This window comes from Peribacillus glennii, assembly GCF_003429105.1.
In the GTDB taxonomy this organism is placed as follows: Bacteria; Bacillota; Bacilli; order Bacillales; family DSM-1321; genus Peribacillus; species Peribacillus glennii.
In genome coordinates, this window is record NZ_QVTD01000003.1 from 115,344 (window position 1) to 173,014 (window position 57,671).

A 57,671-nucleotide genomic window follows, 5' to 3' on the forward strand; every position below is an offset into this window, starting at 1 on the left:
GCGTTGTTGGCTTTCAAGTGCGAAGGCATCCTGGTCTTCACGGGAAATATCATATTTTTCGGCAACATTTTCAGCCGTTATTCCCATTCCTAAATTATCGCCATATATTTCTTTTGGCTGCTGCCCAGCCTCCGTATTAGAATCAACGAGGTGGGCGCGGTCTCCCCCGAAACGAGATTCCCTTAAATAAATCGGAGAGCAGCTCATACTTTCCGTTCCCCCTGCAACGACGATATCTGCCTGACGCGACTGAATTTGCTGTACAGCTGATGCAATGGCCTGCATTCCTGACGCACAAAGTCTGTTCACGGTATAGGCGGGCGTTGTATCCGGGATTCCTGACCGAAGAGCGGCCACCCTTGCCACGTTGGATGATTCAGTGCTTTGCCTTACTTCACCCATAATCACTTCATCTACCTGTTCTGCCTCGATATTCGCCCGTTTAATCGCTTCTTTTATTACATGGCTTGCTAAATGGCCGGAGTTAAGGTTTTTTAATGAACCTCCATACCGGCCTATAGGTGTCCGCACTGCGCTTACAATAACAATTTCATCATTTTTCATGGAATTTGATCCTTTCTGCCTCAGCTGTAATCTTTTTTCAATTGGCCCGCAATGATATTTTTTTGGATCTCCGATGTTCCTTCATAAATTCTCGTAATTCGCGCATCCCTGAAGAATCTTTCAATCGGGTAGTCAGAAATGTAACCGATTCCGCCATGTACCTGCACCGCCTTATCAGCAACACGGTTATAAACTTCCGATCCAAATAGCTTCAACATCGCGGCTTCCTTGATGACCTTCATGTCTTCATCGACCATCCAGGCGACTCTGTACGTAAACGAACGCAAGGCCTCGATATCCATGGCCATTTCCGAAATCATGTGAGCCACTGCCTGATGCTCAATGATCGGTACGTAAAATTGGACCCGTTCCTTCGCATAAGCCATTGATAAATCGAGCAGTTTCTGGCACGAGCCCAAATTGCGGGCGGCCAGCCCGGCCCGGCCGTTCGCCAAAATTTTCAATGCGTTCACATAACCCTGTCCCTCTGTTCCCAGGACATTTTCAGACGGGACTTCACAGTCTTCCATAATCACTTCAGCAGAATGGGAGCCTCTTAACCCCATCTTTTTCTCCACTGCTCCTACCTTGAATCCGGGAAAATCTTTTTCTACAATAAATGATGTGATCCCTTTGGCGCCTTTTGAAGCATCCGTCACGGCCATAACGGTAAAGATGTCTGCTTCCGTGGCATTGGTAATATAGTGCTTGGTTCCATTAAGAATATATTTATCGCCTTTTTTTACGGCTGTCGTCTTTAAATTGGTTGCATTTGAACCTGCACTTGGCTCTGTCAGGGCAAAAGCGCCAATTTTTTCCCCACTAGCCATACTTGGCAGATATTTTTGCTTTTGCCCTTCATTGCCCATCTCGACAATGCCGACGGTGCCTATGCCGGTATGCGCGCCAATTAAGGTGGTGTAGCCGTTATGCGTCGCCCCTATTTCTTCATAAAGAGCGCATTTCCCAACCATCCCAATCCCAAGCCCGCCATATTCTTCCGGTATGCTCAAACCGAAAAGGCCAAGCTCTTTGGACATTTCGATGATTTTCGAAGGTATTGTATTTTCCTCCTCGATTTGCATCGCTACCGCTTCCACTTCTGTTTGTACAAAGTCCCGCACATTTCTTTTTAAAAATTCGATATCTTCGTCAAGACGAAAATTCATTCCGATCCCTCCGGTGTCTATATGCCATAAAAAATAATTGCTTATTGCTTCTTGCTGTCTTGCTACCTTTTTTCGAGTTCTTCTTTTATTAACAACCGTTTCAACAATTTCCCTACTGTATTTCTTGGCAGTGTCTCTTTGACTTCGAAACTTTTTGGTACTTTATATGGAGTTAATTTCGTATAACAATAGCCTCTCAGTTCCTCTAAATCTATCTGTCTTCCATCCTTCGGAACAACATATGCTTTTACTATTTCGCCTTCTTCTTCATGAGGGATGCCTACAACTGCCGCTTCTTTAATATCAGGATGCGAGTATAATACACCCTCCACTTCCTGAGGATAAATATTGAAGCCTCCTACAATAATCATTTCTTTTTTGCGGCCGACGATGTAGAAATATCCTTCATCATCCATCGTGGCAAGGTCGCCTGTATACAGCCAGCCATTTTGCAGGGCCTTCGCGGTTTCGGCTTCGTTGTTCCAATATCCTTTCATGATTTGTGGACCTTTGATCAGTAATTCCCCGACGCTATTTGGTCCAAGCTCATTGTCGTTTTCATCTATGATGATACAATCCGTCTGGGGGACAGGGATCCCGATGCTTCCTATCTTCTTTTTCCCGTAAGCTGGATTGCGGTGGGTCGAGGGTGATGATTCCGAGAGCCCGAAACCCTCAGCTATCCGTGTTCCTGTCAATTCTTCAAATCGCTTAATAATTTCTACCGGCAGTGGGGCAGAGCCGCATGAACACATCTTCAGGCAATCCAGTCCATACTGATCTGCTTTGGGATGATTCACGAAAGCGTTATACATTTTCGGTACACCAGGAAAGAATGTGGGCTTATATGTTTTAATATTTTCCAATACATTTTCAATCTCGAATTTCCTGAACAACAAGAGGTCGGCGCCAATATAAATTCCCAGGTTCATCGCGCTCGTCATTGCATAAACATGATACAAAGGAGTGGCGACTAAAACGGTTTCTTTTCCGGGAACCATCGCCGAACCATACATTTGAAAACTCTGGATCACATTAGAGGTTAAATTAAAGTGAGTCAACATTGCCCCTTTCATTTTTCCAGTCGTTCCGCCGGTATATTGGATGACTGCAACATCTTCACGCGCATTTACCTCTTCAGGATCATCCAGGCGGATTCCTTCTCCAATCAATGTTTCGAGATCAATGAATCCTTTCCCTTCTTCTTCACTCAAATGGGAACCGAGTAAATAGGTAAATGAATGTATGTTTTCCACCTGTTTAATTGCCTGGTATGCAATGGAGTCTCCCACGATGGAACTGATTTGTGAGTCGTTTACAATTTGTAGCAATTCCCTTGTTGTATACATTGGATTTACTTGAACAACGACTAAACCAAGCGCCTGTGCAGCATAATAGGCAACAATGTAGTGGGGATGGTTGGCAAGCATAAGACCGATACGATCGCCTTTTTCAAAACCCATTTCTTTCCATTTTCCTGCCAGGCAGTCCACTTGGTACTTGAGGTCTCTGTATGTGGTCCTTTTGTCTTCAAAAATAATCGCTGTTTTGTCGCCGTATTTTTTGACTGATTGATCCAATAAGGAATAAATTGAGATTTCAGGCAGTTCGAAGAAATCATTTGTTTGATAAAATGTAAACCAAGGACGGTTTGTCAATTGCTGCAAGGTAATCCCTCCTCCTCTATTTGTTCAAAACTATACATCCATAATCTTCCCTGAAGGACTTATTGCAGCAGTATTGGTTCGATCCGGTTTTACATAAATGGAAAAGAGAATTGAAAATAACATGATCATCACACCCATGAATAAGATGGACTGGTTAAATCCAAGTGCAGTATTATCTCCGGCAAGGTCGATCACGAATCCGGTTAGCATTGGCCCGACAATTCCGGCGATATTCCCTGAGGATGTTAATATGCTTGTCATTAAGCTGCCCCGTTCCGGCATTAAATGAATGACGATGGTTGGCCCTATTGGTAAAATGGCGTAAGTCAATCCTTTCGCCAGGCACATGGCCGCAACAACCCAGACTGGATTTTGAAAAACGATGACTGAAGCCATTAATAAAGCTCCCGCTATCATAGACCCGCCTACTACATAGACCCTTGATATTCTCCAGCTCTGATTTCGCTTAAATAAAGAGTCCGAAATCATGGAGATAGCAACGTACACCACTACCGATACAATTCCTATCCCGGCAACGGCATATCCCATCTCTACCGAAGACATCTTAATTACTTTTACTAAATAAACTGGCATCCAAACGGAAATCCACACTACAAAAATGTAAGTGGAAAAATAGGCCAGCGTCGTAAAAAGAGCAGATGGAGAAGAAAGCAGAATGAGAAAAGACTTTAGATTAAGCTTTTCCAGCTTTTTCTTGGCCACCGATTGCTTTTCTTCCAAGTCCCGGGGTCTTTCCGATGTAATTTGGATCAACGTGAACCAAATGAGGCTTGCAATCCCCAGGAAGGCAAAAGCCCAGCGCCACCCAAAGATACTTATAGCTGCCACAAGCAGTGGTGCGACAACCATTGCTCCCACTGTCGCACCTGAAACAACAACCGAATTCGCAAAGGCGCGCTGTTTGGGCGGGAACCAGTTGTTTGCATGGCTGTAGGCAATCGGGCTGAATGGCCCTTCAAATGCGCCGAGCATGACGCGGTATGCAACCAACAAGGCCAGTCCAGTGATGCCCAACACGCCAAACTGCAATACTGCCCAAGTCAGCATTAGGATGCCCAGCATTTTTTTGGCGCCAATCCGGTCAGCCCAAGCGGCACCGACAATTCCGGTCACTGGATAAAGCCAGTAGTAACTGCTGCCAACCAGCCCCCATTGGACATTAGAAAGGTCAAATTCCTTCATGATGGGTACTGCTGCAAGCCCGACAATTGATTTATCCGCAAAGTTTATGATTTGTCCTAAAAATAACAGTAATAGAACAACCCAACGCATGATGTAATTCCTCCTATTTCAGTAGAAGTCCCAAATCTAGTTTAAAAGGGGGTTAATTTACCTCAAGGACATTACGGGCAATTATCAGACGCTGGATCTCGTTTGTGCCTTCATATATCTTGGTGATCCTGGCATCCCGGTAAAACCGTTCAACCGGGTATTCAGCCATATACCCCATGCCGCCATGAATCTGCACAGCCTTATCTGCGACCCTGTTAAATACATCCGAAGCAAACAGTTTTGCCATCGATGCTTCTTTTATTACTTTTTTTCCTTCATCGATCATTTTGGCAGCTTCCATTGTAAGAGCCCTGGCAGCGGCTGTTTCCGTAGCCATATCCGCCAGCATCCACTGAATCGCTTGGTTTGAAGCGATTGGTTTGCCAAATTGTATTCTTTCTTTTGCATACGCGGCTGACAGCTCAATTAACTTCTCGCTGGAACCCACAGAACGTGCGGCCAGGCCAACGCGTCCTTCAGCTAATATTTTCAAGGCTGACATATAGCCCATTCCTACCTCCCCGATGACGTTAGAGTCGGGAACAACACAATCTTCAAAGATTATCTGGCTTGTGTAGGAGCCGCGAAGCCCCATTTTTTTATCTTTTTTGCCGACAATTAATCCGGGAAAATCCTTCTCAATCAAAAAAGCTGTGATTCCGCCTTTGGCGCCCTTTTCTTTATCCGTCCCGGCAAAAACGGTAAATACATCGGCAACCGGCCCATTGGTGATAAAATGTTTGGTACCGTTTACAATCCACTGGTCTCCTTTTTTCTCGGCTACAGTTGATAGATTGGTAGCATCCGATCCCGCGCCCGGCTCAGATAAGGCAAAAGCCGCGATTTTATTCCCTGCCGCCATGTCAGGCAAATATTTTCTTTTCAAGGATTCTGAAGCAAGCTTCACTAATCCTGTACTCCCAATACCGGTATGGGCGCTTATCAAGGAAACATATCCGTTATGTGTCCGGCCTAATTGTTCCAGCACAATCGCTTTTCCGACTGCTCCGAGACCTATTCCGCCGTATTCCTCGGGAATGCTCATTCCAAAAAGACCCAGTTTCTTTGCTTTCTCTACTAGATGCTGCGGAATGGCATCTTCTTCTTCAATCTGGGATGCATATGGCTCAACCTCGTTTTCTACGAAATTGCGGATCATCATTTTCATTTGGTCCATTTCATTTGATGGTTCAACTGTCATTTTTTAGTCACCTTCTCTTTTTTTTATGTATTTATTTAAAATGCAAGTTTCATGCCAAATCTGATGCTCACAATTTAACGGACCGTTGAACCTATTAATAATTCAATAATGAATTAAATTTGTCGAAAATCGTATAATAGCCTGATTCATTTTTGAATTAGTTGATTTATTTTTATGCAGATAAAATATCAATCTTTCTTATCTGTTAAAGCAGAAAACAGGCTAAGTAACCATGTCGATTTGTGATCGCCTGTGTGACCCGCATCCTCTGGCAGACTACACCTGGTCATTGCTTTACCAAGGTTCGCCAATTGTCGGGTTTTTCCCGTTTTAGTTACATCAGATTTTAGTAACATCGGAAAACTTTAAAAGATGATAGATTGTTTGCAATATCGGTGTGGGTACATTTAATTCCCGCCCTTTTTTAACGATATAACCGCAGATTGATTCATACTCCATCTGTTTTCCATTCAGTTTATCCTGTAGCATAGAGGTTTTGTGTTTTCTTGCTATGCTTCCTTGTTCCATAATCGTTTCGTAAAAATTGGCGTCGATCCCTTTTCCCATCCCATTAGCAACTGATATAGCTTCTTTACAAATACTTTCTGCGGTCAGCCGCAAGCCCTCATTCTCCAAAATTTGTCCCACTTCGGCTTCAGCAACAGCAGACAATGGATTGAACGTGACATTCCAAAGCAGTTTCTTCCACTTTTGATTCAGGATGTTGCTTGATGGATATGTTTCAATGCCCGCATTTTGAAAAAGGGAGGTAACTTTTCCTAAACCGGCTTGACCCTTGCTGTCCAGCGAACCGATCATTAGGCGGGGCACCATTCCAATATGCTCGACGATTCCCGGCTCCTTTACAAAAGCCTGAATATAAGTAGCAGCCGACATTACCCTTTCCGTGCCAAAAATGTCACTTAACTTTTCTTCGTTGTCCACACCGTTTTGGAGGGTTAAAATGACTGTGTCTTTCTTCAGATATGGAAGCAGTTTCCTGGCTGTTTTTATTGTATCCGTTGATTTGACGCAAAATAAAACCAGTTCAGCCCCTTCCATTTCTTCATACCGATCCGTAAAAGTCCCATCCACGCGGAAATTTTCTGTTTCACTTATAATCAAAAGCCCCTTGTCCTGCATTTGTTCGTAATGCCTTCCTCTGGCCAAAAAAACAACATCATGTCCTGCAACCGCCAATTTGGCGCCAAAATAACCTCCGACGGCCCCTGCACCTGCAATTCCAATTTTCAAAATATCTCCCTCCCTGATCAATATCGTTTATTATTTTTAGATGCAATTTTTATGCCAGATCTTAAGAAAGTTAGAATGTTTAAAATAAAAGCAAATAGTAAGAGGATTTTTCTTATTTGTGGAAAATAAATAATATTGATAAAGATTCTGATTATATTTGTTTATCGCATGATTGGTAAGCATGAAAGAAAGGAATGAGGGAATGGCATCAAATTTGGTTTTGAACATGAAACCTCCTGTGTTTTCTTCCATCGAAGAGGAAAGACAGCATTTAAAACAAAAATTAGCCGGGGCATTTCGTTTATTCTCTAAATTTGGTTTTGATGAGGGGGTAGCCGGGCATATCACGGCAAGGGATCCCGAGAAAAAGGATCATTTCTGGGTGAATCCTTTTGGAATGCACTTTAGCCTGATCAAGGCCTCGGATTTAATCCTTTGCAATCATGAAGGAGAGGTAGTGGAAGGAAATCTTCCTGTTAATCGCGCTGCATTTGCAATCCATTCTCAGGTGCATGCCGCACGGCCGGATGTAATAGCTGCCGCCCACGCCCATTCTGTTTATGGGAAGTCCTGGTCTTCTCTGGGCCGCTTGCTTGATCCAATAACACAGGATGCCTGTGCGTTTTACAATGACCATTCATTATTTGATGATTATACTGGTGTTGTTCTGGATGTTGAAGAAGGCCAGCGAATTGGGAAAGCGCTCGCAAACAATAAAGCGTGCATCCTAAGGAATCATGGCTTGCTGACAGTCGGGCAAACGGTCGATGAGGCTGCCTGGTGGTTCATTACGATGGAACGTTCATGCCAGGCCCAGTTGCTTGCCGAATCAGCGGGCAAGCCTGTGTTAATTGATGCGGAGAATGCGGAGGTTACGAGAGGGCAAGTCGGGAATACACAGGCCGGGTGGTTTCAATTCCAGCCGTTATGGAACCGCATTGTGAAGGAACAGCCTGATTTCCTGGATTAGCGGTGTATAAGATCTATAGAAAAAGACGAAGTCTTATCAAAGCTTCGTCTTTTCCTTTACATCGATATTATATTTCTTCAGCTTCCTGACAATTGTAGCCTGGCTTGATTCCAAAGCTTCGGCGAGCTCGTAGGTAGTGTTGCATGTTTGTACTGCAGAAGCCAATATTTTTCTTTCAGCTTGTTCGACAGCCTCTTTTAATGACATCTCGTTCGATTTGCCAAGTTCTTTTTGGTTCGCCCCTTTATAATCGTCTGGCAGGCTATCAACCGTAATCATGCTGTCCGGCGTCGTTAAAACAAGCCTCTCAATTAAGTTCTGAAGCTCCCTTACATTCCCCGGCCAATCAAAATGGAAAAAGAAATCACGCAAGTGGGGATCGAATTTTTTTTGAAAATGATAGCGCTGATTCATCGTTTGCAAAAATAAATCTGCAAGCGGCAAAATATCATCCCTTCTTTCACGCAAAGGAGGAATTGTAATAGGTATTACATGGAGACGATAATATAAATCCTCGCGGAATTCCCCATTGTGTACCATTTCTTTTAAATTCCTGTTTGTGGCTGAAATGATACGGACATCAACCTTTTTTGGTTTTGTTCCACCGATCCGTTGGATTTCTCTCTCTTGTATAACGCGTAGCAGCTTTACTTGCAATGATAAAGGAAGCTCCCCTATTTCATCCAAAAATAGGATCCCGCCCTCCGCCATTTCAAACATTCCTGGTTTACCTTTACGGTTTGCCCCAGTAAACGCACCCATTTCATAACCAAACAATTCCGATTCTAAAAGTTCAGGTGGGATCGCCCCGCAATTAATCTTAATAAATTCCCCTTTTGAAGAGCGATTGCTCCTGGTGAAAAGGTTGCGTGCAATTACCTCTTTTCCAACACCTGTTTCTCCCAGCAGCAACACAGTTGCATCAACATCTGAAATCCTTCCAATGACTTCGTGGATTTCCCTCATTTTATCACTTACAAAGATAATCCCGTCCATGGGGGCCATTGTTTTAAGCTTTTCGATCTCTTTTTTATATTTATTGTTTAGTTCATTGGCCTTTTTTAATTCCTGCATCAGGTCATTGAGGTCAGATAAATCACGGATATTGGTGACAACTCTTTCGATTTCACCTTCCTCATTGAATACCGGGCTGCCGGTAATGAGCGTTTCTTTGCCTGCATAATTCGGCTGAACAAGAGAAACGGTCCTCCTTTGTTTGACTACCTTATGTGTTACGCTGGAAGTCAAAATCCCCCTTTTTATCAATTGGTCAACTGATTTCCCGACATAATATTCTTTCGGTATGCCGGTGATTCTCTCAATCGCTGAATTTGTACGGATTGTAATTCCGTCGCGATCGGTAATATAGATCCCGTCATACGAATTTTCAATGATCGCATCATATGCACGCTTTTGCTTTTCCAATGTTCTTACACGCCTGAACATTTCATCTAAAAGCGCCGTTTCATGTCCAATATATACTTGAGATTGCTTGTCCGCTATTTTTCGTTCGCTCTTAAAAAATGCTAATTTTCTAGTTCCGATACGAGCTACAGCTGCTTTTCGTTTATCCAGGTACTCCCATTCTGTTAATACATCATGTATGTTGCTCAGGCGGCCGGGACTAACATCCAAGAGCTCCCTAAAACATTTATTGTAATCAATAAGGCAGTCGTCATGACTTAAGAGAATTGCAGGAAGCGATATTTCTCCTATTATTGAAGAAACCATTAAAAACACCACGTTTCATGCATTAATGTAAACAAATAAAACCCAGCGACAAAGGAGTTCCTTTATGTCATTGGGTTTTATTAGGGAGAAAGGAAAACATGAAACTTTACTTTCTCATAAAAATCAACACAGGATAAGTACACCACTTCCTGTGGCAACGTCTGTGTGATCCAACATCGGGTGGTCCTCAACTACGCCTCTTTTCACATATACAGAGGCTTGCCAATCGGAAAGTTTTCTTCAGCTTTGCAATGGATTTATTATAATCACGGTTAGAAAACGCTTGCATTTATTGGCGCCTATTGATACTGATGGTACACTACTTTTCCTTTTATTACTTCATTGCCTGCCTGATTTACGGCCGCAACGTCGAAATTCAGTTGGTGTTCTGTTTTCTCGGTTAGTGAGGCCCTCAGGGTGATTACATCGTTCAGAAAAACCATGCCTTTAAATCGGATGGAATAATCCTGGATGAAGCCTTCTTCGAAATGGGGAGTAAACAGCTTAGCCAAATTCCCCATCGTCCACATTCCATGTGCAATGATTCCAGGCAATCCAGCTTTTTTGGCTTCGTCATCGATGGTATGGATAGGATTATAATCCCCGGAAGCACCTGCATACTTGATCAAGTCAAGTCTGGAAACGGGTTCAAGCTGAACTTCCTTGATCGATTCGCCTACTTGCATTTCAGCTAGTTTTTTCATACCTTCAGTCCCTTTCTTACAGCTTCAGTTATGATTACGGCAGAGCTGGATGTAAAAATGATATTGCCAGCCAAATCTTCTCCGCCGTTTTCTAATACGAGAAAGCCCATGCTGCCGTTCTTTCCTTGTTTTTCATAATAATCCTTTACGACTGTGTAACAATAGATTTCTTCACCGACCAATAAAGGCCTTTCATAATGATAGTTCTGTTCACCGTGTATCAGGCCCTTGTTTGGCAATTTCAGGTCTTCAATGACTCCGTAATCAAACACCCGCGGAAAAGTTGGAGGTGCGATATTGCGTTTGTATCTTGACTTTTCGCCTGTTTCCTCATCCAAATAGATGGGATGCATATCGCCGATCGATTCCGCAAATTTTCGGACGGCACCTCTTTCGACGATGTTTTTGACTTTATTTGACTTCTTTCCGATTGCTTCAGTAAACATGATTTTCCACCTCTCTTTATCTATTAAGCTTTTGGTCCGCCAGCTACATAGATGACCTGTCCGTTAACGAAGGAGGATTTTTCATCAGCAAAAAAGGCTACTGCATTGGCAATATCGGCAGGCTTTCCGCTGCGGCCGACTGGTATATTGCTTACGCTGGCGTTAATTAAATCTTCAAAGGAAATCCCTATCCTCGCAGCTGTTTCTTTCGTCATTTCTGTTTCAATGAAGCCTGGTGCAACCGCGTTTGCAGTGATTCCATACCTTCCAAGCTCGATTGCAAGAGTCTTTGTAAACCCTTGCAGGCCGGCTTTAGCGGTGGCGTAGTTTGCCTGGCCTCTGTTTCCAAGGGCTGATGTGGAGGAAATGTTGATGATCCGTCCATACTTCTTTTCTACCATATATTTTTGGGCGGCGCGTGCGGAATTGAATGAGCCTTTTAAATGAACATCCATAACCGTCTGCCAGTCTGTATCCGTCATTTTGAATAATAGATTGTCGCGGATTACACCGGCATTGTTTACAAGGATATCAATTGAACCAAATGTTTCAAAGGCTTCTTTGATTGCCGCTTCAACCTGGTCGGCTTCCGTAACATTGGCCACCTTTGAGAATACTTCATATCCTTTTTCTTTTAGCTCGCTTGTGGTTTGGGCTAACGCCTCTTCATTTAGATCGATGAATGCAACCTTTGCCCCTTCCTGCGCGAAGAGTTCCACTATCCCTTTGCCGATTCCCCGGCTTCCGCCTGTCACAAATGCGACCCTGCCATCAAAACGTCCTGCCATTATGATTCCTCCTAACAATTTATTGTATAGTTTACTAGACTTGATCCTTTAAAATGCCAAAAAGTCAATTAACCGAACTGTCCTACTTTAACATGTCCTTTAATCAGGTTTCGGGCGATGATCATGCGCTGGATTTCATCGGTGCCGTCATAAATTCTCCAAAGCCTAGCTTCGCGGTACCAGCGTTCGATCGGAAGTTCTCTTGTATAACCCATTCCGCCATGGATTTGCATGACCCTGTCCACAACATTATTGCCCATGTTAGCTCCATAAAGCTTTGCAATCGATGCCAAATGGCGGTTATCTTCACCATTGTCGAGGGCAAAAGCTGCATTGAGCACCAGCCAGCGGGCCGCTTCGATTTCCACTGCTGAGTCAGCAATCTGCCACTGGATGGCTTGTCTTTCTGCTATTGGCTTGCCAAATGTCACGCGTTCTTGCGCATAATCAATGGCCATCTGCAGCAGGCGCTCTGCCGAACCGACCGCACGCGCTCCTACAATCCATCTTGCAAAGCCTATCCATTCCAGTCCTAGCTGGTAGCCGCCATGCACTTCGCCCAGTATATTTTCCTCTGGTACACGGACGTTTTCGAATACAAGCCCAGCAGGTCCCCATTCTCCCATCGTGTCAATATATTCTGATCTCCAGCCCATATCCCTGTCGACAATAAAGCAAGTAACGCCTTCACGTCCTGTTGCCTGATGCTTCTCTTTATCAGTAATGGCGATTACCATTACGAAATCAGCTTCATTACCGCCGGTAATAAATGTTTTTTCTCCGTTCAATACCCATTCATTTCCTTCTTTTACTGCAGTCATTTTGATATTCCTGGTATCGGAGCCTGCACCCGGTTCTGTCATGGCAAAGCAGGATTTCTTTTCCCCGTTGATGGTAGGGATCAGGTATTTCTTCTTTTGTTCTTCGTTTGCATAATATAGTATGTTATCTGCCGATCCCCCGAATTGGAAAGGAACGAAGGTTTTGGAAACCTCCATGTAAACAAGCGCTAGCATCATTTGCCCGAGGTTTGCACCACCGTATTCCTCAGGCGTATTGATGCCCCAGAAGCCTGCTTCCTTGGCTTTTAATTGTAGTTCCTTTAGTTTGCCGGGCGGAAGGCTTGGCTTGCCTTCCCTCTCATTTCTCAAAACATCGTTTTCAAGAGGCATTAACTCTTTTTCTACGAATCTTCTAATCGTTTTTTGGACCATTTTCTGTTCGTCTGTAAGGCGCAAATACATAGACTCAACTCCATCCCTTAATTGCTAGTATATTTACTAATAAATATAAGTATGCCTTGTTATTATGTTTCATACCAACCAGTTAGTATGTATAATACTAGTTTATTTAGAAATTTCGCAAAAAACAAGTTTTTTTTGCTACTTTTATGTTTGGTTACCAATCCAGCGGTTTACATTAGGTTTATTTCCAAAGTGTATAACCGCTGAATCGGCTATTTAACCAATCCCTTTGTTTGTTCGAATTGGGTATACAAATCTTTAAGCGCTGCGATTAACGCATTTGTTGCCTTGCCGCGATAATGTGTTTGAATCAGCTGCAGTGGAAAATCAATTCCCTCCCGCAAACTGTGTCCCCGAAGAAGACTGCTGACATAATTTCGGCCATGCTCGGTTGCCAGAGTGCATGAAGCTTCCAGTATTACCCCATATTTGCAGTCTATTTCGACGGTGATCGTTAAAGATTCAAAGACACTTTTAGCTGCCATTCCCTGTGGAAGCCTGGCGTGTCCCGCGATGAATAAAGTGTTATTTGGCACAGAAAATCCCCCAATATACTAGATATCTATCTTTAATAGTATATGGAGTTTTCTAAATAATCAATTATCTGTTGGCGGCAGATACCTTTTCATTCTCATTCCAGGCAGGAAGACTTTTATTCAATGGCTTATCTTCCCGGTAGCCAAGAACATATTCAGCTTGCATGACAGTGTGGATTTCCCTTGTACCCTCATAAATAACCGGCGCTTTTGAATTTCGAAGGTATCTTTCTACCGGATATTCATCCGAATAGCCGTATGCGCCATGTATTTGGACAGCGTCGTTTGCCGCTTCATTGGCGTAATCACAAGCCTGCCATTTAGCCAATGATGTTTCTCTCGTGTTTCGCTTGCCTTCATTTTTGAGGCAGCCGGCTTTAAAAACAAGCAGCCTTGAAATCTGAAGTCCGGCCTCCATTTTGGCGATCATTTGCTGGACCAGTTGGTGTTTGCCGATTTCTTTGCCGAACGTGCTGCGCTCATGGCAATACTTTACGCTTGCCTCCAAACAAGCCATTATCTGTCCGCAAGCACCCGCCGCTACCGTAAACCGGCCATTATCAAGTGCGGACATCGCAATTTTAAAACCTTCTCCCTCTTCTCCCAATAGATTCTCTTTTGGGACTCTTACATTGTCAAAGAATAATTCACCGGTATTGCCGGCACGGATACCAAGCTTTCCTTTAATTGCTTTAGAGGAGAAACCAGGCATGCTGCGTTCCACGATAAACGCTGAAATGCCTTTATGCTTTAGGTTTTTATCAGTGTAGGCGAATACAATGAAATGGTCGGCAGCATCGCAAAGGGAAATCCATGTTTTTTGACCATTCAGGATGTAATGGTCCCCATCCCGCACCGCATTGGTTTTTAAGGCAGCCACATCGGAACCCGCATTAGGCTCGGTCAGCCCGAATGCACCGATTTTTTCTCCTTTTGCCTGTGGGATCAAATACTTTTGCTTCTGTTCTTCGTTGCCCCATTGCAGAAGCGTCATGCTATTCAATCCCGTGTGGACGGAAACCGCTGTCCTGAATGCTGTGTCGCCCCGCTCCAGCTCTTCACATACAATGGCCAGGGTATTATAATCCATCCCGCTGCCGCCGTATTGTTCCGGAATGCACACACCCATTAAATCCAATTCAGCCAGCCGTTTCATGATGTTGGATTCGAAGTGCCCCTTTCTGTCCCACTCTCCAATATAAGGCATGATTTCCTTATCGACAAAGTTCCTGACAACCTTACGCACCATCTCTTGTTCTTCCGATAAATGAAAATCCATCATTATATCCTCCTTAGATTATTTTCCCATTTTTAAATTGGCTGATTTGTTTTTCGTTGTATTTTAAATCCCTTAAAATATCTTCCGTATGTTCACCGGCAGCGGGCGGATGCTTTCTGAGCGCTGCAGGTGTCCTTGAAAACTTTAAAGGGCTTCCGACCAGCCGCACATTTCCCGCAGTTGGATGATTGCAGTTCCAATCCATATTTCTTTCCTTAACAAGGGGATCCTGAAAGACTTGTTCTAGATTGTTGATCGGGCCGCATGGAATTCCGTGGTTATTCAAAAGGGAGACCCATTCGGCTGCCGGTTTTTGTCTTAACGCCTCTGACAGAATTTCGATTAAAAGACCCTTATTTTTAACCCTTGCTGAATTGGTGGCAAACCTTTCGTCACTTGCTGCCTGTTTAAGGCCAAGCACTAGGCAAAGATTTTTGAATTGGCGGTCATTGCCGACAGCGATTGCCAACTGCATGTCACTGGCTTGAAATGTTTGATAGGGAACAATATTCGGATGCTCATTTCCCAATGGTTCCGGAATGGTTTCGGACACCAGAAAGTTGCTGGCTACATTAACCAAAGCACTTAACTGGGAATCGAAGAGAGAAATATCAATGCTTTGGCCCTCACCCGATCTTTCCCTTTCATTCAAGGCAGCCAATATGCCAACCGCTGCATATAAACCGGTAATCACATCTGATATGGCGACGCCAACCTTCATCGGTCCGGTTCGTTTATCGCCGGTTATGCTCATTAAGCCTGACATTGCCTGGATAATGAAATCGTATCCTGGAATGTCTTTGTATGGTCCTGTTTGACCGAAACCGGTTATGGAACAATAGATAAGGCCTGGATTTATTTCCTTTAGGTTCTCATATCCCAAGCCTAACCGTTCCATTGTACCTGTCTTAAAGTTTTCGATCACCACGTCTGAACCCGCTATTAGCTTTTTGATAATTTCCTTGCCGTCCTCCGATTTTAAATCCAGAGTAAGGGCCCTTTTGTTGCGGTTCGCACAAAGATAGTAGGCACTTTCCTCCCCAGCATAAGGAGGGCCCCATTCCCGGGTATCATCGCTTCCTCCGGGAGCCTCCACTTTCAAAACATCTGCTCCCATGTCTCCTAAAATCATTGTGCAGTATGGCCCCGCCAACACTCTAGTCAGGTCCAATATACGCAATCCTTCTAATGCACCAATGGTGAACACCTCCCTTAGTGGAAAAATAAAAAAGCCAGCCATATCAAAAAAATTGATACAACTGGCTTTAATCTATTACGCTGCTTCGGGCTGACGAAGTCAAATAGATTTCTCAGTTACGTTTATATGGAAATTTCGAAAAATTCACTGGTCATGAAAGCGGTTTACTTTCTAGGAGTGAATTAATGTCAGAATACTAAAGATTCATTCATTTGTCAATAATATTCCCAATATTCTAACAGGTTTTTGTTCATTCATTTCCTCGTTGAAGGAATTTATTTTTGGCTGATTCCTAGGTGTTATCTCATAACTCAAAGGTGGACATTTCCATTGCTTTAATCCCGAAGTGTCCAAATCAAATAGAGATATTCATCAAGTTTCTAAACTGTTTACTCATCAAGGGTTTAGATCTGCTCCATTTTCGACTATATGAAATAACAAATGCGCGAGGTGATGCACCGGCCCGTATTGTTCCTCTTCTTCACCACCTTCACTTTCCTCATAGAAATAGGCATCCTGCAGGAAAAGCGCCATGAATTCATAAAAGTCCTTCAGTTCAAATGAATAGCATCCGCTTGGTTCCTCGTTTTCCCCTTCATATTGGAGCACGAGATAAGAAAGGTCCCCATCCTCATCTTCTGCATCTAAAAAAACGAAAAACCCAATATTTGTGTCCAGTTCGAATAAACGGCGTGAACCGCCGCTTGTTGCCTTTTCAAATTCTTCGCGGTTTAGCTTTTGAAGCTGCATTGTGTCCACATTATCTTCCTGATGAAAGCTTACAATGAAAGATTTCATGATACCCTCCTTGATAAGTAAAGAATATTCTTCCTGCGCATACAATAGCATTATTCCCTTTAATGCCCGTAAATATTGGTTACATATTCTTTATATCCTTTTTTTTCTTAGTTAATCCATCTCAAGCTCAAGGATTACAGGGCAATGATCGCTTCCTAAAACATGCGAATGGATTTGAGCGTCCTTTATAAATTCAGCCAATCTTTCCGATGCAATAAAGTAATCGATCCGCCAGCCGATATTCCTCTCCCTGACCTTGTTCATGTAAGACCACCAGGTATAAGCCCCTTCTTTATCAGGATAAAGGTGCCTGAAGGTATCAATAAAACCCGAATCAAGCAATTCGGTCATTTTTCCTCGTTCTTCCATTGTAAAGCCAGAATTCTTGCGGTTCGATTTTGGATTCTTCAAGTCTATCTCATTGTGCGCCACATTTAAATCCCCGCAAAGGATTACCGGCTTATGGGCATCCAATTCCTTTAGGTAATCCCTGATCTGGTCCTCCCATTCAAGCCTGTACGGCATTCTTGCAAGATCCCTTTGTGAATTTGGCGTATATACAGTGACCATGTAAAATTTATCATATTCCAGGGTGATGATCCGGCCTTCTTCTTCCTCTTCCGCCGCACCAACACCATATCTTACAGACAACGGCTTCTCTTTCGTAAAAATCGCTGTCCCTGAATAGCCTTTACGCTGCGCATAATTCCAATATTGATGGTAGCCGGCAAGTTCTAAGTTGATTTGCCCTTCTTGCAATTTAGATTCCTGGATGCAGAATATGTCTGCGTCCATTTCGTTAAAGTATTCTATAAAACCCTTGCCTGTGCAGGCACGTATTCCATTGACATTCCAAGATACCAGTTTCATAAAAATCCAATCTGCTCCTTGCTGTAAGTCTATTAAACTATGTTAATACTATACACTTATCAAACATATGATTAAAGCAATGAAACTTAGATTGTAGACAAGGGTTAGCTATTTTTCGTTGAGGGACCTAAGCAGTACAGGCAGTTTGCTATAAATTTCAATGACATCTTCTATCTTCATCCTCACCAGCCCGCTGGATGATGGTGCTACAAAATCAATAGTGCCCGGAATGACGGGTTCCTCCTGAGGCCCCCAGGGAGCGACTTTGATGCCGCTATAATGTTGATATACACCTTTTCCAACGAAACAGACGATTTTGGGTTTGTATGTATCAATTTTCTTTTTTAGATTCTCCCTGCCTTGCCTGTATTCTTCCTTCGTGATCTCATCCGCGGCTTTTGTTGGCCTCGATACAATATTTGTGAAGCCATACCCTAACTCCAATAATGAAAAGTCCTCTTCCGGCCGGTATTTTCTAGGCGTTATCCCTCCTTCATGCAGAATCCTCCAGAATCTATTGTTGGGATTTGCATAATGATGTCCTGTTTCTCCAGAACGGATGCTGGGATTGAATCCGCAAAACAATATATCCAAATTATCTCTTAAATGGTCTTTAATTGGTTCCATTCGCCTGAATCCCTCCTTTGATTTTATCGATTTTGTAAACTAACCTAAAGAATAATGATAAAAGACCTGAAAAGGTTATGCACCTTTGTCAGGCCTCTTTTATGGCAGATAAGATATTTTAATCTTCCCTATCTGCATTAAGCAGAATACAGGCTATCAGTGCACGTTGTATGTCTCCCACTCTGTACCCCACATCATGCGGGCCTCAGCTAGGCCCTGTTTTCGCTTTTCAAAAGACCCGGCATTCGGCGGGATTTGTAAAAGATCATTGATCTTACCGTTTTCTATTATCTTTTTCCATGTACTCACGGATCTTTCTATCTTCCCAATCCTTTGAAAAAAGGCCTCCAGAGAAAAACACGGTTAAGCCGTGTGCTGCCAGGCCTATCCCCCAGCCAAGTAGCGGCCAGAAGAACCAAAAGTTAGAGGAGTCATCCAACATATCAACAATAAATAAGAATATATTCACCATAAAATACACGAATGCGTGTATATAAAAAGATTTCAGAAGCATGACTCTCTTTTTGGCCGTGTGATATTCTTCTTGTTCGTTTGGAGATAAATCCATAATCCCACATCCCTTTTTTTCTAATTATAATGGCATAAGGAATATTATGGAATATAAAGGCGGACTTATTTTTAAATAATCTTAATTTTACTTTGTGTCCAACATTTATCCCCTATGTCAAGAAAAATCGCTGTGGTTGCTCCATTGGGCTGAATTACGGGGCCATATAAAGTGATGGCGCCTGCTTAATCCATCACCAGCGCAAATTCATCCACTAACCCTCCGAAGATGGCAAGTGCGCCCTGTATGGGTTCCGGTGTCGTCAAATCAACCCCGGTCTTCCTTAACAATTCAAGCGGATAATCCGAGCTCCCGCTTTTCAGGAACTCCAAATAGCTGTTTAAGGTTCCCTGATCACCCGAAAGGATCCTGTCAGCAATATGAAGTGCAGACGCATAGCCTGTAGCGTATTTATAAACATAAAAAGGACGGTAAAAGTGCGGGATCCGTGACCATCCGTATTTTACTTCTTCATCCAACACAAGAAGGCCGGAGCCATTGTATTCCTTAAACAGGTTTTCATAGATCGAATTGAATGCCTCGGCATGGAGCGGTTCACCTTCTGCGGCTTTTTCATGGACGGTTTTCTCGAATTCCGCAAACATCACCTGGGTAAAAAATGTCCCTTTGAAGCCGTCAATAAAATGGTTCAGCAAGTGTTTTTTCATCAGCTTATTATCCGTTGTGTTTAACAGATAATGGATAAGCAGTATTTCATTTACCGTTGATGCCACTTCAGCCACAAATATTGAATAGCCAGCTGTAATTTGGGGCTGGTGTTTTGAACTATAGTAAGAGTGCATCGCATGCCCGCATTCATGGGCAAGGGTAAACAGGCTGTCCAGATCATCCTGATGGTTCAGGAGTATATACGGATGAACTCCGTAAATCCCCAAATTGTAGGCCCCGGTACGCTTTCCAGGGGTCTCCCGCACATCTATGTATCGTTTTTCTTTAAAGCCGGATAATGTGTCTGTATAATCTTTACCGAGCGGTTTCAGGGCATTTATCATCGTTTCATATGCTTCATCGTATGCTATTTCCTGTTTGATGCCTTTTACAAGCGGGACGCTCAGGTCATATTGGCGGAGTTCTTCCAAACCCAGCGTTTTCTTGCGAACATCCAGGTATTTATGCATCGGATCGACATTTTCCTTTGTCGCTTTTATCAGGTTTTCGTAAACCTGTAACGGCACCTTGTCAGAAAAAAGGGATTTTTCAATTGCGGATGGATAATTCCTCATTTTAGAAAGAAGGACATTATTCTTCACCGCAGCGGATAATGTGGAAGCAATTGTGTTTTTCATCTGAATATAAGGCTTGTAATAAGCTTTATATGCCTCTTTTCTTTTTCCGCGATCCTCGTGTTCTATCAATTTCGAATACAACCCGCGGGTCAGCTCAATCTTCTTGCCATATTCATCTGTAACGTCCCCGAACTTTATGTCTGCGTTGTTCAGCATGCCAAATGTTTTTTGTGGAGCAGACAGTGCCTCGCCAATCTGCGATAGTATTTCTTCCTGATCCTTTCTTAAAACGTGCTCTTTGTACCGGTAAGAATCAAGCAGCTCCTCTTCAAAATATTTTAAACCTTCCACTTCTGCTATGTAACTTTTCAGGGTTTCTTCTTCAAGGCTTAGCAAATATGGCATGAAAAATGAATTGGCTGCGGTTATTTTTTGCCCGAGCTGGCTTGCCCTGTCAAGCAAAGCCTGAGTTGCTGCCTCCCTTGTGTCACAGTCGACCTGCAGCATCGCGTACGCATATACTTTACGGTACAATAAAGATAATTCTTCACTTTTACACAAGTATGAATACAACCCAAAAGCCTCGCTCAGGCGGCCATCAAAACTGTTCAACTCTTCAGCCATTTTCCCTATACGGCTGTAATCCTGTTCCCAGTCGCTTTTGCTTTCATATATATCTGTTAAGTCCCATCGCTCTTTTTCGGGCACTTCCTGCCTGGATTGGTATGTTTTCACGTATATACGCTCCTCTTACTAAGAATTGCATTTCCTAAATAGTATTAATATTTATATTATCCTATTCCGTTTTTAAAGAAAATGAAGGTGCTTATTAAAAAGAACCAATTTTTCCAGGCTGTAAGACCACCTAAATAAAAAACGGTTTTAGTAGTTTGTATTCTAGTAAGAAAGGGTAAAACTATATTGCATGACATTCTCGGGAAACCAAAGGAGATGATTCTACGATGTGGATGAACTGCTGCCATTGGAATAAAGGGAATGATGAAACTGTTAATAGTCCAGGGGATAATAGATAGCCACGGGAAAAAGATAAATGAAATGTATTTGATTCGGGTAGTTGCCGGAAACTATTTTAAAAACTAAAGGAGTTGATTGTGAATGTCCAAAATCCTCAACCTCTGGAATATTGAGAATGATGATGCGGTTAGAGGTCCAGGTGATCAAGACCATAACGCCATCTCCAAAAACTTATTAGGTGCCAATACATTTGAATTGGCCCAACTAAGGGAAGATACACCGGAATTCGATTTAAATGGAACTGCATTAAATAGCATGTAAAAGAAAAACCCCCTTTGCCAATGGAGTAACAGCTCCTAAGCAAGGGGCTTTTTGTTATTTAGCAATGAACCGGTCTGAATAAGGTTATATTTGGGGGAAATGATAGTACAAACCGATCTAAGAAAGGATGTCTGGAAACTATGGAACAGATCAATTGCGATTTTTCACCGCTCAAATTCCAATTGAAAGAGACAATGCTTTCTATAAGGGATGAACTGACCAAAAGCATTGAAGCAGTTAATGATGAAGAAAACTGCCTATTATGTAAGCTTGAAGAAATCAAAAAAGAATGCTTGAAAATGGAAGCTATTGCTTCGTCCTTTTATTTGACCTGCTACCTATCGGCATATACAGCTAAGCATGAGGAAATAGCAAAAAGCACCCAACATCTAAGCAAGAAAAAACACGGAGCCATTATAGTCATTGAACGCACAGTGCCAGTTGATGACTACATCCAAAAAGGGGTCCCAATAGGTGCATTATTAACTCCTTCATTGATTGAGTCGATATTTTATCCGGGAAATCCGCTCCATGATGGAGCAGTATTGGTGCGGGAAAATACGATTGTCTCAGCAGCCAATGTACTGCCTCTCACTTCACAAGTTTTAACCGGAAAAAAAATTGGCACAAGACATCGGGCTTCACTTGGATTATCAGATCAGACTGATGCCCTCGTTTTAGTTGTCTCAGAAGAAACAGGGAAGATTTCGTTTGCCTTAAATGGGACTCTCTACCCAATCAGTAATAATCATGAAATTCCCTAGATTTTCATATCGAATTTATCAAATATAGAAAAACAGCCCCGTTATAGGCGGAGCCGTTCAAGTCTATTTTACAGGAACAGGAACTACCCTTTGGCCAATTGCTTCAATCAATTGAGCAGGCATCGGAAAACTCACAGCAGCCGGATCTGACGCAACAGCACCTGTTGCCTTTTGCAGATCTTCCTCAGAAATATTATATTGAGAAAAGTCAGCCGGGAGCCCGGTTTTTACCTGCAGCGCCCGGATCTTGTCAACTGCCTTGGCAAGCAGCGCCCTCTGGTCATCTATGTCCACTTTAATATCCAATGCGTCAGCAAGTTGCTTTGCCTTAGGAAGGTACAGGTCAGGAATATATTCCATTACGACAGGCAAGAAAACAGCGTTCGCAAGGCCATGCGGAATTCGGAACATCGCACCGTATGCATGTGCCAAGTTATGCACAGGAATGGCATTCAAAGCGAAACTGAATGCGGTTATTCCCATTAGGCTCGCATGTAGCATTTCCATTCGGGCCTCCACATTCGCACCGTCACTGACAGCGAGCGGAAGATTTTTTTCGATGAGACGAATGGCGTGCAATGCATAGGAATCTGTCAAGGAAGTTGCGTTAGGCGAAGCTAGTGCCTCGATCGCATGAGTCAATGCGTCCATCCCGGTAAAGGCTGTAATAAGCGGCGGCAGCCCTGTTGTCAGGTCAGGGTCTAAAATCGCCATATCCGCACTGATGAATGGATTAATGATATTTGTTTTCATCTTTATTTCTTCATTGTAAATGACCGCTATCGGGGAAACCTCGGATCCCGTTCCCGCTGTTGTAGGAATCGAGATATGAGGAATCGGGATATACTGGGCTTGCGGGAATGATTCCATTACAAAACCACCCGGTATTGCTTCCTTTATGTCAGTCAACCCCTTGAATAAGGAGTATTTCACTCCTTTAACGGTATCGAGCACGCTGCCTCCCCCGACGGCAAGCAATGCATCGGCACCTACTTCCCTTGCATACCGCGCAGCCGCATTCACACAGCTACTTTCCGCATCCTGTGTGATATCCAGAAAAATGCCCGCTAGCTCTGGCCCAGTCCCATGCGGAGTCAGGCTGAATATTTGTGCTACCTTTTCCACGATACCTGCCTTTTCCAATCCTCTGTCACTAAAAAGAACAACTCTTTTGGCACCCAATCCCCTGAATAAATCCGGTACGAGCGCCCTTGTATTTGAACCGCTTTGTATGGCTGTGCGCAGCCAGTAACTGGACATTGTCGTTGTAAGCATAGTCATCACCCCTGCTTTTTTTTAAGATTTATCGGAATTTGAAAATAAAATTTGGTACCAGCTCCTTTTATGAAGCTCGGGAACCATTGAAGTATGAACGTGTTTCAGCTGTGTATAGGCATCAAGCGAATGTTTACCCATTTCACGCCCGATTCCGCTCTGTTTGTAGCCCCCGAAAGGAGCATCATTGCGGAGCATATGCCAGTCATTGATCCAAATAACTCCCGCCTGCAGCTTTCTCGCAACATCGTAAGCTTTATTGACATCACGTGTCCAAACACCCGCAGCAAGTCCGTATATTGAGTCATTTGCCATTGCAATGGCTTCTTCCACATCGGAATAACGGATTACTGAGAGTACTGGACCGAAGATCTCCTCCTGCGCAATCTTCATATCATTTGTGACATCCGTAAAGATTGTCGGTTCAATGAAGTGTCCCCCCTCGCATCCTGGTACAGCCACTTCATTCCCACCGCAAACCAATGTCGCTCCTTCTTGCTTGCCTGATTCAATGTAAGAGAGAATGGTTTCTTTTTGCCGCTTAGAAATGACAGGGCCGATCGTGGTATCCGGATCAAGAGGATTGCCCGGTTTCAATGTCTTCGCAAGCGCTACAAGCCGTTCGACTATTTCGTCATGCAGCTTGTCCGGTACAAATAACCGGGTACCGGATTCACAAAGCTGGCCTGAGTGCAAGAACACGCCGAACAAGCTGCCAGGAATAACAATATCCAGATCTGCATCCTCGAGAATAATGTTCGGGGATTTCCCGCCAAGTTCCAGGGTTGTGTTTTTAATCGTGCCGGATGCAAGGGCCATGATGCTCCGTCCGACTTCAGTCGATCCGGTAAAGGCAACTTTATCGACCTTTGGATGTCGAACCAACGCTTCTCCAACCTCGGCACCAGGCCCGGTGATCACATTGATGACCCCGGGAGGGACAAATTGTGAAATGATTTCTGCCAATTTGAGTGTGGAGAGTGGGGTATAGCTTGCCGGTTTAATGACGATGGTGTTCCCCATAGCCAGTGCCGGGGCTATTTTCCAGGTCGCAATCAACATGGGCATATTCCATGGTGTGATAGCCGCGCATACGCCGATCGGTTCCCTCCAGATAAAATTGTGCGCAGGCCCCGGAAATGGCGGAGATGGAAGTGTCTCCGAAAATGGGTAGGTTTGAACAAATTTAGCCATTGTATTAAATAAATCGACCATCTGCAAAATATCGCTGGAGGCAACCCTGCGGATCGTACCCCCGCTGGAAATGGTTTCTAGAAAGGCAAGCTCCTGGGCATTGGTTGCAATGCCATGAGCGATCGCGTTCAATACTTTCGCCCGGTCTTTTGGCGGCATTTCCTTCCAGTCCGTTTTGTCAAAAGCATCCCTTGCAGCCTGTACGGCTTTATCGACGTCTTGTGCGGTCGCTTTCGCTGCCCGCGCAGCCAAATCGCCATTTGCCGGATTGAAGACATCGAAAGTTTGCCCTCCTGCTGCCGGTTCCCATTTCCCATTGATAAATAACGGGAAAGTTTGAATATCAACTTGAACTGTCATTTTTCATCCTCCTTTTAGCGTGGCAAATAGGAAAAACTAACTTTCCTATTTGCATAAATGCATAGCTTATAAATCGGTTACTTACACAACCCCGAATTCACTTTCCTGTTGTTTGTAGATGTCATCCAATTTCTTGCCTTTTGATTTGGCCAGGATCTCCATGCGTACAGATAGCTGCTTCATCGTAAAATTCATTGTGTCATCAAAGTTATTTCCAAAGGGAGAATCTTCAACCATTCCCTGCTGGTTCAGTTCAATGGCAAGCGGAGTCAGTTCTTCCATCTTGTTTGCCACAATGTCAAAAAGATGCGGGTGTTCGCTGATCAGGCGCTGCAATAAAAATGTACCGTATGCAATGTGGCGCCCTTCGTCCTTTTTCAGATAGCCGATGCCTTTCAATAAAGCTGGCATGGCGCCAATCGACTCCAATGATTGATAGAATGAATAATAACCAGTTTCTGCAAGTACTCCCTCTACGAACATGTTATATACGGTCGAGGCTTCAGCCAGCGCCTCAGGGGAATGATCATGCTCTAGACGCTCTAATGCATTAGGCAGGACTTCATTAAAAATAGTGTTATAGACATCAGAATGATAGATGGAGAGATCCCCAGTTTCCCCGAGCGCATTCAACAGGAGCCTGAAAAATTCTGTATGCTTTGCTTCTTCGAATAAAAAGGTTGTCAAAAACATTTCCTCTTCCAGTCGCCCTTCTTTTGCAATGACCATCATCAACGGCAGCAAATCCCTTGTCACGGCTTCCTCCCCGGCCTGGAATAGTGAAATCAGCCGCAAGATCGCTTCTCTTTGTTCGGCCGAAAAGTTGTTCCAGTCCTTAACATCCTGGGTGAAGTCGAAATCAACAGGATTCCAAACGCCGAATTTCTTTGCCTTTTGATACAGGCGGAACGGGAGCGAATCTACCAAGAGCCCTCTTTTACTCGTCGTCAAAAACGTTCTCTTCTCCATATATAACCCTCCTAAGAACTTATAAAGCCCTAAAAAACTATACCACCAAGCAAAAATCAAACAGAATGCCAATAATATTTGTAAGGGCTTTCACTTTATAGTACGATGGATTCAGCAGAAAAAACATTACTGAAAATATAGGGGGGAAGAACGTCGAATGATGGAGAAATCTGCAAAAGAATATATTAAGAGTGTTGCCGAAGTTAACGATGTCCGGAAAAAGGCTGAACAAATGCTGCGCGGGTGCATTCATTTATTTCCTTTCGAGCGTGCGTCACTATTCACTTACTCCCCATTAAGCCATTTCGGTGAAGGAATCTTTCTGATTGAAAACAGTAAAGTCATTTCCCTGGAGCACGTAAAAGATGACGTCCGATCCATCTTTCCGCTTTATCAGGCAGTAAAACGAAATAAACCCATCTTCATCAACCGCAAAGACATCTTGGAAACCTTCCCTGATAAATATGTCCGCCATTTTCAGCTTTCATCTCTTGCGATTGTCCCCATCAGCCTTTTAAATATAGTAGTCGGTTTTGTTTTGGTAGACAGATATATGGGGGAATATCCTTTTACAAAAAACTATTTGTCACTTTTATCCCATTATTTCAAAATGGCTTTATCCCCCTTGTCCCACAATACAACAGATAAGCCGGCCCTGAGCAATAGGGAGACGGAAGCCCTGCAGTACCTGGCGAATGGATATTCTATGAAGGAAATGGCTTCCATGATGAATGTAAGCGAATTCACAGTGAGGGATTATATCAGCGCAAGCATGAGAAAGCTCGGCGTCAATCACCGAGCTGAGGCGGTTGCAGTGGGAATGAGGACAGGGATCATCCTGTAATTTTTCCTTCGTTAACCGGCTGTAAAAGCGTTTTTTTCGGCCTGGATGAGACGTAACTATGCAGAACCATGCCAAGAATAACGAACATCATGCCGGTCCAGGACACGGCGGATGGCCAAACGCCCGAGAGCAAGACAATTTCCCCTGCAGCAGCGAATAAGACCTCCAAAGATTGTGTAGCCTCAACCGCGCCTAACTTCTGCATGTTTCCTTTTACCAGATCGGTTGCTGCGAAAAACAGAACCGTTGCAAATACACCTGAAAAGAGGGCGACTGCGGCTGACTGCCAGACCTGTTCCGGTGCTGGAGGACCCACTGTGAAAAAGCCATAAAGAGACAAGATAAGCCAAAACGGCAGACTTGCAATCGTCATGCCCAATACTCGCTGCCAGGCATCCAGCCTTCCTGAAGTAACCTCCATCATTTTCCGATTGCCTAAAGGATAGGCAAATGATGCGATAATGAGGGGGAAAACGCTTAAGAGAGTTTCCTTTATTGTAAGGGCCGTAGCATGCTCATACTGCATAAGGGCGACTCCGAGAAGAATGATCATGGACATCATCAAGCCACGGTACGGAATTTTCCCTTTTATGCGCACCGTGCCGGCGGCTGTCTGTTTCGTCTCATAAAAAAACGGCACAAGCAAGGAACCGGAGATGATCGTGACCAGCCATGTTCCTGCAATCAACCAGCCAGGACCGTATGCTGCCGAAAAGCAAATGGGAGCATAAAACAAGCCGAACCCGACAAAGCTCCACTTGAGCCAATATGATGGTCGTGTTTTCATTTCCTTTAACAAAGGAACTAAGTTTTTTCGTGACATGACAATGATGAGGAGCATCGGCACCATAAAAAAATATCGCATGGACGCGCTCCAAAGCCAGCTGCCACCCGAAAGATCCATCATCCTGTTTAAAATAAATGTAAAAGCGAAAAAGAAAGCGGCGCATACACCTAAAGCAATCGGACGCAACGGGTCCACCTCATTTCTCCAAAATCTATATGGTTTATTGTACCTGGAAATCCAATAATAGCAATCATATGCTTAAATATTCTGAATTGTACGTTTTGCGGATTTACAAAACTGTGATTAGAAGTATATACTTTTGTGTAGGAAATTGAAGGCTTAAAGTGAGGAAGGAATATGTTTAATGCAGTGTTATTCCTATGGCAATTGACATTTATTTGTTCCGTTGTTTGTTTTTTCTATGGAGTATTATTGAAATCCAGGAAATTGCTATGGCTCAGCCTAGTCACGTTCATGCCAGCCGCTTATTATTTTTCCGGGGCAGAAAATTTCTTAAAGCTCGTGGCTGCATTCCCATTCATACTTTTTTTCATGATTGTGCTAATAACTAAACATCACACGCGAAGAAAATGTGATCAGACTGCTTCCAAAACAAAAAAGCCATAATATATACGGCTTTTGCAACCCTATGGTGCCGGGCGCTTTTTTCAATTGTGAAGGGTTTTCCTCTTTTGCATACACATTGCCGCCTTTATCAACCAATGGACATGGTAGATCCGGTCGATCTTAAGCTCCCTTTCCAGTTTCATTTTTATAGCCAACAAGTCATCTTCGACATTTCGAAGCTACTTTAGCCAAACGAAAGAATCTTTCCCTAATGTCATTAAGAGAAATGAGCGTGTATACCGGGTTGGCTGCGCCGTACATGCTGCCTCTAATGGTCTCACATAGTTCTTTGTCCTCCAGCCCGGGCGGAATCTTTAGCGAATCTCCTGAGTCATTTGCTAGATAGTAATGCGGCCTCCCGTTACACAAAAGGCCGGGAATATATGAAAGCCTGCTTTAAATATTTTTGAAGAAACAATTCTGCCATAGGTTCCATCAACTCCAGAAGCTGCCAGCTTTTTATTAAATCAGTAATCTATTTTTGGAATTAAAGCTTTTATTTTCCTTTGAATTCCGGTGTCCTCTTCGTATAAAACGCTGACACCCCTTCGATCGCGTCTTCAGAACGGGAAACTGCCAGGATGTGCCCCAGTTCAATTTCCAACCCCTCGTCAAACGGCTGGCCGGAACCCTTCATGACCGATTCCAGGATACCTTTTACCGCTAGCGGCGGCCCGTCTGCAAATTGTGCTGCCCAATTTAAGGCTTCCTCCAGCAGCTGTTCTGCGGGGACAACTCTGTTGATCAGTCCGTATTGCAATGCACGCTGGGCAGATATTCTTTGTCCGCTTAAAATAAGCTCCAGTGCCCGACGTTTTCCGATTAGCCGGGGCAATCTTTGCGTGCCGCCATAACCCGGCAGGATTCCCAGGCGTACCTCAGGCAACGCAAACTCGGCCATTTCAGAAGCAATCGCCAAATGGCATGCCATTTGCAATTCGTTCCCTCCTCCAAGAGCCTTGCCATTTATACAGGCTATGACAGGTTTCGGAAACTCCTCAATTTTTTTGAAGATGCCATGACTGATCTGAATCGCATTCTTAGCTTGTTCGGGATCTGAAAAGTCACCGAATTCACTGACATCTGCACCCGCTAGCGTCCTTTTCTGGGTAGATATGGACTGAGCGGCATACCATCTCGACTAAATTATTAGCCTTCATCTGACCCCTCCCTGTTTTCACACCTAATTGCCAATCCATTTCGCATTATGTGGAAAAGTGGATCCGGAACGAGCGTCCGGACCCCGGAAGATTAGAGATAGTCTTTTACATTATATTGGCGCAGGATTCCTTCCATCTTAATCGCTTTTCCAATATCCCCTTTTATTTTCAGCTTTCCGGACATGAATGCCGCCGTGCCGTTAAGTTTTCCTAACATCATATGCCTGAAATCCTGCATGGATAGCTTCAATATGCAATCAGCCTTTACTTCTTCACCCTCGACCACCTTTGCTTTTCCGTCCGCTAAATGCATTTGGTAGGTGCCTTCTTCTTCACCGGAAATATCGTATTGGTAGATTGCGTTCACACCTTCAATCGGCTTAGAGTCTTGATTCAATACCTCTTCTATTTTCTGCATGACTTCCTTTAGTGAATAATCCTCGATTGTACGTGTCATAAAATAATTCCTCCTAAAATTTTAATATTCTTAAAATTTAACTGGCTAGTTTTCCTGACTTCAATGATGCTCCGTGTACGGACCACCTCCTTAAGCTAAACTCTAACACCATGCGGTTCATATAAATGGCGGGCAATGATCAGTTGTTGGATCTGGTTTGTGCCTTCGAAAATATCAAATATTTTCGCATCACGGTACATTTTTTCAACAATTGTATCTTCCATGCCTGCCGGTCCAAGCAATTCCAGGCACTTTGATGTTGCTTCCAGTGCAATCTTTCCGGAATAAGCTTTGCACATCGCTGCCTCTTTCGCATTCGGAAGCCCCATATCCGCCTTCCATGCAGCCTCCCAGGTCAACAGCCTGGAAGCTGTGATATTTTGATTCAGCTTAGCCAATATGGCACAAGCCGTCTGATAGGAACGGCCGTGCTTCGGGAATTCTTTATTAATAATGTCCAACGTATATTCATAGGCTCCGCGGGCAATCCCGGTCGCCATTGCGGCAATGATTGGCCGTGTGCTGTCAAAGGTTTTCATCGCTACCCGGAAACCGGATGGACCAGAACTCAGATTCTCGTAATATTCCTCGCCTCCAAGTAGGTTTTCTACGGGGACAAAACAATCTTCAAAAACCAGTTCCGCGGTCTCGGAGGCCCTTAAACCCATTTTGTCCGCAAGCCTTGAACAGCTAAAGCCCGGAGTCCCTTTCTCAACCACGAAGGCGCGATGCCCAGCCCTGCCGATGCTTCTGTCAACTGTCGCGAAGACGACCACCCAGGAGGCACGCCCGCCGTTCGTGATAAAAATCTTTTGTCCATTGAGGATATAGCCGCCATCTGTTTTGACCGCTGTAGTCTGCAAGCCGGATACATCTGACCCTGCGTCCGGTTCAGTCAATGCGTATGCTCCCCAACGCGGTTCTTCATCCCTTGAAAAGATTGATAGAAACCGTTTTTTTTGCTCTGGTGTCCCACTGTGCTGTACAGGCGGGCCTCCCAGGCCAGGTCCTGGCAAAGTCAAAGCGATGGCAGGATCGCCCCACCCCATTTCTTCGGATGCTATGACCCCAAGCCGATTGCCTTGCCTTTCGCCCTTTGCTTCTTTTTTAGCGGCATTCCTCCCTTCATCATCTCCGAACGAAGAAGTGCTGAGTGTTATGCCCATGCTATTAACCTTATTTAGCCATTCATCAGGCACCCTTTTTTGCTTATCGGAAATCATGGCGATCGGCCGGATCTCATTTTCCGCAAACCAATGGACAATTGCCTTAACTTGGCTTTGATGCGGTGACAGTTCGTAAGATATCATCCTGTATTCCCCCTTTCGTTCCACTTAGCAAATAATCGCCGCTCCGTGCGAGCAGTTCACTCTCTGACATAAATACATTTACCTGTGCTTGGGCATCCCGCATCCATTTCTCCACTGGATGCTCCTGGACATAACCATGTCCGCCCAGCAGCTGGACGGCTGAGTCTGTTACAAAGCGAACGGCCTCATGTGCATTGTTTAAAGTACCCATGCTGAAGCCAATAGCGTCTGCCTCCTGCTGGTCAATTTTCATGGCAGCATGCCAAACGAGGTTCCGTGCAGCAGATGCAGCGATGGCCATTTGTGCCACGTTAAAGGAAACTCCTTGGAACTTGGCAATTTCCTGGCCAAAGGCCTTCCGCTGGGAGGTATACTCAGCAGTATAGGATAAAGCGGCATTCATCAGCCCAACCTCTTTTGCAGCCTCCAGCACGATAATCCGTGATATTGCGTTATCCTTCAACGATCGGGCGGCTTCACCCATAGCGAATACAGAAGCCTGGTTTAGCTTCACATTTTCAAACTCATAGCTTGCAAAGTGTGAAGACAGCAATCCCAGACGGTAATCCCCGCCTGTTTTCTTTCTAAGTCCTGAATGTTGTTGAATATGTCCGATCCAAAGCAGGACGTCTTCCCCTGCGGAGTCTACTCCTGAGATAAGGAGGCATTCGGCTTTTTCAGCCATTTTCACCGGTGCAGATCGGCCATTGAGCAGATACTCTCCCCCGCTTGCTTCGATTGTAACTTTGTGCTTCCCATCTTCTTCACAATTTAAGAAGGCAGCCGCTGTTTCTGTTCCGGAAGCCAAGGATATTTTATAATCCGCCAACAGGCTGTTATCAGGGTCCATTCGTATAAAAGAGGCTGCGTCTCCCGCTCCTCCAAGACCTTGGACGACTCCTAAATCACCCATGGCAAGTGCTTCGGTAATTTGCACCTGTGAAATCAATGGAAGTTCAAGGCCTCCCCAGCTTTCAGGCAATTCTAGCAAAGTAAATCCCAATTCATTCGCTTTTTTGATAATGGCATGATCCACCTTTTTGTTTTCTTCACTTTCCCTGGCTGCCGGCCGGATTTCATGCAGTGCGAAATCCTTTGCCATCTTTACAAATGCCGCTTCTTCATCTGTGGGCTTAAAAGATACCAACCTTATCCCTCCTTGAAAAAATGTTTATACTTTCTTAGAATTAATTGTTTATTGTTTTAGTTTGATACTGATACGTATTCGTATTAATTCTGCAAATTATTACGGAGAAAACACATTTCAATCGCTTTCGCTCTGTAATATGTTCATCTCCGCGTATAAATTTATTATATATGTTTATCTTGTTGCATCTGCATTGAACTTTGTATTCGGCTATGCCAAGTTAACAAATGAACCGATTATGATTCTGTTCAATAGTCTGGCCAAGTAATCAAAGTCTGCTCCTTCAACGCTGGGCTGATTAAAATTTTGAATGACCACTTCATTGATGGCGCCAACCATTGCCTGTGAGACGATTACAATGTCTTTTTCAGAAACTGTCTGGGGAAGTTCCCCGCGGACTGTTTGATAGACCAGATCAGCCAACTGGCGGTAAACAGCCCTCCTTACTTCCTCGACTTCCTGAGAAATCCCCACTGACTCCACAAGGATAAGATTGGCCACTTTGGGATCTGTGAAACAGATTTCCACATAGCGGCGAATTCCGGCATAGGCCTTATAGGTAAGGCGTTCTTCCTGTTGAAATGCTTCCTTTACTTCTTCAATAATTTCTACGGCCAGTTCTTCGAATAACCGGACGATGAGATCTTCTTTACTTGAAAAATTTTGGTAAAAGGTGGTTTTGGATACTCTTGCCATTTCTACAATATGCAGGACGGATGTATTTTTGAATCCTTCGGTTGTAAAGAGCTGGAGCCCTGCAAAAAAAATTTTCTCCCTTGCTTCTTTTGGCATTTCTGTTGCGAATAACATCTGCATCAATCCATTCTAATCCTGAGTACGAATACGTATTAAGTGTATATTAATATATGGATACACACTATGCAATACCGAATTCAGAAAATTTTTAAAAAAACGTTTGGAATTTACATATTCCATTTATTCCACTCCAAGAGAGAGAGCAAGTGTTTTACAATTGGAGCAGAATCAAGCCGGGCGGCTATATGGGGAGGATTTGACCCAATCATCGCCTCCAATGGGTGACCAAGCCAGAGTACGGATTCATCAATAATGATAAACGGAAAATTAATGTTTGCTGGAATAACCAAATCTGCCTGGACTGCAGGAAAAGATTTCTCTGACATAATAGTGAGCGAAATATTATGGGCTCTATTTTTCAACCGTTCTTCCCAGTCTGGTGAAAGTCCTGTGTTCCCTGGCAATGACACGATTACAGAGGAATTTGCCGTAGCAATATCATTAAAAACCATTTCCAGCTTTTTGGCATGCATCCATCGCAGGCGGGGTAGCTGGTTTTTTACCCATGTTCCTATTTCATGCTTGTTTATGGATTGGCTGTGGTTTTCCTGGTGTTCCACTAATCGCCTGATCGTTTTGTTTCTGTAAACAGTATTTTTGATAAAGGAAGCGTCGCTCACATGGATAAACTTGCCTTTGGTTCTTGTGATGGCTACATTGATAAGCCTTTCGCTTTCATGCCCGGCCAAAATATACCCTGCCCGTTCCATAGGGAAGCTGTCAACCGTGTCGAAAATGATGACATCCCGTTCGCTTCCCTGGAACCGGTGGACAGTGGCGGCCACAATATCACATTGGCTGCGCTCCTTTTCATACAGCGACGAAAGAAGCAGTTCCATAAATACTGCCTGGGCACGGTATGGTGTTACATACCCAATGGACCTTGCTCCGGAAAGAAAGCTTTCATGGATTAATTGAAAGGATTGCAGAAGCTGCCATATGTTTATCCTTGAAAGTGAAGCAGGATCCGTGAAGCAGTGTTTCCCAGTATGGCTTGAATCAAGAAAGACGGCAGCACGCCCTGGAAACGGAGCCTGTTCCACGATTTGATTCCGGCTTTCGTAAACGCTCTCGTGATCCCCTACCAAAGATTGATAGACATATTTATTGGTAAAAGCAGAAATTTCAGGATGCATGCGGCGCTGTTCGTTTAGCAAGAATAGATGATGGTGAAGTTGTTTATTGGTTGCATGTTCAACAACACCCGATGCATGAAAAATATCTTCCTTTAACCATTTATTGACGAGGGCATGCCGGGATACTGAGATAGGCGGCAGCTGCTTAAAATCTCCGCATACGATGACTCTGTTCCCTAATGAAGCAGCGAAGGCAACCTGGGGAATATAAGCCATGCTGGCCTCATCGACAATGACGACATCAAATTGTTTCTCGTATATGGAGGTATCGCTAGCTGCTTTTGCTAGCGTGGTCCCGATTATGTTTGCTTCCTTGAGAAATTGCATTTCCTTTTGGCGGTATTTTTCCAAAACCCTCGCTAGCTTGGTCTCCAGTTCTAGCAGGTAATCTGAATCCCGTTTGCTAAAAGAATGAATTAAATCGTTTTTAATGCTTCGTCTTTCGTCCATTAACTGTTCCTTGTCCTCTGCCAGTTTGGGATTCCGATTTTCAATCAGCCGGCTGGTTGTTAAAGATCCTCCCTTCTTCAATGAATCATTGCTTACAGTGCCGTATCGGATAATGTCGCCTTCATTGAAGCGTTTTTTTTTCTTTACAAATCCAGCAGTTTCCTCCATCAAAACATCTACAGCCTGGTTGCTGTGGGATAAAATTAATACCCTTTTTCCCTTAAAATGGTGATTTGCCGCAACCCTTGCAAGCGTAAAGGTTTTCCCTGTTCCCGGAGGCCCCCACACATAAGTAACCGGATTGTATTTGGAGCGCAGGAATAATTCATGGACGTGGCCTTTTCTTTTTTCGGCCGGATGTTTGGCAGGCATGGAAGGATCCATTAGTTTTTTAATCCGGAAACGCTTCTGCTTGCTTTCTTTCATCTCACCTAGTCTTAAGATGAGCTGTTCCAAAAGTTCCCATGGGTCATGTAATAAGAGCGCTTCCGAAACAAAATCGCCTAGGAAATCCTCCGTTGTAACAATGATACTTTTTCCTTCAGATGAAAGGATTCGGCCGTTTTTTCTGCCTAATCCTAGTTCTAATCGAACTGTAGAGCCGACCGGGATCCGCAAGGAAAAGGCTGTTTCGAAATAATAGGTGAAACCTTCACCGTTTGAAACCAGTCGGCCGTCTTTTAGGGTATATTTACTGCTTCCATGTTTTTTTAAATGCTGTATTTCGAGCTGCAACGCTTTTTGCCATTCCTTCAAGTAAGCCAAAGTTGTGGTCATTTCACTCTTCCTTTTAAATAAAAATTAACGAAAAAAGGCTCAATCAATGACGATTGAGCCAATCTTTTTGATTATATTACTATAACATTTTTTGTTAGGACTCGCTATTAACGGGCAACTGAGAACGTATTTTCCTTACTGACTTCTACAACCCAGCCTAGTGGATCTGCAAGCTTTCCAGTCTGGATACCTGTCAATGTATCAAATAATTTCTTGGAAAGCTCACCGGTTTTCCCGTCATTGATAACCAGCTTCTCATCATTCCAGAAGAATTCGCCTATTGGGGAAATAACGGCAGCAGTACCTGTCCCGAATGCTTCCTCCAGCGTACCATCCAGGTAAGCCTGGCGAACATCATCCATGGAGATCTTGCGTTCTGTCACAGGGACATTCCAGTGCTTTAACAATTCGATAATAGAGGTTCTCGTTACCCCCTCGAGGATGCTTCCGTTTAATGCGGGAGTGATAACTTCACCATTAATCTTGAAGAAAACATTCATGCTTCCGACTTCTTCAATGTATTTCTTCTCAACGCCATCAAGCCAGAGCACCTGAGAGTATCCGATTTTTTCGGAAACTTCTTGGGCCTTTAGGCTTGCAGCATAGTTTCCGCCAGTTTTCGCCGTACCTGTCCCGCCATTTACAGCACGTACATATTTGCTCTCCACGGCTATTTTAACTGGGTGGATCCCTTCTTTATAGTAAGATCCAACCGGAGAGAGGATTATCATGAATTTATAGGAGCTGGAAGGATGGACTCCAAGAAATGGTTCTGTAGAGATGATGAATGGCCTGATATACAATGAAGTCCCTTCCGCACTGGGAATCCATTCGCGTTCAACTTCAATAAGCTTTTTTAAGGCTTCAAGCACGAATTCCTCATCAAGTTCCGGAATGCATAACCTGTCATTCGATTGGTTCAGGCGGCGAAAATTCTTTTCAGGACGGAAAAGCAAGACTCTTCCATCATCCGTTTGATATGCTTTCAATCCTTCGAAAACAGACTGGCCGTAATGGAATATCATCGAAGCAGGATCCATGGTGATCGGCTGGTAAGGTACGATACGAGGATCATGCCAGCCCAGGCCTGTGCTAAAATCCATTATGAACATATGGTCCGTGAAGACTTTGCCGAACTCCAGCTGATCGGATTGAGGTTTCTCTTTTTTTGTTTCGCTCAAGGTGATAGTTATATTTTGTAGGTTCATTCCGCTAGCTCCTCATTCATAAGTTAATGTATATACATGAATCTATAAAAGCCATTTTACTCCTATAACTATCTGCCTTCAACCCTAATTATTAAAAATTCTGAAATATTTCCTATTTTTGTGTTCTCTGTTAGTAAAATCGCCTTATTTTTGATGTGGCAGTGAAATTTCATTGGGAATAGTGAAGGTTTTTATCCATGACTTGTTGCTAAATTCCCTGGCTTTTATTTCTACCCTGTCTTTATACACTTCCACTAGCAGACCCTGAGATAACCCTCTTTTTCTTCCTTTGTGGGTCGTCACATAGCTTACCGAAGATGTATTGACCATTGTGAATCCCTTTTGGTACACGGTTTTGGGATGTTCCAGGCTGTAATGGGAATGGCCGCTGAACAGAATCGCCTGAGGATATTTCCGCAGAATATTTTTTAACCTTTTCCCATCAAAATAGTCATGTTTTCGCTCTGTGCCATAAACGGTATCCTTTAAAGGATGATGGAGAAAAACAAAGATCGGTTTATTTGGAGCTGCGTTCAAACTAAGTTTAAGCTCCAGCCACCTGTATTGGGCATCAGATATATAAGGTGCATTATGGTTTCCCTGCAACATCCCTTCACTTCCAAGGGTAATAAAATGGTAGCCTAAAATCCATTTATCTTCATATATTTTTCCCTTACCCGTTTTTGTAAGAAACCTCATCAGCAGCATTTCATTGGTAAGCAAAGGCCTGTTCCACAGCTTCATTTCCATAAACTCATGGTTTCCGATTGCAAGGATGCGTTCAGCACCTGGATTAGAACCGGTGAACAGAAGGTCCATGAACCGGTTGTATTGATCTTGCAGCCCATGGTTTGTAAGGTCGCCCACAATCGCTATCGCTTGATAAGAAGGTGCGATCTGCTGGTAATCCTCCAATGCCTTGAGAAAATTTTCATCCGTATTCCCCTTGCAGATCGGCACCTTCTCAATAATCCGCGGTTGACCGCATATATGGATATCGCTCATAACAGGAAATTGCAGAATGGGCATTTCTGCAGCCTGTAGTTCGGAAGCATATGAAAAAGGCAAATCTTTATCCATGGCGGTAAAAAGCAATGCTGCAAGGATAACGATCCGATATATGCCCTTCAACAAAACTCCCCCTTTTCCATCGATTTGATATCTTTTATAAAATGGTTCCCTTGTTGGCCATAAATATGAACTAGCCTGTTGCTGAAGCCAGAAAGATCAATGAATGTAAAAGCTTGCCCCGTCTGTCATTTCGACATTGGAAAATCCCTTTAAATCTGCCGCCAATTTAAACAGTGCATCGTCTTTTTGTTTTGCCTCGATCATACAGTCTATCTGCTTTACGCTGCCTTTTATCTGCTCCAAAAAATCCATCATCATTTGTGCGGACACATAATCAGCGTGGGCGCGGTAATCCCGTTCAGAACGCGGACTGGAAATATGCATTTTGATCGGCAGTTTTGCGTGCTGCCATGTCCGGATTACCCTGTCCCAACTGTCGGCCCAATTTTCTGATTTGGAATGGTGTGCCAGGTGATGGTGATAATCAAAAACCAGTGGAATGCCTAGTTTTTCGCATAAATATAGTGTTTCAACTAACGAAAAGGTAGTATCGTCGTTTTCAAGCATGACCATTTTCTGGATTGATGCTGGAATCAGCCCCCAATTGTGGATAAACTGTTCCAATGCTTTTTCGTGGTCATTATATCCTCCCCCTACATGTAATACACACCGGTTTTCAGAATCGATCCCCATGCCTTTCAGCAGGGCTTTATGCATCTTTAAAGTTTTTACCGATGTTTTCAATGTTTCCGAATTCGACGTGTTCAGTAACACGAAATGATCAGGGTGAAAATCAACCCTCATATAAGGATGATCTTTTAAAAAAACTTGGATATTGTTTAGCTGTTCTGCCAATGGTGAAACAAAATCCCACTCCGGCAGTTCCGGGTGATTGGCAAGCGGGATCATTTTTGAAGTCAGCCGAAAAAAAGAGATATCATGGGCAGCGTTGTGCCGCAGCAGCCGCAAGCAATTTTCCAGATTTGAGGCTGCGATTCTTTCCAGTTTTCGAATCGCGGCCTCACGGTCGCCAATCCTGCAAAACTGTGAAAAGGTCATCGTTTGTGATGGGGAACAATTTTTGACATGCGTACTCATGGCGACATATCCCAGGCGGACTAAAGTCAAAAGAAACACTCCTATAATCAGTATGTTGAGTTTTATTATTCCCAGAAATGCAGATTTCCACCTGAGAAATAAGTCTTTGAAACCTCTGTTCTAAATGAAAATATTAATAAATATATTGTGTTATATGCGGACAAGGCCGAATGATTTTGCAGGACATTTATTTTTTAAAGGAGGATTAAGGAGTGATTCCTTCTAAACTCAAGTCAATAATTTTGGCTGTGATCATTACTATTGTGGCAGTCTCGCTTATCTCCTTTCCCCAGGAATCGGTGGAGGCTTCAAGAAGGGGATTAGAAATGTGGTGGGAAATCGTATTCCCTTCACTATTGCCATTTTTTATTATATGTGAGGTGCTAATCAGCTTCGGGGTAGTTGGGTTCTTGGGAGTGATTTTGGAGCCTTTCATGAAACCTTTATTCAGGGTTCCGGGTGTCGGAGGATTTGTATGGGCGATGGGGATGGCCTCAGGGTTCCCTACAGGAGCAAAGCTGACGGCCAGGTTAAGGCTTGAAGAAAAATTAACAAAGATCGAAGCTGAACGGCTGGTTTCTTTTACGAATTCATCCAATCCTCTCTTTATTTTTGGTGCGGTTTCCGTTGTGTTTTTCGAAAATCCTGAGCTTGGCGCTATTCTTGCCCTGTCCCATTATTTAGGGAATATCAGCATTGGGCTAATTATGCGATTTTACGGAAATGACAAAGGAACAAGCAAAAATAAAGGCAGTTCCTTTTCCATCAAACATGCACTGTCTGTGCTTCACCAGACAAGGCTGAAAGACAAAAGGCCTTTTGGGACTCTCCTTGGCGATGCAGTCCTCTCATCGATAAACACTTTGTTAATGGTGGGCGGATTCATTATCTTGTTTTCAGTCATCAATAAACTGCTGATTCATCTTCATATAACTGATTTCTTAGCTTCGATCATTAATTATGTGTTGAATATTTTTGATTTAGAAGAAATGTTGACAGTTCCTCTAATGGCAGGGTTAATGGAAATAACGACCGGCAGCCAAATGACAAGCGCCCTGCAAAATGCCAATCTAATGCATCAAGCCATTATTGTCAGCTTCATTCTTGCTTTCAGTGGTTTCAGTGTGCAAGCGCAAGTAGCGAGCATTTTGGCCCCAACGGATATTAGCTTTAAACCATTTTTCTTTGCCCGTATCCTGCATGGATTCTTATCCAGCTTTTTTACATATATTCTTTGGACACCCGTCTACCATGCAAGCGCAACAAACTCCATACCCGTTTTCCTATTTGGGAAAGAAGAACAACAAGCATTTTTTAATTTGATGAATATTGGCCCAATCATAACAATAGTAGCCTTAACCGTCTACATCCTCATTTTCGCCAGAAGAATCTTTAAGGGGGTCACGCCCCCGCTGCGTTAATAAATGAAAGCGGGGTTAGTCCCCCCGCCCTTCACAGCGGTGAAGCGATGGGGGACTGACCCCGAAGGAATTCATTCAGGTTTTTGTGATTGCGTTTTGCTTCTTCGTACCCTTGTTGGTATAGCTTGGCTAATTTTTGCGGGCTGCGCTCGACCCTGCCTACTTCCATTTTTTCCGTTGGGCGGATGATCAAGACATTCCCTTTCGATTCCTGGTCTTCTAAATATCCGAGTGTGTCGTTGTATACTTCATGGCGTTTAGAGAGTGCATGAAGCAATCCCTCATATTGGCTGTATTTCCGTTTAAACAGCCATTTCATTGATTGCTCTTCTTTCTGATATCCCTTGTTTCTGGTTAAAACCACGACATTTTTAACATTCCCGTCCTGTTGAGATTTCCGGATTGGAATCGGATCGGAAATGCCGCCATCCATAAGATGTTTCCCATGAAAGTTTATGATAGGCGCCATCATCGGAAGTGAGCTTGATGCTCTGAGAATGGTGAGTATGTCTTTTTTAAAGGAGGACTTTTCAAAATAAACCGGATCACCGGTGATGCAATCCGTCGCTCCAACCACAAATTCTTCCTTCGCATGGTTAAACGTCTCAAAATCGAATGGTGCAAGCTCATTCGGCAATTTATCAAATATAAAATCCATCCCGAATAATTCCCTTTTCTTTAAAAACCGTTTTATTGAGATATATTCCGGATGGCGGATAAAGTCGATATTGGTAATCCGGTTCCGTTCGATTTGCCTGGAAATATACGAAGATCCATTACAGGCACCGGCTGAAACGCCGATTACATAAGGAATAAAAATTTCCTGCTCCATTAAATATCTAATCACGCCTGCCGTAAAAACACCCCTCATTCCGCCGCCTTCTAAAACTAGTCCAGTTCTTTCCATACATCAATCGCCTCTTCATTATAAAATGTACCTGCTATACTTTTACAAATTTATAGTAACGCTTGATTTTTCTGTGTTCAAGCAATTCAGCTTTTGGGCCTCTTTGAACCTGAACGTCTTCCGTAAACCTTTTGTAGGTATAAAAAATCCCTTCGAAACGTTTAATTAATGCACAAAGAAGGAATGTAGTAACAAGGCAGCTGAGGATACAATCTGAGGGGGTTTTACCTTGTGGATCAATAAACCATTTTTTAAATACGCAACAGGCGTTCTGCTAACCATTTTCATCATATTTTTGTTAGGCAAGATTGATTACTTTTTACAGCCGTTTCAAAAAATGATCGGCACGATTTTTTTTCCGATCCTGATAGCAGGCCTGTTCTACTATATCTCACGGCCGCTCGTCAGGCTTCTATCCCGCTTCATGCCAAAGACAATAAGTATTTTAGCCTTTTTTGCTGCTGTGATTGGGCTCATATACCTGGCTGTCCATTTTGCCGCCCCAACCGTCAGTGAACAGGTGCAAAATTTGTCCAGCCAATTTCCTGATAAGGTAAAAGAAATCTCTTCAAAGTCAGAGGAAACCATCAAAGAAAATGACTTTGGCATGGTGAAGGACAGCGAGAGAATTGAAGAAAAAGCCCGGGACTATTTACAATCGATCTCATCGAAGATCAGCGGAAATTTAATAAATATCATTTCCGTGATCACAAACATAGCTACCGTGTTAATTATCGTCCCATTCATTCTTTTTTATTTTCTGAAAGATGACCATAAACTGAGACCTTTTCTGCTTAAATACATTCCCGGGGAAGTTGAAAATGAAGGAAACATCATTTTAAAAGATGTGGACAATACATTATCTGCCTATATCGTAGGCCAGTTCATCATTGCTCTGGTGGATGGTGTATTGATGTTTATTGGCTATAAGGTGATTGGACTTGATTTTGCGATTATTCTCGCTTTGTTTGCCATGTGTTTAACGGTTGTTCCTTTCCTGGGTCCTTTTATTGGTATCATTCCTGCTCTCTTCGTAGCTTTGCAGCAAGAACCTATGATGGCCGTTAAGGTGCTGGCAGTTCTACTCATTGTCCAGCAGCTGGAAGGAAATTTGGTGACGCCTCACGTGATGGGCAAGCGACTTCACATTCATCCGCTTACAATCCTCCTTCTCCTGCTTGTTGCAGGCTCCATTTATGGTTTCATCGGAATCCTGATTGCCATACCGCTTTATTCGGTCATAAAAACGCTGATCAAAAATTTCCGGCGTTTCTACCAGCTTCGCCAAAGCAGTTCTGCAAAACCTTTAAATCGGCATGAAGCCTCGAAATAAAAGACATTTACTGAGTGGGTGGACTCTTTTATGAACATCGTCCTTTCGCTGGAACAATCAATTTAGGTACAAGGAGACTTAGCTAATTTCGGATTTAGTCTTGTTGCTAATGAGTTGCTGTTTCAGCATACTAAAAGACTGCTAACTGTAATCAATTTCCAACTACAGTTAGCAGTCCAAATTCCTCATCACTTTCGTTTGTGCATTGGGATCAGACCAGAACCAGCGAATCAATATAAGAAACAATCTCTTCACCAATTGCCATTGAGGCTGTAGCAGCAGGGGAAGGAGCGTTACACACGTGAATAGACCTTTTGCTTTTAAGAATCAAAAAATCATCTACCAGTTGTCCATCAATGGTTAACGCCTGTGCTCGAACCCCTGATTCTGTTTTAACCAAGTCATCGAGCTGAACTGCCGGTACCAGCTTTCTTAATGATTCCAAGAATTTTTTTTTGCTCACAGATCTATGCATTTCTCCGATACCATAGCGTAGATGTTGTTTCGCGATCTTCCAAAATGCTGGATAGGATAGGACTTCCATCAAGTCATTCAAGTCAAGGTCTGTCTTTTTATAGCCTTCCCTCTTAAATGCTAAAACGGCATTGGGGCCTACATGTATCTCTCCATTGATCATCCTTGTTAAATGTACACCTAAAAATGGGAACTGCGGATCTGGTACAGGGTATATCAGGTTGTTTACCAAGTGGGACTTAGATTCTTTCAGTTTATAATATTCTCCTCTAAAAGGAACAATTTTCATTTTCGGGTCTACGCCGGCCATTATGGTAATTCTGTCACTAAAAAGGCCTCCACAATTGATAAAATATTTGGTTGTAAAAGTTCCTTGATTTGTCATAACTTCAATTTCTTCATCTTTTTCCTTAATATCTACTACTTTTGTATTTACTTTAAGTTCTCCGCCTTTTTCTAAAATGTTTTTTGCGAAAGATTCAGAAACTTGTTTGTAGTTGACAATCCCGGCCATTGGAACTTTAATCGCGGAAATTCCATTGACATTTGGTTCGATTTCTTTCATTTCTTCCTTATTGATAATCTCAATATTTAACCCATTTTCCAATCCGCGTTGGTATAATTTATCTAATTCTGTTAATTCACTTTCATCTGTAGCAACGATTAATTTTCCACAAATATCATAATTTATCGAATGCTGATCACAATATTCAATTAACTTCTTTCCGCCTTCTTTTGCGAATCTTGCCTTTAAACTGCCAGGCCTATAATAGATACCGGAATGTATGACCCCGCTGTTTCTTCCCGTTTGATGGGCAGCTATGGTTTCCTCTTTCTCTATTAAAAGTAAATTTGCTTTAGGATATTTACTCAACAAGGCGTAGCCGGTTGATAAACCGACAATTCCTCCGCCCGCAATAATATAATCATATCTCATTTGTGCCGCTCCCTTTCCAGAAAATTGTATGACAACTTTAAAGTGGAATTGACAAAAACCTAGCTTTTATTTATTATTAATACCATAATTTTATGACAATTTCTTATTTTACGCAAGATCAATCGGTTACTTTTCTTCTGAATTTGTATGACAATTTAACTGGCGGTCAGGGGGATAGAATTGAAAAAAGAAAAAAGCAAAGTATCGAAAATTATCGTCAAAGATATCATTTATAAAATACAGACAGAAGAATATTCTGTTGGGTCAAGACTGCCTTCTGAAATGGTTCTTGCAAGTAGATTTAATGTGGGGAGATCAACAGTCAGAGAAGCTCTCAGTGTGTTGAAATCATTGGGTATCATTTCTTCGCGGCAAGGCGGAGGACATTTTATCGAAGAAGTAGATTTGACTTTTTTGGTGACGAATATGGAATTGGAAACGTCAGAGTATAAGCAGATCAAATCACTTTTTGAAATTAGATATACGCTAGAGCTTCAGGCTGCCTATTTAGCAGCCGAAAGAAGGACAGAGGAAGATTTAGTCAAATTGAGAAAAGCCCTTGATGATTTCAAAGAAACCTTATTATCTTCGGATGATACAGGCCGGGATGAAGATTTCCGGTTTCATAAAGCGCTGTTTGAGGCTACCCATAACCCTTTTATGATCAAGATCATGGATAACCTTTCAGAGTGGTTTCAAAAAGCTTTGGCTGTAACGCTCCGACAAAATATTGGTTTGGTCGAAAAAAGGCATTCCGTGTATAAGGAACACGAAGATCTGTTTAAAGCAATTGAAGAAGGGAAACCAGAATTAGCAAAAGTGCTTTGTAAAATGCATTTGGATAATGTACAGAAAAAATTAAACTACTTATTTTTGTTTCAGGATTAGATCATGGTAAACGTAAACCCACTTAGGGACCTTTCAAGCAATGATGCTTTGCAGATCCCTCTTTTACTTCGTTTTTTCCTAATTTTTTTCATAAAGCGTATCAACCAATCCCGACCTTTTCTAAATTATAATCTTTTATTTTTTTATACAGAGTCTTTCTGGTTATTCCTAACATTTTTGATGCCTTGGAAATATTACCTTCGAAAGTATCAAGAGCTTGTTTGATCGACTGCCTCTCTACGACTTCAAGAGTGGATAATTCTTCGCTATCCTGAAAGACTGTTTTTTGTATTATTTTTTTCGGAAAATGTTCTACAGTGATTGTTTTTCTCTGTGCCAATACTACAGCCCGTTCTATATAATTTTCCAGTTCCCGTATATTTCCTGGCCATTGATAAGATTTTAAATAAGTCAATATTGTGTGATCAAAATCCATGGCTTTTAATCCTAATCTGTCACATATCTTTTTTAGCAAATAAGAAAACAGCTCTGGAATATCTTCTTTCCTATCACGCAGGGGGGGTACTTCTATCACTATGATTCCAAGCCGGTAAAATAGATCTCTTCGAAAATCATCCTGTTCGACCAAATTTTCTAACGGCTCATTAGAAGCGGCAATAACTCGGACCTTAACTTTAATCGGATCAATTCCCCCAACGCGGGTTATTTCATTTTGCTGTAAAACCCGAAGAAGTTTAACCTGCATGTCTGCTGACATACTATTAATTTCATCCAGAAATAAAGTTCCCCCATTTGCAAGTTCAAACTTCCCTTGTTTTCCTCCCTTTTTGGCACCGGTAAAGGATCCTTCCTCGTAACCGAATAGCTCACTTTCTATCAATTGATCAGGAATTGCCCCACAATTCACAGCCACGAAAGGACCTTCTCTAAAAGAACTCGCATTATGTATGGCTTGTACAAACATTTCCTTGCCTGTCCCGCTTTCTCCTTCCACAACAATCCTAGTGTCGGTTTTCGAAACAATTTTTGCCATTTCAATCGCAGACATTATAGACTCACTGTTTCCAATAATATCTTCAAAGGTAAAATTGTACCTTTGAAAGTTGTTAATTGGTTTTTCTTTATTAAATATTTTTTCTTTAAATGATAGTTCTTTTTCTATTGCTTTGGCTAAGGAGACAACCATCCCGAGAGTATGTTTATGTTTTAGTGAGAAATGTCCTGAAAGGGTAAGGACTCCAATCAGTTTCCCTTTTGTATCATGTATCGGCGCTGAGGTGCAGGTCCATTGGTGAAAATTCACGTTGTAATGTTCAGGTCCCCCCAGTTGAATTGGTTTACCGGTGCTGATGGCGATACTAATTGCATTGGTTCCAGCACTTTCCGATCGGTTCGCTCCTATTTCGAAATTGCTTTTTTTAGCCATTTGAACTACTTCTTTATCTCCTCGAACATCTAATACATTCCCTTTATTATCATTCAGTACAAAAATAAAATTTGTTTCCATTGTCAAATCAGTTATTAGTTTAATGAAAGGGGAAACAACATCGATCAAATACCGATTGGCATTGATCAACTTTATTATTTCAGATTCACTCAATAACGGAGGTTTTTTGAAAGGGTTTACATTCAATTGCCGACATTTCAGCCATGACTGACCTATTTCTTTTCTTAGATGTGAAACATCGTTCCCGCCATTGATAAACTTTTCCCATTTGTTATAAAGTTCCTTGTATGAATAATCGCTTTTCTGCATATTCTTTCACTCCTGAAACTTAAATTGTTTTAAAAGTGACAAATTTCTGACTATTTTACTTTTATAATAGCAAAATTTTTACAACTAAAAAAGGGCAAGTTTCGGTAAACGTATTTACGAGATCTTTCACATTTAAAATCTTATATTTTAAAAAAAACAATGGGAGGGATCTCCCATTGCCTTTTCCGATGAATCATTATATAAACTTTTTTCTTTTCTTCATGACATGGCGTGTACTTTTTTCTTATGTAACCATGCCCGGGCAGCTTCCCCAATACCCTCGGATAAAGTTGGATGTGGATGAATAATCGCTTCCAGCTCATTGACAGTACCCTCAAGCAAAATCAAGGTTGACGCTTCAGAAATCATTTCTGTAACATGTGGTCCGACCATTGTTACACCCAAAATTTCATTATAGGTTTCATCAGCTATTAATTTAATAAATCCCGTACTCTCATCCATAGCCATTGCTTTGCCGCTAGCCCGAAAATGAAACATTTCAGTTCTTACTGATTTTCCCTTTTCTTTTGCTTCTTTTTCAGTCAATCCTACACTTGCAATTTCCGGTGACGAATAAATGCACCGCGGCACGACTTTGTAGTTAATTTCCTTGAAAAGATTACACGCATTCCATGCTGCAACTATGCCTTCTGCGCTTGCCACATGAGCGAGCTGCCAGCCCCCAATCACATCTCCTACTGCATAGATATGGGGGATGCTTGTTTCCATTTGTTTGTTTACCGCTATGAAAGGTCCGTTTTTTTTCAGATTTAATTTTGAGATTACGGATAAATTTGGGGTGCGTCCTGAAGCAAGTAATAATTCATCCGCTTGGATTGATATGTGTTCTCCATTTTTTGTCTCCAAACGAACCATTTTTCCATTTTCGTTTTGTGACAATTCCTGGACTTTTGCAGAAGTTAGAATGTTCACTTTATCCTTGGCCAGTTTTTTTGAAATTAAGTCCGCTGCTTCGCCGTCCTCTGCAGAGATCAACCTGTCCGCCATTTCAATGATGGTAACCTCTACATTTAACGCAGAAAATATACAGGCAAATTCTACGCCGATAATTCCTCCACCAACAATTACAAGCGATTGTGGCAGGCTTGCGAGTTCAAATATGCTGTCGCTTGTATGATAGCCTACATTTTCAATCCCATTTATAGAAGGAACAAATGGTTTGGAACCAGTGGCGATAATTATTTTATCAGCGGTAATCGTTTCGCTCCCGTATTTTAATTCAATGTTTATTTGATGGTTGGATTCAACAATAGCTGTTCCGTTATAGACATCCACCCTGGCATTTCTTAAAAGCGAAGCGACGCCGTTACGTAAGTTTTCCACAACTGTTGTCTTGCGGCTGATCATTTTTTCAAAAGAAATCGACACGCTGCCGAATTCAATGCCCCAATTCTTAGCTTTTTCCATAAGTTCTATTACCTCGGAATGCCTAAGAAGTGTTTTAGAAGGGATACAACCGCTATTCAGACAGGTTCCGCCTAAGTATTTATTTTCAATAAGCGCCACCGATCCACAAAGTTTCGCTGCTTCTTCAGCAGCGACATAGCCACCTGGCCCTCCTCCGATCACAACAACCTCGTAATTTTTCAAATCAAGCACCTCAAACCATCAGTTCATATGGATTTTCTAATATTTCTTTCAAATCTGTCAGGAAATGGGCTGCTGGTGCCCCATCAATCACTCTATGGTCAAAAGAAAGGCTTAACGACATTTGCGGCCTTACCTCTATAGAACCATTGTTGCTTACGACCTGTTCCTTGATCCGTCCAACGCCCAAAATTGCAGATTCTGGCTGGTTTATGATTGGTGTAAACGAATCGACAGCATACATGCCTAAATTGCTGATAGTAAATGTTCCCCCAGACATATCATCTGAATTGAGCTTGTTCTCCCTGGCATTTTTTGCGAGTTTTTTGCTTTCCTCTGTCAGTGCTGCCAGACCTTTTTCGTCAGCATTCCTGATTACAGGTACAACCAGGCCATTAGGAACCGCTACAGCTAAACCGATATTGATATCCGTATGAATATCGATTTGATTACCGTTTAGAGATGCGTTGACCATTGGGTGCGCTTTCAGTGCGTATGCTGTGCTCTTAACAATAATCTCTGTAAAGGATAGGCGCAAACCTGTTTTACTCTTGATTTTTTCAAGAAGCAAATTTCTAACTTCAATCGCCTTAGTCATGTCTGCTTCGGTATGTAAGGTAACATGGGGTGCTACGCTTGCACTTTTAGACATTCTTTCTCCCACAACTTTACGGATGCCGTTGTAATTGACTGACCTGCTCCGCTTTGTTGGCAATTCTCTGAGTACATCCACTTTGCCTATTTTTGCATTGGCAGATGCTGTCTGTAAATTTCCGGTATCCACATCATTATCTTCGGCAATCTTTTTTGCGAGCGGGGTCATCTTTTTAGCATTTTGATTGATGAATTGTTCCACATCCATCAAGTGAATCCTGTTATTGGGGCCTGAACCTTTTACCATTGTAAGGTCCACTTCATGTTTATTGGCTAATCTTAGCGCAGCAGGGGTTCGCCTTGGTTTTGAATGTACTAAAGATGTTTGCGGAATCTTTGGTTCGTCAGATGCTTCTTGTTCCTGACCATTTTTGGTTTCCGGTAATAATTTTTCTATATCTTTATTTGGTTGTGATCCATAGGTTTCGCCTGCATGTCCTATATATGCGATAGGGACCAATACGGGGACTTCCTCTTCTTGATCATATAACTTTTTCAATAATATGCCTGAACTTGTTGCTTCCACTTCCATATTGATTTTGTCTGTCATAATTTCGAGGATCGGTTCACCAGTTTCTACTTGATCGCCTTCATTTTTCAGCCACCCAATAATTGTCCCTTTTTCCATCGTTGCCCCGAGCTTAGGCATGAGCAATTCTTCGGCCATGTTCTCACCCCCACTTATTTAGCCAATGTTACCAAAGTCGATTTAACCGCATTCACAATATCCTCTACTTGAGGAACAGCTTTTTTCTCAAGGTTTGGATTGTAAGGGATCGGGACAGCTTTTCCGCCCAGCCTTGTCACTGGAGCATCCAAATAATCGAATGCTTCACTTTCATTGATTAAACTAGCGATTTCCGCTCCATATCCTCCCCGCTGAACAGCCTCATAAACGACTACCGCCCGGTTTGTTTTTTTAACGGAATTAACAATTGTGTCGATATCCAATGGAACAAGAGTGCGGGGATCAATGACCTCAACACTGATTCCTTCTTTTTTCAGCTGGTCCGCTGCTTGTAATGCCCTGTGTACCATAATTGACGTCGCGACAACAGTAACGTCTGATCCTTCACGTTTTATATCAGCTTTTCCAAGCGGAATGCTGTATGTTTCTTCTGGTACTTCCCCGCGTATCCCATATAGGAGCTTGTGTTCATAAAATATCACTGGGTTATCATCATCAAGAGCCGCTTTAAATAAACCTTTCGCATCATATGGAGTAGAAGGCTGGACAACCTTTAATCCAGGAATATGGGTCATCCATGCTTCCAGGCTTTGAGAATGCTGCGCTGCAAAACCTGCTCCGGAACCTCCGGGTGTCCGGACCACCATGGGGATACTTCCTTTACCGCCGTTCATATATCTTAATTTAGCTGCTTGATTGACAATTTGGTCCATTGCAATTGTAATAAAATCTGAAAACTGCAATTCCAAAATAGGTCTCATGCCGGTCAGCGCAGCTCCAACCGCAACACCGCTGATGGCGGCTTCTGAAATTGGCGTACTTAAGACTTTATCCCGGCCTAATTCACTTTCCATTCCATTTGTAACACCAAAAGCGCCGCCATAAATGCCAATATCTTCTCCCAAAATGAATACATTTTCATTTGCCTTTATTTCCTGGCTCATTACTTCTTTTAATGCCTCCGCATACGTTATTTGACGCATTTAGATTCCTCCCTGGTCCTGTTTCACCTGAAAAAAGAAAACAATACTTTTTTGAATGTAAACTGGTGTCTGGCTCTTATTAAGAAGTAAACGGCAGAACGGCATTGCCACATCAAAGGGGATTTTAACCGTTCAATTTCCTATTTATTACAGCTTTTTATATGTATCTGTTATGCATACACATCTGCTTCAAGCGATTCAATAGAGGGCTCAGGACTGTTTTCCGCAAACTCAGTTGCCTCTTCAAGAAGCTGTTTAACTCTTTCTTCAATTTCTATAACTTCTTGTTCTGTAACTGCTCTATCCCGCAGGAGTTGCTCCCTAAAGCTTTTGATTCCATCTTTATTATTCATCCAATCTTGCTCTTCTTCCCGTGCCCGGTACTTTCTTGCATCACTTCGGGAATGTCCCTTCCATCTGTATGTTTTGGCTTCAATTAAGGTAGGTCCTTCCCCATTCCTTGCCCGTTCTACTGCTTTGGCCGTAACCTCATACACTTGTAAAACATCTGTTCCATCTACGATTTCTCCGGGAATGCCGTAAGAAGAAGCCCGTTCGGATAAATGCTCAATTTTGGTCATTTCCTTAATATTTCCTGACATCCCGTATTGATTGTTTTCACAGAAGAAAATGACTGGAAGGTTCCAAATCGAGGCTAGGTTAAGAGATTCATGGAAGCTCCCTTCATTAGTTGCACCATCTCCAAAAAAGCAAACCACAACGAATCCTGCCTGCTTCTTTAAGGAAGTCAGTGCTGCGCCGCATGCGATCGGAAGACCCCCTGCAACAATTCCGTTTGCCCCTAAATTTCCTTTTTCTAAGTCCGCTATATGCATGGATCCGCCTTTGCCTTTACAATGGCCCGTTTTCTTGCCTAATAATTCAGCCATCATCCTTGGGACGTCTGTTCCTTTCGCAATGCAATGGCCATGCCCACGGTGTGTGCTTGTAATCTTATCTTCATTTGTCAAGGCAGCACATGCACCGACTGCTGTAGGCTCCTGGCCGATGCATAAATGCATGGTTCCATGAATCTTCCCTTGCATGAATAGGCGTTCAACCGTCTCTTCAAACCTACGGATAAGCAGCATTTGATACAACATATCTTTTAATCTATCTCTGCCAATCTCGCTTATATAATTAGCACAACTGGTTTTCATTGAATAATACCTCCTTAGCTGTAATGGAAAAAGCAGGCTGAACCCTGGTAGGTGAAGAAGTTACTATGTTTAGGGAATTGGTCAATTTATTCTGTTATAGGTGCGCTTATACTGTTTGGGTTAGAACATGAAGCCAATTAAAAGTCGTAATACATCAAAATCTTGCCGCTGTCTTTTGACTGAAACAAATCAAATGCTTGCTGCCAGTCACTTAGCGGAAGGACATCTGTGATAATGGGCTTCAAATTAACAGTGCCGCCATTGAGTATCTTTTGTACTTTGTCCCATGTACTCATAGAATGGGCATAGGATCCAAACAATGAAATTTGTTTATATAACAACATATCTATATTCATTTCTACTTCGCTTCCAATAATCCCAACCTGTATATATTTGCCCATTTTTTTTAATGACTTTAGACAAGTGTTGATTGCTGATGGGGCTCCCGAACATTCAACAGCAATGTCTACACCATAACCAAATGTATGATTATCTATAATTTCTTTTAAATCCTCCGTGAACACATCAACTGTCGCATGAGCACCTAATTCCTTTGCTAAGGCAAGCCGTTTTTCATCCTGGCTTGTTCCCGTGACGATCACATTACATCCTTTTGCAACCAATAGACTAAGACATAGTAATCCAATTGGACCCGGTCCCGACAGAAGAACCCAATCACCCGCGTTAAAATCGGTTAGCTCCTCAATTGCCTGAACGGCACAGGCAAGGGGTTCTGCCAGTGCGGCTTCCTGCATCGAGAGGCTTGGTGGAACCTTATACACCATGTCTTCATTCACAACTACATATTTTGTAAAACTCCCATTCACACCACTGCCGATACTTCTTCGTTCCGAACAGAACATATAATAACCCTGCTTACAAAACATGCATCTTTTACATGTCCACGCAACTGATGGCAAAACCATCACATGGTCACCGGGATATATCCGCTTTACATTTTTTCCAGATTCTACAACTTCTCCGGAAAATTCATGGCCTATCACCACCGGAGGGGAATTTTGGTAGCTGTCATGGTAAATATGAAGATCTGTTCCACATATTCCAGTATAATGCACTTTAATTTTTATTCCTGTTTCATCGCAGACAGGTTCAGGGATATCCAATAACTCCAGGTTACCGAACCCTGATTTCGTTTTCATCAGTGCCTTCAAGCCCATACCTCCAAACAAAGTCTATATTCTTTATCCCGGATGAAGGAAACTGCAGATAATAAAAAGTTCTTTATTACCTGCAGCGAATAAAAAATTATAGACCTAATGAAATGTATTTTTCCTCCAGATAATCCCTGATGCCTTGGTGTCCGCCCTCACGTCCATATCCACTATGATTCATGCCGCCAAATGGAGCCTGAGGTACACCCGGAATTGCATCATTTAAGCCTATAACACCAAAATTAAGCGCTTCTGTCACTTGGACAGCCCGTTGAATGTTAGAGGTGTACAAATAGGCAGCTAGGCCATAAACAGTATCGTTGGCTTCATGGATCACTTCCTCATCACTTGAGAAAGTGGTCAATGGTGCAACAGGGCCAAATGTTTCTTCTGTCATGATTTTCATTTCTTTCGTGACATTGTCCAAAACAGTAGGCTCATAGAAATACCCGCTATTGCCATGGGTTTTTCCACCATGCAATAAAACTGCTCCTTTTTCCCGGGCATCGGTGACATGCTCTTCTACCTTTTTTAGCCCTTCTTCATTGACAAGAGGCCCAATTTGTACAGTATGGTCAAGACTATTTCCAACCTTCAAGCTTTTGACTTTTTCTACGAATATTTTGGCAAATTCATCTTTTATTTTTTCATGTACATAAATTCTGTTAGCACAGACACATGTCTGTCCTGCATTTCTAAATTTACTAGCCAACGCCCCATCAGCAGCCTTTTCCAGGTCAGCATCTTCAAAAATGATAAATGGTGCATGGCCGCCTAGCTCTAATGATAATTTCTTTAGTTGTGGCGCAGATTTTTCCACAAGCATTTTCCCTACTTCGGTCGATCCTGTAAAAGAGATTTTCTTTACTATAGGGTTTTCAAAAATTTCATCCGAGATTTCTCTTGTTGCACCTGCGACAATATTTACTACTCCATTTGGAATGCCTGCTTTTTCTACTAACTTAGCAAATGCCAATGCAGAAAGCGGCGACTGGCTTGCTGGCTTGACAACTCCCGTACACCCTGCAGCCAAAGCAGGGCCTAGTTTTCTAGTCATCATTGCCAATGGGAAATTCCATGGAGTAATCGCTGCAATAACTCCCACAGGCTGCTTGACCACAAACAACCGTTTATTGGTTGCGGAAGCAGGAATTGTTTCTCCATAAATGCGGCGGCCTTCTTCTGCATACCATGATAAGAAGCTTGCGGCATATTTAACTTCCCCAACTGCTTCTGTAACGGCTTTCCCCATTTCGATACTCATTATGGCAGCAAGTTCATCTTCATTTTCCAACATTAGGTCGCGGAGCTTCATTAAGTATTCCGCTCTATCATTAGCTGTTAATTTAGCCCACTTTGGAAAGGCTTCATTAGCAGCTGAAATGGCGTCCCGGGCTTCTTTTTGGCCTGCTCTTGGGATATTGGCAACAATTTCTCCTGAAGAAGGATTGCTCAATGAAAATGAGGAGTTTGAAGCTGCCGTTACCCACCCTCCATTAATAAATAACCTAACATCATCTAAATCCAGTAATGTAAACTCTCTTACTTTTTCTGCCATTGAAAATTCCTCCTAAATGATTTATTAAGAAAACACAATTCCGCCATCGATCAGGACAGCTTGGCCAGTCATATAATTCGAATCTTCAGATGCTAAGAAAGAAACAAAGTTTGCAACATCCTCAGGTCGTTCCACCCTGCCTAACGGGATGTTGTCTATTCGGTTTTTAAGTGTCTCCCCAATCGGGACGTCCAGGTATTCGCTCATCTTGCGGTCTATTTCTTCCCACATGTTTGTTCCTACTACTCCCGGGCAATAGGCATTGACTGTAATTCCGTGCCGTGCCAGTTCTTTTGCGGCTGTTTGGGTTAATCCAATCACCGAAAATTTTGTTGCGGCATAATGGCCGAGGAATTCGACTCCCCGTTTTCCAGATGTGCTGCTTGCCGTAATGATTTTTCCTCTTTTTTGCTTGATCATTTGTTTAGCGGCAGCCTGCATGCAATATAGCGTTCCAAACACGTTAATGCCAAATATCGTTTCCATGTCTTGCTCGGTAATTTCGATAAATGGCTTAACCTGAACAATTCCTGCATTTGCAACCATAACATCGAGCTGGCCGAAACGGTTAACCACCTCCTCAACCATAGGGAATACCTGGCTTCGGTCGCTAACATCTGCAGCAATTTCAACACTTTCTTGACCTAATAGCTCTATTTCTTCCTTAACTTTGTTAATAGATTCCTGGTTTATATCATTGATCGCAACATTAAAGCCGTCCCTGGCTAAGCGTAAAGCGATTGCCCGCCCAATGCCTCCGCCGGCCCCTGTCACAATGGCCACCTTATTTTTCATCTGCTCACCTCGACACGTATTAAGGGGTTTTTATTTCAAATGGAAACCTCTCGATGCGAGAAAAGACTTCATATGTGTTCTTCTTGGTTCCGATAAAAAAGCACTCATCGTTTTGGACCAGTTTGTTTCCTTATTGTTTGATAAGCGGTTTTTATAATAATCTGTTAATGTCAAATCATATTCAGCAATGATTGATTGATATTTTTCTTCGTCATAGTGATTCTCATGCAATATTGCTTCAACTGGCAGACGCGGTTTAACCAGTTGCTGCTCATCCGGTATACCCACTGTCATTCCGAATAAAGGAAAGGTTTTGTCAGGCAGTCCCACTGCATTGCTTATTTCCTCTGGATTATTTCGAACCCCGCCAATATAGCAGATGCCAAAGTTCTGGGATTCAGCTGCAACAACAAAATTTTGTGCCAGTAGAGCCGTATCCACTACTGAAACAATGAAACTCTCAACAGAGTCATGCTGTATATCTACACCATTTTTGAGGCACGTATATTCCAATCGTTTCATATCCGCACAGAATAACAGCAAAACTGGGGCGGAATTTATTTGCGGCTCATTTTTGGATAATTTGCCGATCAAGTCTTTTTTTTCTTTATCTGTTACACATATAACGGAATATGCCTGCACGAAATTGGATGAAGCTGCATGCTGGGCTGAATTTAGGAGCTCCTTCAGCATATCCATCGATATATCTTCCTGTTTATATTTTCGAATTGAAGTATGGCCTTTTAATAGATCGAGTGCGGATTCATACTTATCATTCAAACTCACAGTCTATCCCCCCTTCCGCTTCATCAATGACAAGCACTGGTTTTAGAACTTCTTGTTTAAAACTATCCTGAAAGGCTTGGTTTATTTCAGAAAGAGGATAATAGGAAATGATCGTCTCTATTTGTTTCTCATATTCTTTTAATATCTCAAATGCACTTGAATAATCCGACGGATCACACCCGTAGCTTGTAATGATCGGCCATTCATTCCGTACTAGATCGGTGAGGAAAAGGCTGACCGGCTGTTCGTATAAAGCAACAAATACTGCTTTTCCTCCTTTTTTCAAGCTGCTAATCCCTGTTTTAACCGCAGCACCTGATCCAGAACATTCAAACATAGTATCCACTTTTTGATCCAGCAAATCACGATCGGCTCTCTGTGGTATCATCCCGAATACTGGAGCTTGAGATAGCCGGTTTTTATCATCCTGTTCAAGGCCTGAGATGAATACCTTTGCTCCTTTTTTTATACAAACCAATCCAACAAAGAAGCCGATTATCCCTGGCCCTTGCACCAGGACTACTTGATTTTCTTTGATTTCTCCTGCTTTTTTCACTGCATGGACCGCGATCGACATCGGTTCACTTAATGCGGCTGTTCTCAAAGAAAATCCTTCTGGTATTACCCTGACAAATTCGGCCTTTGTTTTTACAAACTGGGCCATGCCGCCATTAAAATGCAGCCCGATTACTTGGTTTTTTTCGCAAATGGAAAATCGCCCATCCCGGCAATTACTGCATTCATTACAATAATGCATGGATTCTACAACGACATTTTTCCCATTTAAACGCTCTAAAGAGGAATCATAACAATCGACGACAATCCCGGAAATTTCATGCCCCAAAATGATGGGCTTTTCAACAAATTCATATCCTTTTGCATGGGTATACGCATGAAGATCACTTCCGCAAACACCGCAATATTCTACTTTAATAAGAACTTCACCCTCCACCAGATGAGGAGCAGGTACCTCTTTCAATACAATTTTCCTGGCATGCTCTGTTTTAATGGCTGCAATCATTCAGACACCTACATTCCAAGATAAGCTTTCTTTAAGTGCGGGTTATTCAAGAGTTCATCTGCCTTACCGGAAAGTGCTAACCGCCCATTTTCTAGCACGCAAGCTTCATCAGATATTGCCAGTGATTGTTTAACATTTTGTTCTACCAGTAAAATCGTGATCCCGCTATTCTTAATATCTACCAATGCTTTCAGAAGCTTCTGTACTAAGATAGGCGCTAACCCAAGGGAGAGCTCGTCAATGATCAACAGCTTAGGGCTTGACATTAGCCCGCGGGCAATAGCACACATTTGCTGCTGGCCCCCACTCATTTCTCCTGCAAATTGATTCTTGCGCTCTTCGAGGATTGGAAACAGGTCAAATACCATTCGGAGATTTTTCTTAAAATCCTTTTTGGCCCGTTTGGAATAGGCCCCAAGCTCTAAATTTTCTTGAATGGACATATAGTTAAATAGTTTCCTTCCCTCAGGAACCTGTATGATTCCTTCCTCTACAATTTCATGCGGATCCATCTTATGTATTTCTTTGCCGAGAAATGTTATTTTACCGCCCGAGATCTTTTCGAGGCCTGAAATCGCATTGATGGTGCTTGATTTTCCGGCAGCATTCGCACCTAATAACGCTGCAATTTGTCCTTCTTTGATTTCCATCGATAGATTCCATAACGCT

Annotated in this window: 52 protein-coding genes (2 of these 52 cut by a window edge); 7 read left to right on the forward strand and 45 right to left on the reverse strand. The window is 42.7% G+C overall.

The genetic code is table 11. The features are described 5' to 3' along the window. From D0466_RS02270 to D0466_RS02295, 6 genes are all read right to left on the reverse strand, one after another. Nucleotides 1-564 carry the start of a thiolase family protein gene (locus D0466_RS02270; protein ID WP_117320946.1) on the reverse strand. Its footprint begins 633 nt before the window's first position, so only the first 564 of its 1,197 coding nucleotides appear in the window; its start codon is at nucleotides 562-564; its stop codon lies off the left edge, out of view. Nucleotides 565-584: 20 nt separating this feature from the next. After that, the gene (locus D0466_RS02275; protein WP_117320947.1) at nucleotides 585-1,733 is read right to left on the reverse strand and encodes an acyl-CoA dehydrogenase family protein; all 1,149 of its coding nucleotides are present in this window, start codon (nucleotides 1,731-1,733) and stop codon (nucleotides 585-587) included. A gap of 62 nt (nucleotides 1,734-1,795) precedes the next feature. Continuing rightward, entirely contained in the window at nucleotides 1,796-3,400 is a 1,605-nt protein-coding gene (locus D0466_RS02280; RefSeq protein WP_117320948.1) for a long-chain-fatty-acid--CoA ligase, read from the reverse strand. A 30-nt stretch (nucleotides 3,401-3,430) separates the two neighbouring features. Beyond that, complete coding sequence (locus tag D0466_RS02285) at nucleotides 3,431-4,693, reverse strand: MFS transporter (RefSeq protein WP_117320949.1); 1,263 nt, start codon at nucleotides 4,691-4,693, stop codon at nucleotides 3,431-3,433. Nucleotides 4,694-4,745: 52 nt separating this feature from the next. After that, the gene (locus D0466_RS02290; protein WP_117320950.1) at nucleotides 4,746-5,894 is read right to left on the reverse strand and encodes an acyl-CoA dehydrogenase family protein; all 1,149 of its coding nucleotides are present in this window, start codon (nucleotides 5,892-5,894) and stop codon (nucleotides 4,746-4,748) included. A gap of 339 nt (nucleotides 5,895-6,233) precedes the next feature. Beyond that, complete coding sequence (locus D0466_RS02295; RefSeq protein WP_158555786.1) at nucleotides 6,234-7,148, reverse strand: ketopantoate reductase family protein; 915 nt, start codon at nucleotides 7,146-7,148, stop codon at nucleotides 6,234-6,236. 226 nt (nucleotides 7,149-7,374) lie between these two features. Between D0466_RS02295 and D0466_RS02305 the strand changes: the two genes are divergently transcribed. Continuing rightward, nucleotides 7,375-8,118, forward strand: a complete 744-nt coding sequence (locus D0466_RS02305) for a class II aldolase/adducin family protein (RefSeq protein ID WP_199484487.1) — start codon at nucleotides 7,375-7,377, stop codon at nucleotides 8,116-8,118. Between the two features lie 36 nt (nucleotides 8,119-8,154). Here D0466_RS02305 and D0466_RS02310 read toward each other — a convergent pair whose 3' ends face one another. The 13 genes from D0466_RS02310 to pepF form a co-directional block, all read right to left on the reverse strand. After that, a complete protein-coding gene (locus tag D0466_RS02310) occupies nucleotides 8,155-9,849 on the reverse strand; it encodes a sigma-54 interaction domain-containing protein (protein ID WP_117320954.1) in 1,695 nt (564 codons plus the stop codon). A 299-nt stretch (nucleotides 9,850-10,148) separates the two neighbouring features. Next, a complete protein-coding gene (locus D0466_RS02315; protein ID WP_117320955.1) occupies nucleotides 10,149-10,553 on the reverse strand; it encodes a MaoC/PaaZ C-terminal domain-containing protein in 405 nt (134 codons plus the stop codon). Further along, nucleotides 10,550-10,999, reverse strand: a complete 450-nt coding sequence (locus D0466_RS02320) for a MaoC family dehydratase N-terminal domain-containing protein (protein ID WP_117320956.1) — start codon at nucleotides 10,997-10,999, stop codon at nucleotides 10,550-10,552. Before D0466_RS02320 ends, D0466_RS02315 begins: the two co-directional genes overlap by 4 nt. A 23-nt stretch (nucleotides 11,000-11,022) precedes the next feature. Then, a complete protein-coding gene (fabG, locus tag D0466_RS02325) occupies nucleotides 11,023-11,787 on the reverse strand; it encodes a 3-oxoacyl-ACP reductase FabG (RefSeq protein WP_117320957.1) in 765 nt (254 codons plus the stop codon). 68 nt (nucleotides 11,788-11,855) lie between these two features. Continuing rightward, nucleotides 11,856-13,031, reverse strand: coding sequence for an acyl-CoA dehydrogenase family protein (locus D0466_RS02330; RefSeq protein WP_117320958.1), 1,176 nt, complete (start codon nucleotides 13,029-13,031; stop codon nucleotides 11,856-11,858). A gap of 212 nt (nucleotides 13,032-13,243) precedes the next feature. Next, nucleotides 13,244-13,567: a DUF3870 domain-containing protein gene (locus tag D0466_RS02335; RefSeq protein WP_267897370.1), complete on the reverse strand. Its 324-nt coding sequence runs from the start codon at nucleotides 13,565-13,567 to the stop codon at nucleotides 13,244-13,246. 64 nt (nucleotides 13,568-13,631) lie between these two features. Then, on the reverse strand, nucleotides 13,632-14,846 hold the full coding sequence (locus D0466_RS02340) for an acyl-CoA dehydrogenase family protein (RefSeq protein ID WP_117320959.1): 1,215 nt from the start codon (nucleotides 14,844-14,846) through the stop codon (nucleotides 13,632-13,634). 13 nt (nucleotides 14,847-14,859) lie between these two features. Continuing rightward, nucleotides 14,860-16,086, reverse strand: a complete 1,227-nt coding sequence (locus D0466_RS02345) for a CaiB/BaiF CoA transferase family protein (RefSeq protein ID WP_117320960.1) — start codon at nucleotides 16,084-16,086, stop codon at nucleotides 14,860-14,862. A gap of 354 nt (nucleotides 16,087-16,440) precedes the next feature. Then, nucleotides 16,441-16,842 carry a cytosolic protein gene (locus D0466_RS02350; RefSeq protein WP_117320961.1) on the reverse strand — a complete coding sequence of 134 codons (402 nt, stop codon included), beginning with the start codon at nucleotides 16,840-16,842 and terminating at the stop codon, nucleotides 16,441-16,443. 111 nt (nucleotides 16,843-16,953) lie between these two features. Continuing rightward, complete coding sequence (locus tag D0466_RS02355) at nucleotides 16,954-17,712, reverse strand: exodeoxyribonuclease III (RefSeq protein WP_117320962.1); 759 nt, start codon at nucleotides 17,710-17,712, stop codon at nucleotides 16,954-16,956. A 108-nt stretch (nucleotides 17,713-17,820) separates the two neighbouring features. After that, a complete protein-coding gene (locus D0466_RS02360; protein WP_117320963.1) occupies nucleotides 17,821-18,339 on the reverse strand; it encodes a mismatch-specific DNA-glycosylase in 519 nt (172 codons plus the stop codon). 274 nt (nucleotides 18,340-18,613) lie between these two features. Continuing rightward, nucleotides 18,614-18,907 carry a 2TM domain-containing protein gene (locus D0466_RS02365; protein ID WP_117320964.1) on the reverse strand — a complete coding sequence of 98 codons (294 nt, stop codon included), beginning with the start codon at nucleotides 18,905-18,907 and terminating at the stop codon, nucleotides 18,614-18,616. Between the two features lie 185 nt (nucleotides 18,908-19,092). Next, on the reverse strand, nucleotides 19,093-20,889 hold the full coding sequence (gene pepF / locus D0466_RS02370; protein ID WP_117320965.1) for an oligoendopeptidase F: 1,797 nt from the start codon (nucleotides 20,887-20,889) through the stop codon (nucleotides 19,093-19,095). A 381-nt stretch (nucleotides 20,890-21,270) separates the two neighbouring features. Here pepF and D0466_RS02375 point away from each other — a divergent pair, with 381 nt between their 5' ends. Both D0466_RS02375 and cdaS read left to right on the forward strand, forming a co-directional pair. Further along, a complete protein-coding gene (locus D0466_RS02375; RefSeq protein WP_117320966.1) occupies nucleotides 21,271-21,450 on the forward strand; it encodes a hypothetical protein in 180 nt (59 codons plus the stop codon). Between the two features lie 140 nt (nucleotides 21,451-21,590). Then, nucleotides 21,591-22,214, forward strand: coding sequence for a sporulation-specific diadenylate cyclase CdaS (gene cdaS / locus D0466_RS02380; RefSeq protein WP_117320967.1), 624 nt, complete (start codon nucleotides 21,591-21,593; stop codon nucleotides 22,212-22,214). Between the two features lie 63 nt (nucleotides 22,215-22,277). On the opposite strand, the gene D0466_RS02385 is transcribed toward cdaS, so the two are convergent. The 3 genes from D0466_RS02385 to D0466_RS02395 form a co-directional block, all read right to left on the reverse strand. Beyond that, entirely contained in the window at nucleotides 22,278-23,489 is a 1,212-nt protein-coding gene (locus D0466_RS02385) for an iron-containing alcohol dehydrogenase (RefSeq protein WP_117320968.1), read from the reverse strand. Nucleotides 23,490-23,510: 21 nt separating this feature from the next. After that, complete coding sequence (locus D0466_RS02390; RefSeq protein ID WP_117320969.1) at nucleotides 23,511-25,043, reverse strand: aldehyde dehydrogenase family protein; 1,533 nt, start codon at nucleotides 25,041-25,043, stop codon at nucleotides 23,511-23,513. 81 nt (nucleotides 25,044-25,124) lie between these two features. Further along, a complete protein-coding gene (locus D0466_RS02395) occupies nucleotides 25,125-26,012 on the reverse strand; it encodes a R2-like ligand-binding oxidase (RefSeq protein ID WP_117320970.1) in 888 nt (295 codons plus the stop codon). 157 nt (nucleotides 26,013-26,169) lie between these two features. Here D0466_RS02395 and D0466_RS02400 point away from each other — a divergent pair, with 157 nt between their 5' ends. Further along, nucleotides 26,170-26,856 (forward strand): LuxR C-terminal-related transcriptional regulator, encoded by a 687-nt coding sequence (locus D0466_RS02400; protein WP_117320971.1) that lies wholly within the window; start codon nucleotides 26,170-26,172, stop codon nucleotides 26,854-26,856. On the opposite strand, the gene D0466_RS02405 is transcribed toward D0466_RS02400, so the two are convergent. From D0466_RS02405 to uvsE, 10 genes are all read right to left on the reverse strand, one after another. Further along, nucleotides 26,846-27,829, reverse strand: a complete 984-nt coding sequence (locus D0466_RS02405) for a DMT family transporter (RefSeq protein ID WP_117320972.1) — start codon at nucleotides 27,827-27,829, stop codon at nucleotides 26,846-26,848. The genes D0466_RS02400 and D0466_RS02405 overlap by 11 nt on opposite strands. A 937-nt stretch (nucleotides 27,830-28,766) precedes the next feature. Then, the gene (locus D0466_RS02415; RefSeq protein ID WP_117320974.1) at nucleotides 28,767-29,387 is read right to left on the reverse strand and encodes an enoyl-CoA hydratase/isomerase family protein; all 621 of its coding nucleotides are present in this window, start codon (nucleotides 29,385-29,387) and stop codon (nucleotides 28,767-28,769) included. A 134-nt stretch (nucleotides 29,388-29,521) separates the two neighbouring features. Continuing rightward, the gene (locus tag D0466_RS02420) at nucleotides 29,522-29,887 is read right to left on the reverse strand and encodes an SCP2 sterol-binding domain-containing protein (RefSeq protein ID WP_117320975.1); all 366 of its coding nucleotides are present in this window, start codon (nucleotides 29,885-29,887) and stop codon (nucleotides 29,522-29,524) included. A 95-nt stretch (nucleotides 29,888-29,982) separates the two neighbouring features. Continuing rightward, nucleotides 29,983-31,197 carry an acyl-CoA dehydrogenase family protein gene (locus tag D0466_RS02425; protein ID WP_117320976.1) on the reverse strand — a complete coding sequence of 405 codons (1,215 nt, stop codon included), beginning with the start codon at nucleotides 31,195-31,197 and terminating at the stop codon, nucleotides 29,983-29,985. Continuing rightward, entirely contained in the window at nucleotides 31,157-32,344 is a 1,188-nt protein-coding gene (locus D0466_RS02430) for an acyl-CoA dehydrogenase family protein (protein ID WP_117320977.1), read from the reverse strand. Before D0466_RS02430 ends, D0466_RS02425 begins: the two co-directional genes overlap by 41 nt. Before the next feature lie 210 nt (nucleotides 32,345-32,554). Then, entirely contained in the window at nucleotides 32,555-33,160 is a 606-nt protein-coding gene (locus tag D0466_RS02435) for a TetR/AcrR family transcriptional regulator (RefSeq protein WP_233522573.1), read from the reverse strand. A gap of 107 nt (nucleotides 33,161-33,267) precedes the next feature. Then, a complete protein-coding gene (locus D0466_RS02440; protein ID WP_117320979.1) occupies nucleotides 33,268-35,523 on the reverse strand; it encodes an AAA domain-containing protein in 2,256 nt (751 codons plus the stop codon). A gap of 107 nt (nucleotides 35,524-35,630) precedes the next feature. Next, entirely contained in the window at nucleotides 35,631-36,731 is a 1,101-nt protein-coding gene (locus D0466_RS02445) for a branched-chain amino acid aminotransferase (protein WP_117320980.1), read from the reverse strand. Nucleotides 36,732-36,875: 144 nt separating this feature from the next. Further along, complete coding sequence (locus tag D0466_RS02450) at nucleotides 36,876-37,862, reverse strand: metallophosphoesterase family protein (protein WP_117320981.1); 987 nt, start codon at nucleotides 37,860-37,862, stop codon at nucleotides 36,876-36,878. A gap of 96 nt (nucleotides 37,863-37,958) precedes the next feature. Further along, nucleotides 37,959-38,930 carry a UV DNA damage repair endonuclease UvsE gene (gene uvsE / locus D0466_RS02455; protein WP_117320982.1) on the reverse strand — a complete coding sequence of 324 codons (972 nt, stop codon included), beginning with the start codon at nucleotides 38,928-38,930 and terminating at the stop codon, nucleotides 37,959-37,961. 182 nt (nucleotides 38,931-39,112) lie between these two features. Between uvsE and ylbJ the strand changes: the two genes are divergently transcribed. Beyond that, nucleotides 39,113-40,321: a sporulation integral membrane protein YlbJ gene (gene ylbJ, locus D0466_RS02460; RefSeq protein WP_117320983.1), complete on the forward strand. Its 1,209-nt coding sequence runs from the start codon at nucleotides 39,113-39,115 to the stop codon at nucleotides 40,319-40,321. Nucleotides 40,322-40,352: 31 nt separating this feature from the next. Here ylbJ and D0466_RS02465 read toward each other — a convergent pair whose 3' ends face one another. After that, nucleotides 40,353-41,228 (reverse strand): patatin-like phospholipase family protein, encoded by an 876-nt coding sequence (locus D0466_RS02465; protein WP_117320984.1) that lies wholly within the window; start codon nucleotides 41,226-41,228, stop codon nucleotides 40,353-40,355. A gap of 229 nt (nucleotides 41,229-41,457) precedes the next feature. On the opposite strand from D0466_RS02465, the gene D0466_RS02470 reads away from it, so the two are divergent. Next, complete coding sequence (locus D0466_RS02470; protein WP_117320985.1) at nucleotides 41,458-42,561, forward strand: AI-2E family transporter; 1,104 nt, start codon at nucleotides 41,458-41,460, stop codon at nucleotides 42,559-42,561. Nucleotides 42,562-42,772: 211 nt separating this feature from the next. Here D0466_RS02470 and lhgO read toward each other — a convergent pair whose 3' ends face one another. Beyond that, nucleotides 42,773-43,972 (reverse strand): L-2-hydroxyglutarate oxidase, encoded by a 1,200-nt coding sequence (gene lhgO / locus D0466_RS02475; RefSeq protein WP_117320986.1) that lies wholly within the window; start codon nucleotides 43,970-43,972, stop codon nucleotides 42,773-42,775. A gap of 180 nt (nucleotides 43,973-44,152) precedes the next feature. Between lhgO and D0466_RS02480 the strand changes: the two genes are divergently transcribed. Further along, nucleotides 44,153-44,860, forward strand: coding sequence for a FadR/GntR family transcriptional regulator (locus D0466_RS02480; RefSeq protein WP_117320987.1), 708 nt, complete (start codon nucleotides 44,153-44,155; stop codon nucleotides 44,858-44,860). Nucleotides 44,861-44,960: 100 nt separating this feature from the next. Here D0466_RS02480 and D0466_RS02485 read toward each other — a convergent pair whose 3' ends face one another. The 11 genes from D0466_RS02485 to D0466_RS02535 form a co-directional block, all read right to left on the reverse strand. Then, nucleotides 44,961-46,421, reverse strand: a complete 1,461-nt coding sequence (locus tag D0466_RS02485; RefSeq protein WP_158555787.1) for a sigma-54-dependent Fis family transcriptional regulator — start codon at nucleotides 46,419-46,421, stop codon at nucleotides 44,961-44,963. 375 nt (nucleotides 46,422-46,796) lie between these two features. Beyond that, nucleotides 46,797-48,197, reverse strand: coding sequence for a dihydrolipoyl dehydrogenase (lpdA, locus tag D0466_RS02490; RefSeq protein WP_407675596.1), 1,401 nt, complete (start codon nucleotides 48,195-48,197; stop codon nucleotides 46,797-46,799). A gap of 1 nt (nucleotide 48,198) precedes the next feature. Beyond that, nucleotides 48,199-49,506 carry a dihydrolipoamide acetyltransferase family protein gene (locus D0466_RS02495; protein WP_117320989.1) on the reverse strand — a complete coding sequence of 436 codons (1,308 nt, stop codon included), beginning with the start codon at nucleotides 49,504-49,506 and terminating at the stop codon, nucleotides 48,199-48,201. Between the two features lie 14 nt (nucleotides 49,507-49,520). Further along, nucleotides 49,521-50,510 carry an alpha-ketoacid dehydrogenase subunit beta gene (locus D0466_RS02500; protein WP_117320990.1) on the reverse strand — a complete coding sequence of 330 codons (990 nt, stop codon included), beginning with the start codon at nucleotides 50,508-50,510 and terminating at the stop codon, nucleotides 49,521-49,523. Nucleotides 50,511-50,680: 170 nt separating this feature from the next. After that, nucleotides 50,681-51,670 (reverse strand): thiamine pyrophosphate-dependent dehydrogenase E1 component subunit alpha, encoded by a 990-nt coding sequence (locus tag D0466_RS02505; RefSeq protein ID WP_117320991.1) that lies wholly within the window; start codon nucleotides 51,668-51,670, stop codon nucleotides 50,681-50,683. Between the two features lie 137 nt (nucleotides 51,671-51,807). After that, nucleotides 51,808-52,842 carry a zinc-dependent alcohol dehydrogenase gene (locus D0466_RS02510; protein ID WP_117320992.1) on the reverse strand — a complete coding sequence of 345 codons (1,035 nt, stop codon included), beginning with the start codon at nucleotides 52,840-52,842 and terminating at the stop codon, nucleotides 51,808-51,810. 94 nt (nucleotides 52,843-52,936) lie between these two features. Beyond that, nucleotides 52,937-54,400, reverse strand: coding sequence for an NAD-dependent succinate-semialdehyde dehydrogenase (locus D0466_RS02515; RefSeq protein ID WP_117320993.1), 1,464 nt, complete (start codon nucleotides 54,398-54,400; stop codon nucleotides 52,937-52,939). 24 nt (nucleotides 54,401-54,424) lie between these two features. Next, nucleotides 54,425-55,195: an acetoin reductase gene (locus tag D0466_RS02520; protein ID WP_117320994.1), complete on the reverse strand. Its 771-nt coding sequence runs from the start codon at nucleotides 55,193-55,195 to the stop codon at nucleotides 54,425-54,427. A gap of 30 nt (nucleotides 55,196-55,225) precedes the next feature. Next, nucleotides 55,226-55,981, reverse strand: a complete 756-nt coding sequence (gene nfsA / locus D0466_RS02525; protein ID WP_407675597.1) for an oxygen-insensitive NADPH nitroreductase — start codon at nucleotides 55,979-55,981, stop codon at nucleotides 55,226-55,228. Then, entirely contained in the window at nucleotides 55,968-57,002 is a 1,035-nt protein-coding gene (locus tag D0466_RS02530; RefSeq protein ID WP_117320995.1) for a zinc-dependent alcohol dehydrogenase, read from the reverse strand. Before D0466_RS02530 ends, nfsA begins: the two co-directional genes overlap by 14 nt. A gap of 8 nt (nucleotides 57,003-57,010) precedes the next feature. Next, nucleotides 57,011-57,671, reverse strand: the 3' portion of a protein-coding gene (locus D0466_RS02535) for an ABC transporter ATP-binding protein (RefSeq protein WP_117320996.1). It continues 44 nt past the right edge of the window; only the last 661 of its 705 coding nucleotides appear in the window; the start codon falls outside the window, past its right edge; its stop codon occupies nucleotides 57,011-57,013.

Bases quoted from the DNA above. Each gene is read 5' to 3' on its own strand.
- D0466_RS02275 (WP_117320947.1), bottom strand. From the start codon at position 1,733: ATGAATTTTCGTCTTGACGAAGATATCGAATTTTTAAAAAGAAATGTG.
- D0466_RS02285 (WP_117320949.1), bottom strand. From the start codon at position 4,693: ATGCGTTGGGTTGTTCTATTACTGTTATTTTTAGGACAAATCATAAAC.
- D0466_RS02290 (WP_117320950.1), bottom strand. From the start codon at position 5,894: ATGACAGTTGAACCATCAAATGAAATGGACCAAATGAAAATGATGATC.
- D0466_RS02305 (WP_199484487.1), top strand. From the start codon at position 7,375: ATGAAACCTCCTGTGTTTTCTTCCATCGAAGAGGAAAGACAGCATTTA.
- D0466_RS02310 (WP_117320954.1), bottom strand. From the start codon at position 9,849: ATGGTTTCTTCAATAATAGGAGAAATATCGCTTCCTGCAATTCTCTTA.
- D0466_RS02315 (WP_117320955.1), bottom strand. From the start codon at position 10,553: ATGAAAAAACTAGCTGAAATGCAAGTAGGCGAATCGATCAAGGAAGTT.
- D0466_RS02320 (WP_117320956.1), bottom strand. From the start codon at position 10,999: ATGTTTACTGAAGCAATCGGAAAGAAGTCAAATAAAGTCAAAAACATC.
- fabG (WP_117320957.1), bottom strand. From the start codon at position 11,787: ATGGCAGGACGTTTTGATGGCAGGGTCGCATTTGTGACAGGCGGAAGC.
- D0466_RS02330 (WP_117320958.1), bottom strand. From the start codon at position 13,031: ATGTATTTGCGCCTTACAGACGAACAGAAAATGGTCCAAAAAACGATT.
- D0466_RS02340 (WP_117320959.1), bottom strand. From the start codon at position 14,846: ATGGATTTTCATTTATCGGAAGAACAAGAGATGGTGCGTAAGGTTGTC.
- D0466_RS02345 (WP_117320960.1), bottom strand. From the start codon at position 16,086: ATGGCTGGCTTTTTTATTTTTCCACTAAGGGAGGTGTTCACCATTGGT.
- D0466_RS02350 (WP_117320961.1), bottom strand. From the start codon at position 16,842: ATGAAATCTTTCATTGTAAGCTTTCATCAGGAAGATAATGTGGACACA.
- D0466_RS02355 (WP_117320962.1), bottom strand. From the start codon at position 17,712: ATGAAACTGGTATCTTGGAATGTCAATGGAATACGTGCCTGCACAGGC.
- D0466_RS02360 (WP_117320963.1), bottom strand. From the start codon at position 18,339: ATGGAACCAATTAAAGACCATTTAAGAGATAATTTGGATATATTGTTT.
- D0466_RS02365 (WP_117320964.1), bottom strand. From the start codon at position 18,907: ATGGATTTATCTCCAAACGAACAAGAAGAATATCACACGGCCAAAAAG.
- D0466_RS02375 (WP_117320966.1), top strand. From the start codon at position 21,271: ATGTCCAAAATCCTCAACCTCTGGAATATTGAGAATGATGATGCGGTT.
- cdaS (WP_117320967.1), top strand. From the start codon at position 21,591: ATGGAACAGATCAATTGCGATTTTTCACCGCTCAAATTCCAATTGAAA.
- D0466_RS02385 (WP_117320968.1), bottom strand. From the start codon at position 23,489: ATGCTTACAACGACAATGTCCAGTTACTGGCTGCGCACAGCCATACAA.
- D0466_RS02390 (WP_117320969.1), bottom strand. From the start codon at position 25,043: ATGACAGTTCAAGTTGATATTCAAACTTTCCCGTTATTTATCAATGGG.
- D0466_RS02395 (WP_117320970.1), bottom strand. From the start codon at position 26,012: ATGGAGAAGAGAACGTTTTTGACGACGAGTAAAAGAGGGCTCTTGGTA.
- D0466_RS02400 (WP_117320971.1), top strand. From the start codon at position 26,170: ATGATGGAGAAATCTGCAAAAGAATATATTAAGAGTGTTGCCGAAGTT.
- D0466_RS02420 (WP_117320975.1), bottom strand. From the start codon at position 29,887: ATGACACGTACAATCGAGGATTATTCACTAAAGGAAGTCATGCAGAAA.
- D0466_RS02425 (WP_117320976.1), bottom strand. From the start codon at position 31,197: ATGATATCTTACGAACTGTCACCGCATCAAAGCCAAGTTAAGGCAATT.
- D0466_RS02435 (WP_233522573.1), bottom strand. From the start codon at position 33,160: ATGCAGATGTTATTCGCAACAGAAATGCCAAAAGAAGCAAGGGAGAAA.
- D0466_RS02440 (WP_117320979.1), bottom strand. From the start codon at position 35,523: ATGACCACAACTTTGGCTTACTTGAAGGAATGGCAAAAAGCGTTGCAG.
- D0466_RS02445 (WP_117320980.1), bottom strand. From the start codon at position 36,731: ATGAACCTACAAAATATAACTATCACCTTGAGCGAAACAAAAAAAGAG.
- D0466_RS02465 (WP_117320984.1), bottom strand. From the start codon at position 41,228: ATGGAAAGAACTGGACTAGTTTTAGAAGGCGGCGGAATGAGGGGTGTT.
- lhgO (WP_117320986.1), bottom strand. From the start codon at position 43,972: ATGAGATATGATTATATTATTGCGGGCGGAGGAATTGTCGGTTTATCA.
- D0466_RS02495 (WP_117320989.1), bottom strand. From the start codon at position 49,506: ATGGCCGAAGAATTGCTCATGCCTAAGCTCGGGGCAACGATGGAAAAA.
- D0466_RS02500 (WP_117320990.1), bottom strand. From the start codon at position 50,510: ATGCGTCAAATAACGTATGCGGAGGCATTAAAAGAAGTAATGAGCCAG.
- D0466_RS02505 (WP_117320991.1), bottom strand. From the start codon at position 51,670: ATGAAAACCAGTTGTGCTAATTATATAAGCGAGATTGGCAGAGATAGA.
- D0466_RS02515 (WP_117320993.1), bottom strand. From the start codon at position 54,400: ATGGCAGAAAAAGTAAGAGAGTTTACATTACTGGATTTAGATGATGTT.
- D0466_RS02520 (WP_117320994.1), bottom strand. From the start codon at position 55,195: ATGAAAAATAAGGTGGCCATTGTGACAGGGGCCGGCGGAGGCATTGGG.
- D0466_RS02530 (WP_117320995.1), bottom strand. From the start codon at position 57,002: ATGATTGCAGCCATTAAAACAGAGCATGCCAGGAAAATTGTATTGAAA.